Genomic DNA, 52,988 nt, shown 5'->3' with positions numbered 1-52,988 from the left:
GCGCCTACTGAAATCGGGAGACGCACATGAGCGATGTACAAAGCGCCCGTGACAACTACCAGGGTGTGTGGGGCCAGCGCATCGGCTTTGGCCGCAAGCCCGCGCTGCTGATGATCGACTTCATGCAGGGCTACACCACCCCCGGCGCACCGCTGTACGCCCCGGGCGTGGTCACGGCGGTGGAGCAGGCTGCCGGCCTGCTGGCGCTGGCCCGCGACTGCGGTACCTTGGTGGTGCACACCAATATCCGCTACCAGCCGCCGCACTTCGCCGATGGCGGTGTGTGGGTGCGCAAGGCGCCGGTGATGAAGGACATGGTCGAAGGCAACCCGCTGGCCGCGTTCTGCGAGGCCGTCGCGCCGCAGCCGGGGGAGGTGGTGCTGAGCAAGCAGTACGCCAGCGCCTTCTTCGCCACCAGCCTGGCCCCGCTGCTGCATGCCCAAGGCGTGGATACCGTGGTGCTGGCGGGCTGTTCCACCAGCGGTTGCATCCGCGCCAGTGCGGTGGATGCCATGCAGCATGGTTTTCGAACCATCGTGGTGCGCGAGTGCGTGGGTGACCGCCATAACGACCCGCACGAAGCCAACCTGTTCGACATCGACAGCAAGTACGGCGATGTCGTCACCCGGCAGGACGCCATGCAGCAACTCAGGCAGCTAGCCGGCTGACCCAATAACAATCAAGGAACGGTGCCGGAAGCCCGTCCATGACCGCCTGCTGTCCGGGTGGTCGCCCCGCAGGAGCACTCGGGGTCTTTCAGGCGTTGCCCAGGCACGCCGCGTATAGTGCGCGGGGTGCCCGGCGCGTCGAAAACTGCTGGCCTTAAAACAACCACAAAGTCGCCCGCCAGGAGACAGGAAATGCCAATTGCGAATGCAACCACGGTCCACAGCGACATCGACCATGGCACAAAAGCGCTGTACAGCAAGATCACCTGGAGGCTCATCCCCTTCCTGTGCTTCTGCTACCTCGCAGCTTATCTGGACCGCATCAACGTCGGCTTCGCCAAGCTGCAGATGCTCGAAGACCTGCAGTTCAGCACCGCCGCCTATGGCTTGGGTGCCGGGCTGTTCTTCGTCGGCTATATCATTTTCGAAGTGCCGAGCAACCTGATCCTGCAGCGCGTCGGCGCCAAGCTGTGGATCGCCCGCATCATGATCACCTGGGGCCTGCTGTCGGCCTGCACCATGTTCGTCAGCACCACCACGCAGTTCTACATCCTGCGCTTTCTGCTCGGCGCCGCCGAAGCGGGCTTCCTGCCGGGCGTGCTGTTCTACCTGACCATGTGGTACCCCACCTACCGGCGCGGGCGCATCATTGCCCTGTTCATGATCGGGCTGCCCTTGTCGAGCGTGATCGGCGGGCCGATCTCCGGCTGGATCATGGGGCATTTCGACCAGGTGCATGGCCTGCACGGCTGGCAGTGGCTGTTCCTGCTGGAGGCGATCCCCAGCGTGCTGCTCGGCATCCTGACCTTCTGGGCGTTGCCTAACCACTTCCAGCAGGCCAAGTGGCTGTCGGCCGAGGACAAGGCGCAACTGGCCGCTGACCTGGCCGCCGACGATGCCGAAGGCAAGGACAGCAAGCACAGCTTCCGCGACGGTTTCTTCAACCTGAAGGTGTGGATGCTCGGCGGCATCGACTTCTCGATCCTGCTCAGTGCCTATGCCATGGGCTTCTGGATGCCGACCTTCATCCGCGATGCGGGCGTCAGTGATACCTTCCACATCGGCCTGCTCACGGCCATCCCGAGCCTGGCCGCACTGGCCGGCATGCTGATGATCGGCGCCAGCTCCGACCGCCACCGCGAGCGCCGCTGGCACATCATCGTGCCGTTCATCATCGGTGCAATTGCCATGGCCAGCAGCACTTTGTTCAGCCAGAACCTGGTGATGACCGTGCTGCTGTTCGCCATCGCCTCGGCGGCGATCATCGGCGCGGTGCCGGTGTTCTTCAGCCTGCCGGCGACCTTCCTCAAAGGCACGGCGGCAGCCACCGGCTTTGCCCTGGCCTGTTCGGTGGCCAACATTGCCGGCCTGGTCAGCAACTCGCTGATGGGCCTGGTCACTGACCTGACAGGTACTTCCCACGCGGCGCTGTGGGTGTTTGCCGGCTGCCTGATCCTCAGCTGCTTCCTGGTCATCGCCCTGCCGGCGAAGCTGGTCAACCGCTAGCGGCCCAGCGCTTTACGCAACGGCAGGGCAGGCGGGCCAGGTGCCCGCCTGCCGACCCTTTCTCGACGCAACCCCGCACGTCGGTGGCCGCACATGGCCTCCGCGCCGGGTTGCTGTTGCCCGAAATCCAGGAGTAGCCCCATGCAAGGTTCCACTGCACCGCGTTTTTCTTCGTCTGCGCGCCTGGCCGGTGGTTGTATTGCCGCCGCGCTGTGTGCCGAGGCCCCGGCTGAAGAGGCCGGTTTTATCGAAGGTGCCCGCGCCACGCTGCAGGCGCGCAACTATTTTTTCAGCCGCGACTATGCCGATATCAAGGGCGCAAGCCCCCAGTCGCGTACCCAGGAATGGGCGCAGGGGTTCATCCTCAATGCCAGCTCGGGTTACACCCAGGGCACCGTGGGTGTTGGTGTCGATGTGACCGGCCTGCTGGGCTTAAAGCTCGACAGCAGCCCGGAGCATGCCAAGTCCGGCTTGCTGCCCAGCCTGGACAGCGGCAAGTCGGCGGACGAATACAGCCGCCTGGGGGCGGCGATCAAGTTCAAGGTGTCGCAGACCGAGTTGAAGGTGGGCGAGCTGATGCCCAACCTGCCTGTGCTGCTGTTCAGCGACCTGCGCCTGCTGCCCCCGACCTACCAGGGCGCGATGCTGGAGTCGCGCGAGTTTGCCGGGCTGACCCTGAATGCCGGCCAGTTCCGTTCCACCAGCCTGCGCGACTCGTCCAACAGCCAGAAGATGTACGCGCTGGTCAACGACCCGATCAACCCGGCGCGGCTGGCGCGCTTTACCAGTGACCGCTTCAACTACGTGGGCGCCGATTATGCCTTCAACGACAACCGCACCAGCGTCGGCGTATGGCAGGCGCAGCTGGAGGATATCTACCAGCAGCGTTTTTACAGCTTCAAGCATGCCGAGCCGCTGGGTGACTGGACGCTGGGGGTGAATGCCGGTTATTTCGATGCCCGCGAGGATGGGCGCAAGATTGCCGGTGACTACGACAACCATGCGCTGTTCAGCCTGTTCTCGGCCAAGACAGGTGGGCATACCTTTTACGTGGGCTATCAGCAGATTGGTGGTGAAGACGGTTTTATCCAGGTCGGGGCCAACACCAACCCGATGGGGAATACATTGCCGACGTATGAGTTCTCGGCGCCGGGTGAGCGTTCGTGGCAGGTGCGGCATGACTACAACTTTGTCGCACTGGGGATACCGGGCCTGACTTCGACGTTGCGATATGTGAAGGGGCGGGATGTGGACACCGGGCTGGGCTTTACTGGGCGTGACCGCGAGCGCGACCTGGACCTGGCCTATGTGGTGCAGAGCGGGCCACTGGCCGGGCTTGGGGTACGGGTGCGCAATGTGATGGCGCGCTCCAATTACCGGACCGATATCGACGAGAACCGGTTGATCCTGAGTTATACGGTCAAGTTGTTCTGATACCGCGCTGGATTCTTCGCGGCTAAAGCCGCTCCCACAGGTACTGCGCTGGCTTTGAGTTCGCGCTGTCCCTGTAGGAGCGGCTTTAGCCGCGAACACCGGCGCAGCCGGTGCCAACCACCGCGTCGCCTGCTTCGCGGGTAAACCCGCTCCTACAAGGGCCGTGCAGGCTTCGGGTTCACGCGGTCGCTGTGGGAGCGGCTTTAGCCGCGAACACCGGCGCAGCCGGTGCCATGCACCGCGGCGCCAGCTTCGCGGGTAAACCCGCTCCTACAAGGGCCGTGCAGGCTTCGGGTTCACGCGGTCGCAGTGGGAGCGGCTTTAGCCGCGAACACCGGCGCAGCCGGTGCCATGCACCGCGGCGCCAGCTTCGCGGGTAAACCCGCTCCTACAAGGACCGTGCAGGCTTCGGGTTCACGCGGTCGCTGTGGGAGCGGCCGTGGCCGCGAACACCGGCGCAGCCGGTGCCAACCACCGCCAATCCTCCCTTACTGCAAGGTTTGCGGCTGCATATCATCCGGCAACTTCCGCAACGCCGCCTCCAGCCTGGCAATCGGCCCCGCCAGCTGGTCCGCTTCCTTGTCCTTGCCCTCACTTCTCAGGCGATCACGCTCAACCCGCAGGTTAAGCAAGTTTTTCTGCAGCTTCAGGGCCGAGCTATTGAACGGGTCCATGCCTTTCTCACGCTGTGGGCCTCCGTGCCGTTGTAGGAAAAATCGACCGTAACAGCTCGAATATGCCGGAGAAACTGATGTTTCATACAGGTAAGTGCCACAGTCTCGACTTTTCCTACACTACTCGGTAAGGGATCCTACAGAGCGCGTTTCAAATCATGTCGTGCAACCTCTGCTCAACCCCGCGTGATCCCTGGCCACAATCGGTCTCGGCAAGGCAGGCCCTCAACTGGATTCAGTCCCGATCCCGCTGCGCTGTTCGAAACCTTATGTAGCAATTACCGCCCCGCGCACTACAGGTGATCCGCATCCACCACCGCCTGGGCAAACGCCTGCGGCGCTTCCTGCGGCAGGTTGTGGCCGATGCCACCGCTGATCAACCGGTACTCGTACTTGCCGGTAAAGCGCTGCGCATACGCTTCTGCCGGTGGGTGTGGTGCACCGTTGGCATCGCCCTCCAGCGTGATAGTGGGTACTGCAATGGCAGGGAACTTGGCCAGCTTCGCCTCCAGTGGGGCGTAGCGCGTTTCACCCTGGGCCAGGCCCAGTCGCCAGCGGTAGTTGTGCACAGTAATCGCCACCTGGTCCGGGTTGTCCAAGGCCTGGGCGCTGCGCTCGAAGGTTGCGTCGTCAAAGGCCCACTTGGGCGAGGCGGTTTGCCAAATCAGCTTGGCGAAGGCATGGCGGTTCTGCTCGTAGCCAGCCTGGCCGCGCGGTGTGGCGAAATAGTACTGGTACCACCATTGCAGCTCGGCGCTGGGTGGCAGTGGCGCCTTGGCCGCTTCCTGGCTACTGATCAGATAGCCGCTGACCGACACCAGCGCCTTGACCCGCTCAGGCCACAGTGCCGAGACGATATCGGCGGTACGTGCGCCCCAATCGAAGCCGGCCAGCACGGCGCGCTGGATATGCAACGCGTCCATGAAGGCAATGACATCGCTGGCCAGCGCCGTGGGTTGGGCATTGCGTGGCGTTTGCGCCAACAGGAAGCGGGTTTGCCCGTAGCCGCGCACGTAGGGCACCAACACCCGGTAACCTTTTGCCGCCAGGGCGGGTGCAACTTCTTCAAAGCTGTGAATGTCATAGGGCCAGCCATGCAGCAGGATGACCACCGGGCCGTCGGCCGGGCCTTGCTCCACATAAGCTACGTCGAGCACACCCGCGTTGATATGTTTCAACGGGCCGAAGTTGTCTGCCGCTGCTGCCATTTGCGGCTGTTGAGGGGCTGCGGTGGCGAAATTTGTAGCCATCAGGCCAAGCGGCAACAGGGCGCAGGCGAGCAGGGTACGGCTGAATCGAGTGGTCGAGTGGCGGGCAGGCATCGGGCATCTCCTTGGCAAAGCCAGCGGTGCGGTTTGGTGGATGCCAGTAAAGTCGAGGGATGTATCGCCGATATGTCTGGTTAGCCTGCAAGGCGCGTTCTTGTGTATCGGTGCTCACTTTGTACACATAACGATACAAGCACCGGGCAATGGCGGTTTTGCCGCCACTGCCAGGGTCGTAGGTTTACCGGCCAAGGAGAGGCCCATGCATTACGTTGTGATCGAACCCCACCGCAGTGAATACCCGCGGCCCATCCGCTTCGCCAAGGGCACTTTGCTGGATATCGGCCCGCGCTACGAAGGCGAGCCCGGCTGGCAAGACTGGTACCTGTGCAGTTGCACCGGCCAGGAGCCCGGCTGGGTGCCGGCGCAACTGATCGAGCGGCTGGGCGTGTGCCAGGGCAGGGCGCTGGACCATTACTGCGCGCACGAACTGGATGCCGACCCCGGGCAGCTGGTGCAGATGGTCCGCCCGCTCAATGGCTGGGTGTGGTGCCGGCGTCATGGCAATGGCGAACTGGGCTGGTTGCCGGCGGAAAAACTTCAGCAATTGGCTGACAGGTTCATGCCTTGAGATATTGGGTGCCTGTGAGATCGAGCGCCGCCCGCGCGGCGCTTCGCGGCACAAGGCCGCTCCCACAGTCTGTTTCGGGCCAATCATGCCTATGCCTTTGGCGCGCGCACCCTGGGTGCAATGGCTGGAAATTGATGACGAGCGCAGACGCAGCCGATATCGAATGGAACAAACAAGGCGGTCAGCGGTGAAATCACAGGAGTGATTGGCCCGAAACAGACTGTGGGAGCGGCCTTGTGCCGCGAAGCGCCGCGCGGGCGGCGCTCGGTCTCACAGGCGATGCTAAAGGTTCGGCGAACAAGGAACCGATGCGTGCGTTTCAATCTGATATGCTTTTTTTCCACCAACCTGAATCTGTAACCGTATCAGCTCAAGTCCGACAATATGCCCATTCCCGTATCACAACTGTAGAGGTTCCAATGGGCAAGCTGTCGCTGTTCCTGGGTGGTTTTCTGCTGCTGACGATTCTGATCGGTCTTCTTGGCACCATTCCGCCAAGCTGAGTTCAACTGCATTTTTCCCTCGCGGCCCGTCTACTTCAACGACGGGCCCAATTGCTTGGCAAATAGCCAGTTTTTCCCCGCCTTGCACCGCTGGACCATTGCTTGCTGCAAGTCATTCTCAAGTGCAAAAGCCTCGTGTAGTCTGCCGCCGCCGTTCGTTCGGGCCGGCCTTTCGAGTGGGGCAGGCTTGCCAATACGGCAGTCCTGCTTTTGCGATAAGTTGTTCTTTGCGCTGGGAATTCTGTCCACAAAAAACGTGGGTAGGTCTGTGGATAAAGTGCTGCAAGCCAAGCCTATAGCGGGCTCTGTTAAATTGAGCAGAAATTGAACAGCCGTTTCAAGGGTTGTTGCAATGGGCCATACCGGCGCGGCGCAGGGCTGCCAGCAAGTCACGTACCCGCGCCGGCAGTTCGCCTGCAGCGTACACGGCATGCATCTGCGGGTCCTGGCCGCTGCTGGAGGTCAGGCGGTATTGTGGGCATACCCGCACCAGGCGCCCGGCCTTGACCTGTGGGTCGCCGACCCAGGCTGCCAAGCGGGCGATACCGGCCCCGGCCAGGGTGCAGTGGTACACCGCAGCGCCCGAGCCCAGGCGCAGCCCGGGCCTGGGGCGCAGGCTGGTGATCTGCCCGTCGCGGCAGAAGTGCCAGGCTTTGAGGATGCGGGGCGCGGTGTGCAGGATCAGCGTGTGCCCTTCAAGGTCTTCCGGGTGCTGGGGTATGCCCGCCTGCGCCAGGTAGGCCGGGCTGGCATACAGGTAGCGCCGGTAGGGCCACAGCGGGTAGCCGATCAGCTCGCTTGATTGCGGGAAGGCGCCGCGCACCACGAAATCGAGTTTGCCTTGCAGCGGGTCCACGGCTTCGTCGCTGTACTGCACGTCTAGCGTCACTTGGGGGTGGCAACGGGAAAACGCCGTAAGCACTTGCGGCAGTACATGTTCAGCGAGCAGTTGTGGCACGGCAAAGCGAATCCAGCCTTGTGCGCTACCGCTGAGTGCGGCCAGTTCGTCGGCAGCATCGCGTTGCACATCCAGCAAGCGTTCGGCGTGGGGCAGCAAGCGTTCGCCCGCTTCGGTCAGGGTCACGGCGCTGGCGTTGCGGTTAAGCAGTTTGCTCCCTGTATTGTCCTCCAGCGTTTGTACCGCGCGGGTTACTGCGCTAGGCGAGCGCCCCAGCGCGCGGGCGGCGGCGACAAAGCTGCGCTTGTGCGCCACGCTGACGAACGCCTGTATTTCCCGCAGCATGTCCAATGCCATTGCCTGTTCCTCGTTGCAGTTTTTGCAATATGGCATTTCAACACAAGCGTGTCAGTTTGATTAGCCTTGCAGGCGTCTTCACTGCCTGGAACCGCGTCATGATGGATATTGCTGTACTTTCTGTGTTCGCCTTTGCCGCTGGCCTGATCGACGCCGCCGTTGGGGGAGGCGGCCTGATCCAGATCCCGGCGCTGTTCAACGTGCTGCCCACGGCGCAACCGGCGGCATTGCTTGGCAGCAACAAACTGGCGTCGGTGTGCGGCACGGCCTTTGCGGCGCGTTCGTTCATTCGCAAGGTGACCCTGGATTGGGGCTTGATCGTGCCGGCGGCGCTCAGCGCCTTTGTCATGTCATTTGCCGGCGCCGCCACGGTGTCGCTGGTGCCGCCCAGTGTGATGCGCCCGGCAGTGCTGGTGCTGATTGTGCTGATGGCTGTCTACACCTTCTGCAAGAAGGACTTCGGCACCTTGCACAAGCCTGCGCAGATCGGCCGCAAGGAGCAGTGCCTGGCAGTGCTGATCGGCGGCGCGATCGGCTTTTACGATGGCTTGTTCGGCCCGGGTACCGGCAGCTTCCTCATCTTCCTGTTCATCCGCTTCTTTGCCCTGGACTTCCTGCATGCTTCGGCTTCGGCCAAGGTGGTGAACATTGCCACCAACCTGGCGGCCTTGGTGTTCTTCGTGCCGACCGGCAACGTGCTGTACGCCATTGCCTTGCCCATGGCGGTGTGCAACATCCTCGGGGCACTGACTGGCACCTGGCTGGCGGTACGCAAGGGGGCCGGTTTCGTTCGCGGGCTGTTCCTGGTGCTGTTGTGCGTGCTGATCGCCAAGCTGTCGTGGGACTTGCTGGCCAGCTAGCTCATCGCCCGGCGTTGTGGCTCGGCCTGCTCGACGCGGTTGCGACCCTGGGCCTTGGCCCGGTACAGCGCCTGGTCGGCACTGGCCAGCAATACGTCCAGGCTGGGCACCGGCATGTCGGCGTCGCAGCCAGCCACGCCGATACTCACGGTAATCTGCAGGCGCTGGTCAGCCTGTACCACATGCAGGTCCTGCACGGCGCGGCGCAGGCGTTCGGCGGTGAACTTGGCCCGCTCCGGCGCCAGGCCCGCGAGGACTACAACGAACTCTTCGCCGCCCAGTCGTGCGAACAGTTCATTGTTGTGCAACTGGTCTTGCAGGGTGCTGGCGAACTGGCGCAACACCTGATCGCCGACCGCGTGGCCATGGGCATCGTTGATCAATTTGAAATGGTCGATGTCCAGCATCATCAAGGTCAGTGGCAGCGCCTGCGCGTGCTGCTGGCGGCTGTCCAGCAGTGCATTGGCGCGGCGGGTAAAGGCGCTGCGGGTGAGCGCGCCGGTGAGGTGGTCGATGGTGGCCTGGTGCGCCAGGCGGGCCATAAGGCTACGGTTGGCCTGGCTGACGCAGGCCACTACAAGCGGCCCTAGCACCAGCATGGCGATGCCCAGGCGGGCCGACATCAGTGTGGTCACCCCGGGTTCGCTTTGCGGCACGATAAAGTGCATAAGGTTTTGTGCCACGGCCACGATCAGGGTGCTGCCGGCGGTGAGTGTCAGCAGCGACACCATGAACGGTGAGTAGGTCCAGGCACACCAGAGCAAGGCGGCAATGGGGAAGGCAATCGCGCCGGGGCCACCGAATGCGATGCTGAGCGCCAGCGAGGCCAGCAGCACCAACAGTGGCGCCATGCGGATGGGCTGGGCCCCACCGCGTACCAGGGCCCGCACCGAGGGTGCTGTGAGCAGCACCGGCATTACCAGCACGCTGGTCGAAAACTGTTCGCTGAACCAGGCCAGCCAGGTAGCCCCCAGGGACTGTTCGAACCACGGCGCGGCCATGACCGACGCCATGCTGGCCGCAACCATGGCGCCGGCGGCACCGGCCGCGAACACGCTGAGCACGCCGTGTGGGGTGCGCATGCGGCGGTGAATCCGCGGCAAGCGTGACAGCAATTGCCAGAGGGTCACCACCACACCCAGGTTGCACAAGTTGAACCACAGTGCCGGTACCCAGGCGCTGCCGCATAGCAGGTCGGCACCGACCATGGCCAGCCATACCAGGCTGAAGCCGGCCAGCGTGGCCTGGCGAGGGTAGCGCAGCAAAATGCCCGCCAGTACCGCATTCACCGGCCAGAACAACGACAACGACTCGATCGGGCGTGCCAGGATGCCGCCCAGGGTGAGGCCGAAGGTCAGGCAAAGCAGCGCAACATAAGGCAACAAGCGCGATTGGGCTGGAAAAACCATGGGCTCGACCGGCAAGCGGAAACGAAATCCAGGACAACGCCTTGAAGCACCTGGGGCAATGGCAAACAGTGTGTTTCGTCAGGATAGTTGATGTCAATCTGCCGCGATCGGTCGAGATAATGCAAATATGCCTTTACTGATGGCGAAAGGCACTACAGGCCGAAGAACCATGGCACCATCAAAACTGTCACCAGCATCACCAGCAGCGTGAACGGCACACCCACCTTGACGAAGTCGGCGAAGCGGTATTGTCCCGGCCCCAGTACCAGCGTGTTGACGGGGGATGACACCGGCGTCATGAATGCTGCCGAAGCCGCCAGCGCCACGGTCATGGCGAACGGGTAGGGTGACATGCCCAGTTGCGTTGCTGTGCTGACCGCCACGGGCGCCATCAGCACGGCAGTCGCGGTGTTGGAGATGAACAAGCCGATCACTGCCGTTACGGCGAACAGGCAGGCAAGCATGGCAATGGGGCCGGCCCCCCCCAGCACACTGACCAGCCCACCCACTGCCAGGTCGATGCCGCCGGTTTTCTGCAGGGCCTGGGCAAATGGCAGCATGCCGACGATCAGCACCAGGCTTTGCCAGTGGATGGCCCGGTAGGCGCTGTTCATGTCGATGCAACGGCCTGCGCCCATCAGCAGGCAACCGATCAGTGCCGCGATGACATTGGGCACCACGCCGCTGACCATCAGCCCGACCATCACCGCCAGGCTGAGCAGTGCCTGCGGCGCGCGGGTACGGGCTGGGGCCACCTGGTCAATTTCTGCTGGCAGGCTCAGTACCAGAAAGTCCTTGGGTTTGCTTTGCAACAGGCGCACCGCCTTCCACGGGCCGACCACCAGCAGGGTGTCACCCAGGCGCAGTTTTTCTTCCACCAGCTGCTCTTCGATGGCCGCCTGCTCGCGGCGCAGGCCGACCACGTTGAGGTCGTAGCGGGTACGGAAAGCCAGTTCGAGGATGCTCTTGCCGATCAGCTGCGAGCCCGGTGGCAGAGACACCTCGGCCATGCCCAGCTCCTGGGACTGATCGATGAAATAGGCGGCCTTGAAGTGCAGCGGTTCCAGTTGCATGGTCTGGCACAGGTTGCGCAGGTCGTCGCGGTTGGCGAACAGGTCGAGCAGCAGCACATCGCCCTGATGCAGCACGGTGCTGGAGTCGGCCGTGATCACCCGGGTGGTGAACTTGTGCTGGCGCTCGATGCCGATCACGTTGGCGCCGTGACGGGTACGCAGCTCCAGCTCGCCAAGGGTGTGGCCGATCAGGGGGGATTGAGGGCGGATGCGCAGGCGCCGTTCGCGGCCATTGAGCTTGTAGTCGAGCACCAGGTCCAGCAGGGTGCGGCGGCTCTCCACGCGGCCGTCCTTGCGCACTTCGCCGTTGAGCCACTTGCGGGTCAGCAGCATGTAGCCGATGCCCAGTACCAGTACTACCAGGCCGAACGGGGTGAAACTGAAAAAGCTGAAGCCGGCGAGGCCATGGCGCACCAGCTCACTGTGCACCACCACGTTGGGCGGAGTGGCGACCAGGCTGAGCATGCCGCTGATCAGGCCGGCGAAGGCCAATGGCATCATCAGGCGGCTGGGGGACAGTTGCAGGCGCGCGGCGATGCTCAGTACCACCGGGATGAAAATGGCCACCACGCCGGTAGAGCTCATGATCGAACCCAGCCCGGCCACCGACACCATCAACAGCACCAGCAGGCGTGCCTCGCTGTTGCCGGCGCGCTCGCTCATCCATTCCCCGATGCGGTAGGCAATGCCGGTGCGCACCAGGCCCTCGCCGATCACGAACAGGGCGGCGATCAACACCACGTTAGGGTCGCTGAAACCGGCCATGGCCTGCTCCACGGTGAGGATGCCGAGTAGCGGCAGGGCAAGAATCACCAGCAGCGCGACCACGTCCATGCGTGGGCGGTTGATGACGAACAGCACGACGACAATGGCCAGCAGGCCGAGGACCCAGAGCAGCTCTTGGTTCATGGGGAGGGGGTGTTCCTTCACACAGGGGCACGATAGACAGTAGCAGCCAGTGTGCCAGCTTGTGGTGAAGGGGGTGTTGATGTGCTGCAACAAAAAGGGCCGCATAGCGGCCCTCAGGTCACCGAATCAGTGACGGTGACGGCGGTGCTTCTTGCTACCGCGGTTGTCGTCGCCCAGGTGGTTGCCCAAGGCACCACCGGCCGCGCCGCCCAGGCCGGCACCTACGGTCGAGCCGGTCTTGCCGCCTACTGCGCCGCCTAGCAGCGAGCCGCCGGCCGAGCCCAGGCCACCGCCGATGGCGGCCTCGGTACGGTTGCCCTTGCGTGCACCGACCGCACTGCCGGCCGCGCCGCCAACGCCAGCACCAATGGCTGCGCCGGTCTTGCCGCCGAGCTGTTGACCAACAACGTTACCCAGGACACCACCCAGGCCACCGCCAATGGCGGCAGTACCGTCACCGGCGAAAGCGCCCTGGCACAGCAGCAGGCCGAGGGCAAGGGAAGGCAGAGTCAGACGCATGATACGAACCTCAAAGAAATCATCGGGTTAAGGTGCCGCGCAACGGGCGGCGGGTCAGGCAGAAAAGACGCTTCAGCGGTAGTATCGGTCACCGCGGTATTGACGATCGTCATCATCGTCACGGTCGTGCCGATGGTGGTGGCGATGGTCACGGTCGCGGTTACGCCAGCCATCGTCGTCGTCATGGTAGCGATGGCTATGGCAACCTGCGGTCAGCAGGACAACAGCAACCAGCGTAAGGCTTGCAAGACGGGTCATCAAAAGGTAGGTCCTTGATCCGCATAGGTTTACGGCGCACTACCTGAGACTGGATTCGATCCATTTGGTTTCCTGGCGGGCAAAAAAAACCGCGCGTCTGGTCAGACGGCGCGGTGCCAGGGCTGCGCTAGACGAGTGCGCGCAGCCCGCGGATAAAGGCGGGGTGGTCAGTGCGCCGGCTGAATTGCCAGCACCACGCCATTGGTGACCTGCACCAACACGTAGTGATCACCCATGCGCACCCAGTGGCTTTCTTTCTCAGGCGCGGGCAGGCCTTTGGCTTGCCAGTCCTTGATCGCTTCGTCTTCTCGCTTGTACTGGTCCGGGGCCTTGTCGCCTTTCTTCAATTCACGGTTGTGGGTTTCCGGTGCGGTGACGCTTTCTTCAGCAGAAGGCGCTGCGGTCGCAGCCAGCGGTAGGCAGGGCAGGGCAGCGAAAAGCAGATAGTGCAGTTTCATGGCGGTCTCCTAGTGGCGTCATGCTTTAACTGCGACAGTGAAGGGTGCATGACAATTCACTCGCGATGCTCGCTAGTGCTAGAGTCGCCCTCTTTCAATACCCTGAGGATGGAACATGCGTGCGATTCTGCCGATGGCCGCGGCGCTGATGCTGGTCGGTTGTGCTTCTGCGACCATGGAAAATGCACGCGGTGGCAAGCCGACGGCGCAGCTCGACTCGCAGAAGGCACCCGAGCTGGTGGCCCAGTGCATCCAGTTCAGCTGGCAGGAAGAGAAGGTGTTTGGCGACGACGCCAGTGGGTATCTTGAGCCGCGCAAGCAGGGTGGGTTGACGGTGTATACCCGTGAGGCTGAGTCGTTTGTGGATGTGTATCCGCAGGCGGGCGGTACGCGGGTGGATTACTACGCGCAGAAGAACGATGGCGTGGCGCTGCAGCGCCGGGCGGCGGCCGCTACCTGCCTGTAACTGCCTTGTTGTTGTCAGTGCTGGCCTCATCGCCGGCAAGCCGGCTCCCACAGAGATCGCGTGAGCTTACAATTTTTAGCAAGGTAGTGCTGTCGTGAGGGGCGCGGCAAGGGCTAGCATCAGCCGCTTACCCTACAAGGACGACAGCATGGACCGCTCCCTGCAACTCAACCGTGCCAGCTGGGATGAACGCGCTCCGCTGCACGCTGCATCCAAGGACTACGAAGTCGAGCAACTGGTCCGCAACCGCGCTCACCTTTCCGAAACCGTGCGCTTCGACCTGCCATTGCTTGGCAGTATCGACGGGCTCAGCACCGTTCATTTGCAGTGCCACATCGGCACCGACACCCTCTCGCTTGCACGCCTCGGCGCCAAGGTCTGCGGGCTGGACTATTCCGCCGCTTCACTGGCCCAAGCGCGGGCGCTGGCCGAGCGTTGCGCTGCACCTATCGAGTATGTCGAGTCCGACGTCTACGCCGCTGACCAGGTGCTGCCGGCAGGCACTTTCGACCTGGTCTACACCGGCATTGGCGCACTCTGCTGGCTACCCCGTATCGAGCCTTGGGCGCGTACTGTCGCGGCCCTGCTGAAACCGGGCGGGCGGTTGTTCCTGCGCGACGGTCACCCGATGCTGATGGCCGTCAACGAGGACCATGAAGACCGCCTGCAGCTCGAGTACCCGTATTTCGAGCATGAACAGCCGACGGTATGGCACAACGACCAGACCTACGTCGAAACCGATCAGCGCCTGGCCCACACCGAAACCCATGAGTGGAACCACGGCCTGGGCGAGGTGATCAGTGCCTTGTTGGCCCACGGCCTGCAGCTGACCGCGCTGGTCGAACACCAGAGCATCCCCTGGGAGGCGCTGCCAGGGCAGATGGCCAAGGGCGACGACGGTGAGTATCGCCTGCGCGAACAGCCCGCGCGCCTGCCCCTGAGCTACACCCTGGTGGCGGTCAAGGCCTGATCAGGACAGGAAGCCGCCGTCGACATTGAGCGCGGTGCCGGTGGTGTAGCTGGAGGCATCGCTGGCCAGGTACAGCACCGCGCCGGCCATTTCCTTGGGGTCGGCCACGCGCTTGAGCGGAATCTGCTGCAGGGCGGCGTTGAGGATGGCGTCGTTCTTCACCAGTGCCGAGGCGAACTTCGTGTCGGTCAGGCCCGGCAACAGCGCGTTGCAGCGGATACCAAACTGGGCGCATTCCTTGGCGAACACTTTGGTCATGTTGATGACTGCGGCCTTGGTCACCGAATAGATGCCCTGGAACAGCCCGGGTGATACACCGTTGATCGACGCCACATTGATGATGCTGCCGCCACCATGCTCGCGCATCAGCTTGCCGGCTTCCACCGACATGAAGAAGTAACCCCGGATGTTTACGTCGACAGTCTTCTGGAAGGCCCCCGGGTCGGTGTCCAGCACGTTGCAGAACTGCGGGTTGGTGGCGGCATTGTTGACCAATACGTCCAGGCGCCCGAATTGTTCACGGATGCCGGCGAACACCTGCTGGATCTGCTCCAGCTCACCAATGTGGCAGGCCACCGCCGTGGCTTTGCCGCCGGCCGCGATGATGGCGTCTGCTACCTGCTGGCAACCGTCAAGCTTGCGGCTGGAAACGATCACATGGGCGCCTTGTTGCGCCAGCAAATGGGCGATGGCCTCGCCGATGCCACGGCTGGCGCCGGAAACGAAGGCGATCTTGCCGTCGAGGTCGAACAGGTGGGTCTTGGACATGCTGTTTTCCTTGTTATCCGTCGTCGTGGGCAATGCTCAGAGGCTGGACTTGGCAATGACCTGCAGGGTCATCTGCTCCAGCAAGCGGTTCATGTGGATGAACTGGGCGAAACGCTTGTCCTGAGTCTGGCCGTGGTAATAGCGGTAGTAGATTTGCTGGACGATGCCGGCCAAGCGGAACAGGCCATAGCAATAGTAGTAATCGAAGTTGTCCAGGCGAATGCCCGCGCGCTCGGCGTAGTAGTCGACGAACTGACGGCGGCTGAGCATACCCGGGGCATTGCTCGGCTGGCGGCGCATCAGTTGCACCGGCGCCGGGTCGTCGGCTTCGATCCAGTAGGCCAGGCTGTTGCCCAGGTCCATCAGCGGGTCACCCAAGGTGGCCATTTCCCAGTCCAGTACGCCGATGATGCGCATGGGGTTGTCGGCGTCGAGAATCACGTTGTCGAAGCGGTAGTCGTTGTGCACGATGCCGGGCTGCGGGTGGTCGGCGGGCATTTTCTCGTGCAGCCAGGCGGTTACCTTCTCCCAGCGCGGTGCGTCCGGGGTCAGGGCTTTTTCATAGCGGCTGGTCCAACCCGCGACCTGGCGCTGCACGTAGCCCTCCGGCTTGCCCAGGTCGACCAGGCCGCAGGCGTTGTAGTCCACCTGGTGCAGCTCGACCAGGCGATCGATGAAACTTTTGCACAGGGCTTGGGTACGTTCAGCGTCCAGGCTCAGTTCAGCCGGGATGTCCGAGCGCAGGATGATGCCCTTGACCCGCTCCATCACATAGAACTCGCCGCCGATCAGGCTGCTGTCGGTGCAGTGCGCGTAGGCTTTGGGGCAGTAGGGGAAGCCACTGTTCAACTGGTTGAGAATGCGAAACTCGCGGCCCATGTCGTGGGCCGACTTGGCCTTCTGGCCGAACGGCGGCCGGCGTAGCACGAAATCGCGGTCCGGGTAGCTGACCAGGTAGGTGAGGTTGGAAGCCCCGCCAGGGAACTGGCTGATGCTCGGCAAACCGTCCAGGCCGGGGATGGTGGCCTTGAGGTAGGGGTCGATGACGGCCGCGTCGAGTTCTTCGCCGGGGCGTACCTGGGTGGACTGATCGGTGAGCGTCATGCGTTTTCCTTATTCTCGATCGCAAGGACTATTGGCTAATCTAATGGCCTACCCAGGTTGGAACAAGCGTGCCTGGTACCTTATAGGTGAGGGTGTTGCTGCACGATCAACTGGCTTGATAGGGCATGCCAAACAGGCTGTTCGCATCTCGTTGTAGGAGCGGCCTTGTGTCGCGATAGGGCCGCAACGCGGCCCCGGCAATCTTGCATGATGCGCAATTTCTGGGGCCGCTTCGCACCCCGATCGCGACACAAGGCCGCTCCTACAGAGAGTCGGCGCAGGTCTGAAACAGGCAAAAAAAAACCGAAGCCGCTCAGGCTTCGGTTTTTCGAACATCCGGCTTTCCCAGCCCTCAGGACGGGAACAGCTCGCTGAGCTTCATCGACAGCATCATGTCGCCTTCAACGCGCAGCTTGCCGCCCATGAAGGCCTGCATGCCGTCGGTTTCGCCACTGACGATACCCTTCAGGGTTTCGCTGTCCAGCACCAGGGTGCAGTTGGCATCCGGGTTTTCACCTTCCTGGATGTCGCAGGTGCCATCTTTGACGATCAGCGCATATTGCTTGTCTTCGTCGGTGATGTTGAAGCCGAACACCAGGTCCAGACCTTCAGCAGCCGCTGGGTTGAATTTTGCTTTCATCGCTTCGACGGCTTTAGCTACATCGCTCATGGTGTTTTCCTTGTTAAGTGATATTCGCGTCCGCAGGGACACAACAGGCCGGGCTCAACGGTAGGTGATGAGCTCCGGCGCCCTCAACAGCTGCACATGGGCTTGGCTGTTGAAGGATGCCAGTGCCACGTCGCGGCCGCGGAACTTCAGCTGGCTGAACGACGTGTTGATGATCTGCCAGTTCAGCGCGAACGCCTGACCGGGGGTAATACGGGTAACCAGGTGGAGCAGGGCGGCAATAGTACCGCCCGAGGTGAAAATGGCGACATTGTCGCCGCTGCCGGCGGCATCCAGCACGCGCTGCAGGCCTCCGTACACGCGGGTAGTAAAGGCCTGCCAGGTTTCCAGGCCGTCATCGGCATGCTCGCCATCGTGCCAGCGCTGCACCATCAGCGCGAACAGGCGCTGGAACTCGCTGCGGTGCTGCGCGGGGTTGCGCAGTACCTGCAGCGCATCGGGTTCTTGCGGCAACAGGCCAGGCAACAGGGCACGGATCACGCCGTCGGCATCGAACTCATTGAACGCCGCATCGGTCTCAACAGCCGGCACTGCACTGCCATTGGCCTGCAGTGCCTGTAACGCCAGGCGCGCGGTATCCTGTTGGCGGCGCAAGTCGCCGGCCACGCAACGGTCCAGCCGGACACCGAGCTGAGCCAGGTGCTCACCCAGCGCCTGGCTCTGGCGCACACCCACGGGCGAGAGGACGTCGTAGTCATCGGCACCGAAGGAGGCTTGGCCATGTCGGATCAGGTAGAGGTTGCCCACGAAAGGTTCCGGCCTGTTGGAGGTTGCTGCGAGGTTAGGATGCGGCACACGGGCTGTCAACGGAAAAACATACAAGCGTTTGAAAAGGTTGTTTGAAAGATGTTGCCAGCGTTTGCACCGGCTGGCAGCACGCCAGACGCAACGGTATGCTTGCAACAGATACGCGCCGTAGTGGCGCAGGCATTTAAGGAGTCAACGTGGAGTTTCTTGCCGAATACGCAAGCTTTCTCGCCAAAACCGCCACCCTGGTTATCGCCATCCTGGTGGTGCTTTCGGCCATTGCCGGGCTGCGAGGCAAAGGGCGGCGCAAATCGGGTGGGCAATTGCAGGTCACCCGCCTGAACGAGTTCTACAAAGACCTGCGCGAGCGCCTGGAATCCGGCCTGCTCGACAAAGCCCAGCTCAAGGCCCTGCGCAAGCAGCAGGCCAAAACCGAAAAGCAGCAGAAGAAGGGCAAGGGCAAGGCTGAAGAGAAGGGGCGGGTGTTCGTGCTGGACTTCGATGGCGACATCAAGGCCTCGGCTACCGAAAGCCTGCGCAACGAAATCACCGCGCTGCTGACCCTCGCCACCCCCCGTGACGAAGTGGTACTGCGCCTGGAAAGCGGCGGTGGCCTGGTGCACAGCTACGGCCTGGCCGCCTCGCAGCTGGCGCGTATTCGCCAGGCGGGCATTCCGCTGACGGTGTGCATCGACAAGGTAGCGGCCAGCGGTGGTTACATGATGGCCTGTATCGGCGAGAAGATCGTCAGCGCGCCGTTCGCCGTGCTGGGCTCGATCGGCGTGGTGGCCCAGCTACCCAACGTCAACCGCTTGCTGAAGAAGCACGATATCGACTTTGAAGTGCTGACCGCCGGCGAATACAAGCGCACCTTGACCGTGTTTGGCGAAAATACCGAGAAGGGCCGGGAGAAGTTCCAGGAAGACCTGGACATCACTCACCAGCTGTTCAAGGACTTCGTCGCCCGCTATCGCCCACAGTTGCACATCGACGAAGTGGCTACCGGTGAAGTCTGGCTAGGTGTGGCGGCGCTCAACCGCAAGCTGGTCGACGAACTGCAGACCAGCGACGAGTACCTGAGCGAGCGTGCGCGCAATGCCAACCTGTTCCACCTGCACTATGCCGAGCGCAAGAGCCTGCAGGAGCGCATCGGCGTAGCCGCCAGTGGCGCGGTAGAGAACACGGTGGTGGGTTTGTGGAGTAAACTCGGTCGCCTGCGCTAACACGTTGAACCCGTTGGAATTTTTTTTCGTTCAGGGGGTTGCAAGGTTAAAAGAATGAAGACATAATGGCGCCCATCGAAACGCAGCAAACCTTGAAAAAGGTTCAGCGTTTCAAGGAGATAGCAAAGCGCAAGCAGCTAGATCCGAACTTTGAGGCCGAGTAGCAAAGTGGTTATGCTCCGGATTGCAAATCCGTCTACGCCGGTTCGATTCCGACCTCGGCCTCCACCATTCGAAAGCCCCGCAGATTAACGTCTGCGGGGTTTTTCTTTGCGCGCAGGAAAACCGGATTGTTTCCGCATCCTGAGGCATCGTTTCCGCATCAGCCTTTACTTGGTCGGGCTGACCACCTCGCCGACGCGGCGGTAAACGCGCTTGGTGATTTCCTCCTTGGAGTGCCCAAGCAGCCGGCTGGCGTGGCTGATGTCGTCAATTTCCGACGCCGCCTTCGGTCGGATATCGCGGAACTGGAACTGCCGAACTTTGATTGCCAGGTCTGTGTTGCCATCGGCAGTCAGCTTCCGCGCAGCCCTGTTACGCGCTTCGCTGAAGCGGTTCCTCAGCATTTCCCAGCTCATGCGCAAGCCTGAGTCGTTGGTGATGAGGCGTGAGTTACGCACACCCTGCAGCTTTCGCCGTTCCAGAAGCGCTTCGATGAACAGGCCAAGGCCAGTGAGTTCGCCGTTGACGTGCCGCCGGATGCGCAACTTCTTCTCGGTCTTGTTCTGGTCGACCCACAGGTAGTCTTCGTCCAGGTCGACGGTGCTGAATTTCAAGGTGTCCGCAGGGCGCTGTCCGGCCAGGTACGCCAGGTCCATGGCATCCTTGAGGCCCTGGTCGCCTTCGGCATACACCGCATCCCAGATCTCGTCGGCCGCGTAGAAGTCGCGTACCTTCTCTTTGTTGCGGCGAACTGCCAGGCATGGGTTTCGCTCGGCAAACCCCCATTCCATGGCCATGGTGAAAACGTGCGAGAGCAAGGCGATCTCCCGGTTTGCCCGAGTTTTGGCGCTGCGGGCGTCCCGGTACTGTCGGGTTAAAAGGACTTTCTTGATGTCTTCTGAAAAAAATTGGTTTGAGAGTAACCAGACTAAAAGTGTTTTAGTGTATACGCTGCTTGTTGCAGCTACAGCATGGGGCGTTTCGAGGTTTGTTCTTGACGAAAAAAGAATAAACCTATGTGAGGCTGAGACCAAAAGTGCCGTAACTATCGCAGAGACGCACAAGGCGAAGGTCTCTGCACTTGAGAGTGATGTTGCAAATTTGAAGGCTCAGAATGAGCGGTATTTGTCGTGGTTGACCAGTGCTCCCAAAGCTTTCCCTGCTTTAGAAGCTAGAATCCAGCAGCTCGAAAAGGAGCGGGACGAAGCACTTCTTCGGGCGAGAGAGGCTGGAGCCCAAGAAAACCCCCTCGATGAAACAACATACAGCTTCTCAAAAGGCTTTTCGAAAGGAGAGTCTTTTGAAGATCCTAAGACTGGTGCCGTAATTGGCATTTCAAATGTTGAATCTAATTACAAGGCAAATGGTGTCGTCAACTTGCCTGGTCGTCAGCAGATTAAAGTAGATGGTGTAGGTGCCGGCGAGAGTTGGGAGTTTGATGCGGATGGAAAAAGGTATAGGTTGAAGCTGGATTCAGTGAACTGGATCAACAACAGCATCAAGGCTTCTGTTAAGGAAATCCCCAAGTGATGTGGTTGATTACTGCTATTGCCTTCCAAACTCATCAGGGCGTTATCGTTTGAGAGGAGAAGGCGCTGGCTGATGGCACGGCGCCACGTTTTGCGGGAGGCGTTGATCTTTGATATAACGCCCGACCATTTCACAGGAAGGATCCTTATGAAACGCACCGTCATTGGCGCCATGCTCGTTGCCGTTACTGCGCTGTCGCTGAGCGGCTGCTTCGAATCCGAGGCCGAAAAGAAGGCGAAGGAGCAGCAAGAGGCCAGCGAAAAGCTCTGGGAAATAACGCCGCCAGACCGGAGCAAGGACCAAGGGTTCAAGCCCTGATCCACTGCAGTTCTTAACGCCGCCGACAAGGGCGGCGTTTTCATATGCCCGTTGGCGCTGGCGGGCAGCGCCGGAGGGTCACGGGCGATTGTCGTGATCGCAGTGGCGGCAGTCTTCGTAGGATGGCGAAGGCACAAATCGACCGCAGCCTCCACAGTTCTGGATGCTTGCCGGAGCCCTTCGCTTTACCTTGGCCAGCACAATGCCGGTGCCCGTCAGGGCCTCTTTGATATCTACGTCCCGCTTGTGCACCAGGCGCCGGGCCTTGGCCTCAAGGTAAGCCACTGGCCAGATCACTGCCTCCTCTGGCGTGTTGCCGATCGCTTCGGCAGCCTCAAGCGTGAGTTGGTGTGCTTTGTCGAACCGGAAGGTGTGGCCTATTGGCCATCTGGCCAGGGCAATGTCGTTCCCGTTCCAGTGACCTGGGATCTGCAGTACTACGGCGCATCCCGGGCTCAGCTGGTCGCGGGCTTCCTCCAGGCTGATGTACTGGTGGTCGACTCCGAGATGTGCGCGGGCATCGACGTAATCTTTTGGCCAGGGAATGTCTGTTTCCCGGTGGCCACTGGCCTGCTCTTGTGTGAAGAGCTCGGCCTTGTCGAGGTTGGTGGTGTAGCCGCCGCCCAGGGCCCAGAACATGAGGCCGTCACCCGTATTGCTGCGGCTGTCCTGTAAGTAAAATTGCTGGCTCATTCCGCGCTCCTTGCTCAAGCGGCTTTCCGCGCTCCTTGCTCAAGCGGCTTCCGCGCATTGAGCACACGGTGGCGGGCTGTTTCGTACTCGCTGCTTACGATCTCAACCAGGCCGTCGACATCGCCGTCAGCGGCCTTGCTGCCCAGGTTCAGGTACACGATATCGCCGTAGGTGAAGCACACCCCGCCGCTGAGCCAGATGCCGCCGCGTTCGACACCGATGGCCTCCCACATTTCGTCCCGGTCAATAGCGTCAGGGCAGTGTGCTTTCCAAAGGTCTTCCAGATGCTGGTGCTCAGCCTTCTCGGCCGCGCGCACTTCTTTGTCCGTGCCCTTGGAATGCTTGGGCGCCCGGCGCAGCGAGCGGTAGCCGTATTCGTCGGGCCGGCACCAATGCACATCCAGGTCGCGGCTGGCGCTGAGCTTGATGCCGCCGATGTAGTAGCGGGAGCCGTTGTACATCGTCGACGCGGCAGCGCCGAAGGCATGGCCCAGCTCCTCGCCCTGGGCATTCCAGGCCGCTTTCTTCTCGTCCCAGGCGCGCACGGCGGCCAGGACATTTGGGGATTCGGTCTTGTAGAAATAGCTCATGGCTTTCTCCGTGCATGCGCCGCCCTCCGTGGCCGGAGTTGGCGGTCTATTTTAAGAGCAACGCGTCAGGTAATGGCGCTTGGAGAGGAGGCAAAATTTCGATAGCCTACTGCCAGCAATGGCCGATGTTGGTTGGTGCCTCTATCAAGGATGTTCGGTGATGAGTAAGACCCAAAGTAAAGGCACCCTGATTGCAGTACTAGGAACGGCAGTTTTAGCCTTGGGTGGTGTAGGATTTGCCAGCTGGTTCCAGTCGAAACAGAAGTCTGAGGCGCTTGCCGAGTCTCGAAACAACTCCTGTTTCAACGAAGTAAAGAGGAATTTTCGTTATCCATCTAAAGCAGTATTGCTTGGCATGGTCGAAATATCACCTACCACATTGAGTGGAAGGGGAGAGTTTATGAATGGCTTCGGTGCCATGATTCCTTATAGATTCGAGTGCGAGTTTTACTCCGCGACATCAGACGCAGTGAAGGGCAAACCAAGGATCACCGAAGGCGGTTGAAGTCCCCTTGCTAAGGCACTTTTCCATGCATGCGCCGTCCTCCGTGGCCGGATGCGGCATGGTGGCAATTTGGTTTCGGCTGGGGTAGATATGTGAGATCAGAGCGAAAACGTGTAATAAGGATGGTTATGGACGGTGGGAGCGCAGGATCTAGAAAAAGTTACTTCAGGCATGATTTGATAAATGCGACTCCCTTAGTGTTGCTTTCATGTGCTGTCGCCGCAGTGTATTGCTATGTCGATGTTTTTGGATGGCAATTATCAAAAAATCAGAGCGATTGGTCTGCGTTTGGAAGTTATATAGGCGGGCTTTTTGGACCGTTGGTGTCGTTCATAACATTGTTGGCAGTGTTGAGGACAGTTTCCTTGCAGCGTGACCTGTTAGTAACGCAGCGCTCAGAATTTAAAACTGTGCAGGAATTGCAGCAGAAAGCCTTCGATGTTCAGCAGGCCCAGATTCACGAGGCGGCCATGGACTCTTATACGGATCGTATAGAGCGATATAGGGACTTTGGGCTGCAAATGATAGATAGGCATATTCTTCTTTTTGAAAATAAATTAGCTAGGGCGGAGGCCAATATCGGTAGATATAATGAGGTAGTGAATATCTCTCGGAGAGAACTTAAGCCAGGGCTAATGAAAGCGGCGCTGACTCAGAAAGAAACTAGTGCCTACGCAATAGACCGACTTGTGGCTTTATCTGTGGCGATGTCCCAGAATGATTTTTTGACAATCGAAAGCATAAAAAAATTCTATAGGGAGGGTATGTCGGAAGTTTTTTCTAATGAATTGGCTGAGTGTAGTTAGGGCGGCCGGCTGACATGCGGCATTTCGTATTGGATGGAATTGGTAAGAGCTTCCCTTCGAGACGGCTGCTCAAATAGTGGAAATTGGAGTCGTGATAGGGTATTACGGGTGACTGGCATGGGGCCGGCTCAAGGAGTGGAAATGGCAACAGATCGTGAAATTGCGCTTGAGTAAGCACTTGTGGCCGTGATCGGCGCAGTCAAACATGAGGGCTTCGATGAAAAGGCGATCATTGATAAAGCCACTGTCTTGCTGCTGGGCAACAACATCCTTCGGCGAGTTGAGCATCCTCATGTTGATAACGCCATTCGCGAAATCAGCAATGCTGACGCCGAGGTTCTGACTATTACCAGCCTCAGCAAGGGGTGATAACTTCGTCCCCGGGGTCCTGCTGAATCATCAGCATGCTCTTCCGGTCGAAGGCCAGAGCAAGGCGAGGCGAGATGCTGATCTCGTGCCGCGGCGGGGTGAGAAACTTCCCCGCGTGCAGGCTGCCCAGGGCGTGGATACCGTGGATCAGCGCCTCAATCATCTGGCTGTAGGTAGCGTCAGCCCAGCCGCAGATGGCGCGCAGGTGCTGGCCGTTTCGCTTTCCGGCCGACAGCCTCAGCGGCTCAGTCCGCGCCACATTCCGGTGAGCTTCGATTTCGTGGCGCGCAATCCTGAACAGCGCGTGATGCCCGAGCGCTTCGATGTGATGAATCATCAGCGTCAGCGCCTCACCCTGTTCCTCTATCCCGGCCCATTCCATCAGCTCCAGCAGGGCCTGCTTAGTCCCTGGTCGAACCTTCAAGCGCAGGTCTTCTTCCTGCAGGCGCTCGGCCTTGGCGCGGCGCTTCTCGTCGCGGGCCTGCTGAGACATCGCCACACGGCACCTCCTTCAATCCGCTGGGCGGTAGGTTGAACTGCTCACGCCGCCTTGTTCTTTGCAGAGCGCTTCGGATTTTCTGCTCAATCTCAAGGTCCATGTCGTTCCAGCCGGCTAAGAACTAGGCGCCGTGGAACGTGTGATAGGCGAATGTGTTGGCCATCTTGCCGCCACCGTTGCGGCGGCATTCCCGGCCAAGGTAGTAGACGCTGGGATGCTCGCCGCAATCGCTCATGGCTAACGACAGCTCATCAGCGTGCTGCTCCTGGGGCTGTTCGGCTTTAACTTTTCGAGAGGGTTTAACCTCAGAGCTGGAAGCCTGCTTTTGCTTCAAGCGGCGCCCGACTTCGGCAAGGACATCGGGGTCCTTCGCAAGCTTGGAGCCCGCTTGCGACGCGGTTTTTTCCGAATAGAGCCCGCGTTGCCTGGGTCCGGTGGAAGGATTCTGGTCAGGCTGCGAATCGTCATGTCTCTCTCCTGAAAGAAATCGCCATGTACATTCAAAGCCCTGCACACGAAAAGCGCGAGGCTTTTCTTTGAACCCCAAGTCCGGTGATTGGTCATCATCAGGTAGGAGGGCGTGGTTTTGTACCAGGGCATTTCCTCAAGCAGTTCTGAAACCTTTACCAGCTATCGTTAAACGTAAGTGAAACCCGCCAACGAAGGAGTCAGGGAATGGATTATTCCAGCATGGTTGAATCGTTGGACAAGATTCTTGCAAAGGCGGCTGCCGATCGCGTCCGCAATGCCGAGCAAACCTGCCAGTTGATGCCCGATGCGGGTGGTCACCGGTGCATATGCACCCATTCATCCGCAACGTCGCCCATGGTCGACGGCGTGCCGCTCTTGATCCATGCCATGAAGGCGCGGTCGAACTTGAATGCCGCTCCGCACTCGCTGAGCAGAAACTGACGAACCTTCTGGGTGTTGCGGTAGTGCTTGTCCAGCGGCGTAGCGCGGGTAATGGGGCCTGCGTGCCAGTCGACGTTCATGGTCTGTTCCTTGACGTTTGAGAAGGCAAAAAGCCCGCATCATCTGCGGGCTCTGGCGTTGTGCGAAATGATCTGCCTTCAGGCTATCAACCTTCGAACTGGATCACCATCCGCCCTTTGATCTTGCCCTCCAGCATCTCGTCGAAGATCTGGTTGATATCTTCGATCGGGCGCAGGGTAACTTTGGGCACCACCTTGCCTTCAGCGGCAAACTGGAAAGCCTCCTGCAGGTCTTGACGCGTGCCGACCAGCGAGCCGATCACTTCGATGCCGTCCAGCACCAGGCGCGGGATGTTCAGGTTCATCGCTTCCGATGGCAGGCCGACCGCAACCAGTCGGCCGCCCGCGCGCAGGGCATCTACGGCGGAGTTGAACGCTGCTTTGGCCACGGCAGTTACAACGGCCGCGTGCGCACCACCGGTTTTTTCCTGAATGACCTTTGCAGCGTCTTCAGTGCGCGAGTTGACGACCAGGTCGGCGCCCATCTCACTGGCGAAGCGCAGTTGCTCTTCGTTGACGTCAATGGCGATCACTTTGGCGTTGAACACGTTCTTGGCATATTGCAGGGCCAGGTTGCCCAGGCCGCCAAGGCCGTAGATGGCAATCCACTGGCCGGGACGAATGTTGGAGATTTTCACCGCCTTGTAGGTGGTGACACCGGCGCAGGTGACGCTGCTGGCCGCAGCGGAGTCGAGGCCGTCGGGTACCTTGACCGAATAGTCGGCCTTGACGATGCAGGCCTCGGCCATGCCGCCGTCGACGGTATAGCCGGAGTTTTTCACCTCGCGGCACAGGGTTTCGTTGCCGCTGGTGCAGTATTCGCAATGCCCGCAGCCCTGATAGAACCAGGCAACGCTGGCGCGGTCACCCGGTTTGAGCGAGGTGACGCCGGGGCCGATTTCCTGAACCACGCCGATGCCTTCGTGGCCCAGGACAACGCCGGTCTTGTCACCGAAGTCGCCATTTTTCACGTGCAGGTCGGTGTGGCATACGCCACAACATTGCATCTTCAGCAGCGCTTCGCCGTGTTCGAGGGGGCGCAGGGTTTTCTCTACAACGTCCACGCGACGGCCTGGTGCAACAACAGCAGCTTTCATAAGAGCCTCCGTGTCTATCCGAGTGAGCTTGGGTTATCGCAGGGTTAGCATAGACCTTGCCGGGGTGGGGGAAACTGCTTCAGGTCATGGGAGCTTGTGGTTGCTTTTTGCAGGGCTTTGTATGGGGAGCGCGGTGGATGGCACCGGCGTAGCCGGTGTTCGCGGCTGAAGCCGCTCCTACAAGGAGCGCGTCCACCGCGTGGGAGCGGGCTTGCCCGCGAAGCAGGCGACGCGGCTAAAGCACCTGACAGAAACCGGTGGCAAAAAGAAAAGCCCGCGGCAAGGATGCGGCGGGCTGCAAGAACGTACGGAGCAGGGTCAGTGTGCCCATAGGTATGTCGGCATTTCGTGAAGCTGAGGTCACCAGGTTGTCATGGGTGGCGCAAGTCCAGCCGCCTAATGATGCACAGTTGGGGGTGATGTGAGGCTTCGAGTGCATGTCTTGGGAATTAAGGTGGGTGTAGATCCAGCGCCGCGCGGGCGGCGCTCGATCTCACAGGCGATAAAAATGTTGCGACAAGCGCCCGGCATATAAAAAAGCAGGCAAAAAAAGCCCGCCAGGAAGGCGGGCAAACAACGTTTGAAGGGAGAGCCTGCAGACTGGACCCGACCCATTAACCCAGCATTAAGCGATAACGCATTGACCCGGCATCCTGATAAGCCTATACAGGCCTGCCATCACCCCCAGGAGCCAGCATGCGCGACGAAGACGACCTGCACGAACCCGAGCACGATCACCTGCTTGACCACGAATTTCTCTATGACGGCATGGAGCCCGAGGCGGATGCCCAAGGCGCCGAGGATGACGTGGAGGAGGACGAAGAAACGCTGGATGACCTCGACGAAGGGGAGCCTGATCACCCAGCCTGGTTCGATGACTGCGACGACTGACTCAGCGCCCGTCCACCGAGAAGCGCCCCGGGCCGCTCACTGCCAGGAGCAGCAAGCCGCCCATAATGGCCATGTTCTTCAGGAACTGGGTCATGTTGGCACTGCGCTCGGGGTCCACCATGTTCCAGAACGGGTGGCCGAGCAGCGCTGTGCCCAGTACGAACAGCGCGAACAGAAACGCCAGCGGCCGGGTGTAGAAACCAAGAATCAGCAGGATGCCGACGACGAACTCCATCAGCACGGCAATCGCTGCTGCCAGCATCGGGGCAGGGGCACCCAGCGACGCCATGTAGCCAACCGTGCCATCAAAGCCGGTCAGCTTGGCCCAGCCAGACAAGACGAACAGAATCATCAGCAGCACGCGAGCAAGCAGGATAATGATGTCGCGTTGACCATCGAACAGGGAGTAGCGCATGGCGGCGTTCCAGTGGACGGGTACACGCTCCACTTTAGCAGCTGCGCAAGACATTGCCGCAAGGCAGCAAAAAGGCGCCGCAAGGGCGCCTTTCAGAGAAGTTTGGTGCGAGTGGCGGGACTCGAACCCGCAAGGCTCACGCCGACAGATTTTAAGTCTGCTGTGTATACCAATTCCACCACACTCGCACGCTTGAAGGGGTCGCAACGACCAGCTCGCTTCTAAGCAGAAGGGCTTCGCAATCAAGCGGGCTTTATAACCCATTGTTATAGTTGAGTCAACTCCAGCACCTATGATCAACAGAATGAAGGGTCGATCAAGTGGGCAATTGACACCTTGCTGTCATTACGCCACTGTTGCCTGTTTGTTGGATCCAAGAGTGTTCAGCGATGACTCAGTCCCGAGCTAAGGAACGTGTCGTGCGCCCACGGTTATTCTGGCGGCTGCTGTTCCTGCAGGTGGTTGTGTTGGGGGCATTTCTCTACATTAGCCTCATCAGCCTGGGCGGTTACCTGCTGCTGCTGGGCTTTGATGCCGAGCACTCGCAGCAGCAGCGCCTTATGGCGCTAGCCGGCGGTGGCGTGATCATGCTGGTCGGCGTGTGGTTGCTGAAGGTGGCCGTGCCGCGGCGTATCAGCCCGGTGCTGGTCGAGCCGGAAAACTGACCGCTCGTTGTCGCACGCTTGCTCATGGATGGGTACGCTACGCTCATTTCGTCCCTCCTGCAGTAGCGGTGGAGTTTGCATGGTTTCAGCTGACTGTCTCGATCATCCCGTCATGCCCGCCCACCGCTATGAACAATTGGTTCAGTCGGTGGTGGACTACGCCATCTACATGCTTGACCCCACTGGCCATGTGGTGTCGTGGAACGCTGGCGCGCAACGGATCAAGGGTTACCGTGCCGATGAAGTGATCGGCCAGCATTTTTCACTGTTCTTCACCCCTCAGGACTGCGCTGACGGCCGCCCCGAGCGCCTGTTGCGCCAGGCGCTGGAGCAGGGTGTGGCGCAGGACGAAGGCTGGCGGGTGCGCAAGGATGGCACGCAGTTTTGGGCCTTGGCGGCGCTGGATGTGATCCGCGACGACCAGGGCCAGATCGTCGGCCTGGCCAAGGTGACCCGCGACATCACCGATCGCCGCGAATCGGCGCTGCAACTCGATGCCGTGCGCGCCCAGTTGTTCCAGGCGCAGAAGCTTGAGGCGCTCGGCCAGTTGACCGGTGGCCTGGCGCACGACTTCAACAATATGCTGACCATCATCATCAGCTCGGCGCGTCTGGCGCTGAGCACCCAGGACCCAGCGCGCGTCCAGCGCATGCTGCAGCACATCCTTGAAGCCGGGCAACGTGGCACCGAATTGACCCAGCAACTGCTCAGCTTCGCCCGCCACCGCAAGCTCGATGTAGGCAGCGTTGCCCCGGCCGACCTGGTTACCGCTACCCGCGGCCTGCTGGAGCATGCGCTGCCCAGTTCGGTCGTGCTGGAAGTCCAGCTGCAACCGGACCTGCCGCTGATCGAGGTGGATGCCGGACAGTTGCAGATGGTCTTGCTCAACCTATTGTTCAATGCCCGCGACGCCATCGCGGAGCATGGCCGGATCGGCCTGGTGGTCGATGTGGTCGAGCTGGACGGTGATATTGAAGGCTTGCAGGGCAGCTTTGTGCGTTTCAAGGTCGAAGATAACGGTGAAGGTATAGCCGCCGAAGTATTACCGCGTATCTTCGAGCCGTTTTTCACCACCAAGGCTTTCGGCAAGGGCACCGGCCTGGGCCTTAGCCAGGTGTACGGCTTTGCCAAGCAAAGCCGTGGCGCTATTTGTGTTGAAAGCGAAGCGGGTCGAGGAACTTGCATGCAGCTTTACTTGCCAATGTATCAGGACCAGGCGCACAGCCCACTCGACAGGTAAATATCATGGTACAAGCACTCAGGCGGCTGGTGACGGGGATTGATGGGCTCGACGCCTTGCTCAGGGGCGGCCTGGTGGCGGGTGCCTCCTACATCATTCAGGGCCCGCCGGGTGCCGGCAAGACCATCCTCGCCAACCAATTGGCCTGCGGCCATGTGCGTGCAGGCGGGCGAGTGCTGGTGGCGACCCTGCTGAGTGAGTCGCATGAGCGACTGTTCCAGTACCTGTCCACCCTGGAGTTCTTCGACCCGGCGCTGGTGGGTGATCAGATCCAGTTCGTCAGTGCATTCGACACCCTTGAGCAGGAGGGGCTGGATGCCGTGGTGCGGCTGCTGCGCCAGGAAATCGCCCGGCAGCAGGCCAGCCTGTTGATTGTCGACGGCGTGCTCAATGCCCGCGTGCGTGCGGAAACCACGCTGGATACCAAGAAATTCGTCTCCGAACTGCAAGGCCACGCGGCCTTCGCCGGCTGTACCGTGCTGCTGCTGACCAGTGCCCGGCTGGATGAAGGCAGCCCGGAGCACACCATGGTCGACGGCGTTATCGAGCTGGGCGAGCAACTGGTTGGCAGCCGCGCCGTCCGCCATATCCAGCTGCGCAAGACACGTGGCAGTGCGGCGTTGTCGGGACGCCACGAATGCCTCATCGACGCAGCCGGGATGCACGTCTACCCGCGTGTGGAATCGTTGTTCAGCCACCCCAGCCAGATGGGCAGCGGCAGCTTGGCGCGTATCAGCAGTGGTGTGCCAACGTTCGATGAAATGCTGAGTGGTGGCCTGGCTACAGGTTCGGTCAGCCTGTTGATTGGCCCTTCAGGGATTGGCAAGACATCCTTGGGCCTGGCGTTTCTGGGGGCCAGCACCCCGCAGGCGCCAGGCTTGCATTTCGGTTTTTACGAAACCCCGGAACGCCTGCGCAACAAGGCGGCTTCGCTGGGTTACGACTTTGCCGCGATGGAGCAGGCCGGTAGCCTGCAACTGTGCTGGCAGCCCACCACCGAGGGCTTGCTCGACCAGGTTGGCGCGCGGCTGCTCGAACGGGTCGCGGCACAAGGCAGCAAGCGCGTGCTGATCGACAGCCTTGGTGCGTTCAGCCGCCTGGCCATCGAGCCGACACGGTTGAATGCATTTTTCCGAGCGTTGGCGGGTGAGCTGCGCGCGCGCGATGTCAGCGTGATGCTGACCTGGGAAATGCGCGACATCTTTGGCGCGGAAATCAGCGCCCCGGCGCCGGACCTTTCGAGCATTGTCGACAACCTGATGCTGATGCGCTTTGTCGAACTGGACTCCCAACTGCGGCGCATGCTGTCAATCCTGAAGGTGCGTGATAGCCACCATGACCCGGCCTTGCATGAGCTGCTGATTGGGCCGCAGGGCATTACCCTGCGCAAGGCATTCGAAGGCGCCTGCGGCGTGCTCTCGGGGACGCCTGTGCAGCAGGGGAGCGATTGACGGGTGGGCCAATGAATACCATCCTGATCGTCGATGACGAGTACTTGATTGCCGACATCCTCGGGTTTGCCCTGGAGGATGAAGGCTACTTGGTAGAAAAGGCCAGCAACGGTAGCAAGGCACTGGAGGCACTGAAGGAAAAACGCGTGCAGCTGGTGATTACCGACTACATGATGCCGCTGCTCAATGGTGAAGAACTGGTGCGCGTCATGCGCGAAGACCCGGCACTCTGCGAGTTGCCGGTCATACTGATGAGCGGCGCACAGGCCAGCCAAGGATGCCCGGCGCTGTTCGCCGCCATTTTCGACAAGCCGTTCGACATGGACGAGATGATCGCCAAGGTGCGTCAGTTACTGAGCACCTGAGGCAGGCGGTCGAGCGCATCCATGCACCCTGGCAGAGGTGGGCTTAGTGCGAGTCGTCGTGCTTTTCCGGGGCCGGGTTGCCAGCCTGGATACGCTTGAAGATCTCTTCACGATGGACCTGTACATCTTTCGGTGCATCGATACCGATCCTCACCTGCATCCCTTTGACGCCCAGAATGGTGACTTTGATGTCATCGTTGATGACGATACTTTCGCCAACCTTACGGGTGAGTATCAGCATGTAGTTCTCCTTGGTGATGTAAAAGACCGCAGGGCTAGTTACCACAGCGGCGGGAGCGGGTCCCTCTTCCTTCTCATTAAAGACGCTTTCGGCGGATAGTAATTCCCCGACAGAAAAATTCTGTTGCGTACCTTCACTTGCAGGCGCCAAAGCAAACCGTCAGCGGTTTGTCGGCCAAGGTGCTCGATGGCAAGAATAGGGCGCTTGGCGCTCAATGGGAAATTTCTTCGCATGATGGGTTAAATAGACAGGGTTAATGGTCGTCCTGTTCCTCAAGTGCCTGAAGAAATAGCAGCAAGGCCACTTCTTCCGGGTCCAGGCCTTTGCGTACTCGGCTTTTCGGCAAGTCGGCCAGGCGGCCCAGTGCGTAGTGTTCCAGAACTGCCGGGTGGATGTAGCAGCGCCTGCAGACGGCAGGTGTATTGCCCAGGCGGGTGGCGACTTGGCGAACGATGGTGGCGACCTGGCGTTTGGCCTCGGTCTCTGGCTCCCAGGCCAACGGCCTGAGCAGGTGCAGTGCGAGGCTGCTGCCAGCCCAGGTGCGGTAGTCCTTGGCGGTGAAGTCGGCGCCGGTCAGCTGCTGCAGGAACTGGTTGACCTCGGCAGAGCCGACGCTGTGGCGCTGGCCGTCGTCATCCAGGTACTGGAACAGCGCCTGCCCGGGCAGCTCCATGCAGCGCTTGAGCAGGTTGGCCAGGCGCCTGTCGCTGAGGGTGACGTTGTGCTCGACGCCGCGCTTGCCGCGGAACTGGAAGCGAATGGTGCTGCCTTTGACCTGCACGTGGCGGTTGCGCAGGGTGGTCAGGCCATACGACTGGTTGTCGCGCAGGTAGCGTTGGTTGCCAATGCGGATCAGGGTGTGGTCCAGCAGGCTCACGACCAGCGCCATGACCTTTTCCCGGTCCAGCCCTGGCCGTGCCAGGTGGCTTTCCAGTTGCTTGCGCAGCTTTGGCAGGGCCTGGGCGAAGGCCAGCATGCGCCCGTACTTGTGCTGGTCGCGCAGTTCACGCCATTGCGTGTGGTAGCGGTACTGCTTGCGACCACGGGCGTCGCGGCCGGTGGCCTGCAAGTGGCCCTGCGGGTCGGCGCAGATCCACACATCGGTGTAGGCCGGGGGAATCACCAGCGCAGCGATGCGCGCAAGGGTGTCCTTGTCGCGAACCCGTTGGCCCTCGGCATCCAGGTAAATGAAGCGCTCGCGCCAGCGGTGCCGGGTCAGGCCCGGCTGGCTGTCGTCAACGTAGTGCAGGCTGCGTGGCAATGGGCAGTCGGACATGGGCGGCGGGCCTCGATCAAGTCATTGATCAATGGACAGCGCCCGCGCCCAGGATGCTCAGCCCAGCAGGGCCACCGACTTGATCTGGGCGAACAGCATCTGCCCCGGGTGCAGGCCGAGCTGGTCTGCGGAGAAGCGGGTGATACGGGCGAGCAGGGCGTTGCCGCTGGCATCCAGGCTGATCAGCACATGCGCCGGGTTGGCCGCCGGGCGGCTCTCGCGCACCTGTACCGGCAGGCGGTTGAGGATGCTCGAGGTGCTGTCCGCCGTCAGCGCCAGGCTGACGTCACGGGCCTGCACCTTGACGCGCAGGGTACTGCCCATCATATGCGCCGGGTGGGCGATGCGCAGCAGTGGCCCGCTGGCGCCGGGCAGGCGCAGGTCGAGCAGGTCGTAGTGCGGGTCGTGCCCGACCACCATGCCCTCGAACACCACGCCGGCATCTTCGCCCTCGGCCAGTGGCAGGTCGAGGCGCGCCAGGGTTTCGCCGATCGGGCCGCTGGCGACCGCCTGGCCTTGCTCAAGCAACACCAGGTGGTCGGCCAGCCGCGCCACTTCATCCTGGGCATGGCTGACATACACCAGCGGGATGTCCAGTTCGTCGTGCAGGCGTTCCAGGTAAGGCAGGATCTCGCGCTTGCGCGGCCCGTCCAGCGCCGCCAGCGGCTCGTCCATCAACAACAGCCGAGGGCTGCTGAGCAGGGCACGGGCAATGCCCACGCGCTGTGCTTCGCCACCCGACAAGGTCGCCGGGCGGCGCTCCAGCAAATGCCCGATGCCCAGCAGCTGGCTGGCCTGGTCGAGGCTGACCTTGCGCTCGGCGGCCGCCACCCGGCGCCAGCCGAACTCCAGATTGCCGCGCACCGACAGGTGTGCAAACAGGCTGGCCTCCTGGAACACGTAACCCACCGGGCGCAGGTGTGGTGCCTGGAAATAGCCACGGCTGCTGTCTTCCCAGACTTCGCCGTTGACCTCGATGTAGGCGCTGGCGGCCCGCTCCAGCCCGGCCAGGCAGCGCAGGCAACTGGTCTTGCCGGAACCGGAGTGGCCAAACAGTGCGCTGATACCGCGCCCGGGCAGTTGCAGGTCAACGTCCAAGGTGAAATCGTCGCGCGCCAGGTTCAGGCGCGCCACTATCGATGCAGTCATGTCAGCTCCAGCCAGCTTTGCCGCGGCGTCCGGCGTACAGCAGGAGCAGCACCAGGAAAGAGAACACTAGCATGGCACCGGCCAGCCAGTGCGCTTGCGCGTATTCCATGGCCTCGACGTGATCGAAGATCTGCACCGAAACCACGCGGGTCTTGTCGGGGATGTTGCCACCGATCATCAGGACCACACCGAATTCGCCTACGGTGTGGGCGAAGCCGAGGATGCTGGCAGTGATGAAGCCCGGGCGGGCCAACGGCAGCACTACATGGACGAAGGTGTCCCAGGGGCTGGCACGCAGCGTGGCCGCCACTTCCAGCGGGCGCTGGCCAATGGCCCCAAAGGCGTTCTGCAGCGGCTGGACCACGAACGGCATGGAATACACGGTCGAACCGATCACCAGGCCGGTGAAGCTGAATACCACGGTGCCCAAGCCCATGGCCTGGGTAACCTGGCCGAGCCAGCCGTGCGGGCCTAGGGCGATCAGCAGGTAGAAGCCGATCACCGTCGGTGGCAGCACCAGCGGCAGCGCCACCACCGCGCCCACCGGCCCGCGCAGCCAGGAGCGCGTGCGCGCCAGCCACCACGCGATGGGGGTACCGATGATCAGCAGGATCAGGGTGGTCAGGCTGGCCAGTTTGATGGTCAGCCAGATTGCACCCAGGTCACTGGCATCCAGTGGCATCAGATTTCATAGCCGTAGGACCTGATCACCGCGGCGGCTTTCGGGCCTTTGAGGTATTTGACCAACGCTTTGGCGGCCGCACTGTCCTTGCCTTTGTTGAGGATCACCGCGTCCTGGCGGATCGGGTCGTGCAGGTTGGACGGCACGATCCAGGCCGAGCCATTGGTCACCTTGCCGTCCTTGTAGATCTGCGACAGGGCGACAAAGCCCAGTTCGGCGTTGCCGGTGGAGACAAACTGGAAGGCCTGGGTGATGTTCTGGCCTTCGACGATCTTGCCTTTGGTGGCGTCGGTAAGCGTCAGTTTGTCCAGTACCTGGGTGGCGGCCAAGCCGTAAGGTGCCGCTTTCGGGTTGGCGATGGACAGGTGCTTGAATGCGTTCTGCTTCAGCACGTCACCCTTGGCATCGACATAGCCGTCTTTGGCCGACCACAGGGCCAGGGTGCCGATGGCGTAGGTAAAGCGCGAACCGGGGACGATTTCCTTTTCTTCTTCCAGCTTCTTCGGGGTGGTGTCATCGGCGGCGAGGAACACTTCGAACGGTGCGCCGTTCTTGATCTGTGCATAGAACTGCCCGGTGGCGCCATAGGCGGCGACCAGCTTGTGGCCGGTGTCCTTCTCGAAATCCTTGGCAATGGCCTGGATCGGTGCTGTAAAGTTCGCTGCGACCGCGACCTGAACCTCATCGGCCCAGGCAGTGTTGAAGGCAAACAGGCTGGCCAGGGCAGTGAAGACCAGGTGAGACGGGCGGATACGCATGAAACAGCTCCTTGCGGTTATCGTTATATCTTTAACTATATAGCGATAGGCCATTTGCCGGGAAGGGGCTGGTTGATGCATTTGCAGGCCCGGCCTATTCGCGGGTAAACCCGCTCCTACAAGTTCATCACCGTCCGTTGTAGGAGCGGGTTTACCCGCGAAGAGGCCAGGCCTGTGTATGAAGAGGTCTAACGGGCGACCACATCCAGCGCCTTCGCGGCAATCTCCCGGGTCAACGCCCCAGCCGGCATATGCCGCCCCAACCGCAACGCCTGCCCCGACCACAGGTTACTGAAGTCACTGTTCCCCTGCGCATCGGTGATCGCCCGCAATGGCATCAATGCCCCGCCCGCCAGCGGGAAGCGTGGCGCCAGCGTGCTCATTGGCCCCAGCTCGCGCATGATGCGGTTGTTGATGCCACGCGCCGGGCGGCCGGTAAACAGGTTGGTCAGCGCCGTGTCACTGGCCGGGGCGCTATCCAGCGCCTGGCGATGCGCCGGCGAAACCTTGGCCTCGGGGCAGAACAGGTAGGCGGTGCCGATCTGCACGGCAGATGCGCCCAGGGCAAGTGCCGCCACCAGGCCGCGGTGGTCACCGATGCCGCCGGCGGCAATCACCGGCACGCTGACCGCATCAGCCACCTGCGGCACCAGGGCGAAGGTGCCGACCTGGCTGGTGATGTCGTCGCTGAGGAACATGCCGCGATGGCCGCCGGCTTCATAACCCATGGCGATGATCGCGTCGCAGCCGTTGCGCTCCAGCCAGACGGCCTCTTCCACGGTGGTGGCGCTGGACAGCACCTTGGCACCACTGGCCTTGACCCGCTGCAACAGCTCGGCCTCGGGCAGGCCAAAGTGGAAGCTCACCACTTCCGGGCGCAATTCCTCGACCAGCTGGCAGCTTTGCTCGTCGAAAGGTGCGCGGTTGGAGACGGGTGTAGGCGCTGCAAAATCGGCACCCACTTCGCGGTAGTAAGGTTCCAGCGCCTGCTTCCAGCGGGCATCGCGCTCGGCATCGGGCGCTGGCGGCTGGTGGCAGAAGAAGTTCAGGTTCAGCGGGCGCCCGGGGCAGCCGGCGCGGAATGCGGCAATTTCGGCGCGCACCTGTTCGCCGCTGAGCATGGCGCAGGGCAGGGCGCCCAGCCCGCCGGCCAGGCCCACGGCAATGGCCATGGGCGAGCCGGTCGCCCCCGCCATGGGCGCCTGCAGAATGGGCAGCTCGATGCCCAGCAGGTCGAGGATACGGCGGTCGGGCCAGTGGCTCATTGCGTTTCTCCTTGCGCGGGGCGAACGGTACGGCGGGGCTTGCGGCGGCTGTTACAGGGCCTTGCTGACCTGGATGTCGCTGATCTTCTCGGCGTCTTCACCATGGATCTTGCGCAGGGCTTCCAGGGCTTGTTCCTGCGAGGCATCGGGCATGATCGCGAAATCCCAGCGGCGCTCGCCGTCGAGCTTGTATTTGATGACGTACTTGATGGTCTGGGTCATGGTGGCCTTATCTGAGCTTTGACGACGAACGACGGATGATCTTGATCTTGTGGCTCAAGGTTGGCTTGCGGGTAACCGAGATCGGCCGTGTGGTCACGGTGTCGATAGTGATATTCCAGAAGCCAGTGCTTGGCACGGTGATTTTCGCCGGAAACTGGTCGAAGGCGCCGCCGTGATAGGTGTGACGGCCGCCGTTCTTGAAGCTGCGGAAGTTGGCGTCGTTCATCAGGCGGATGTTGCAGCGCTGGGAGCACTCGATGACGACGATGTCGTCCTCGTTGAGGTGCTCGCGCTGGTGTACGAATTTCATGTGATGCTCCGCAAGGTTTGGTTCAGCAAAGGCAAACGATACCACGATGTGCCGTTACACTGCCGCGCTGTTCGCCAGGCGTAGATAAATCTGCCAAAGCAGGGAGCAAACGCGCCTGGCTGTGGTCCAAACGGGTTCGTAAAGGTTGAGGTGCGGAAGATGAAGTGGATGGTGGCCGCGTTGGCAGTCACGCTGGGGGGTTGTGTCAGTGTTTCCGAGCTGGAGCAATCGCATGCGACCCTGGATGTGATCTCGGGCAAGACCCCGCGTGAATATGCCGATTGCATCAAGGAGCAGCTTGCAGACAGTCGCGATCCGCTGGTGGAAGAAAAACGCGGCGATGGTTTGCGTCTGATCGTACCGCAGAAGCTGACGGCAGGCGCCGGCCCGGCTGCCCTGCTGGATATCGATGAACGCGGCGGTGGCAGCAGCATCAAGCTGTACGAGCGGCTGAACAACTTCCCGCTGCGCCTTGGCGATGTGCGGACGGCCGCCACCCAGTGCATCTCCGGGCATTGATCCAGGGCAACTGATTGCGCTCCATTTGCTTATATGTTTTAGGTCTAAACATATAACAATAGAAATGGAGATTCGTGATGACACCCTTGAGACGCGCGGTGATCGGCAGCTTGCTGATCCTGGCCTGGCCTGTGGCACATGCCGCCGAGGGCCAGAAAATCTTCACCCAGGGCGGGGCCAACCCCGCCGCCATGGCTTGCCTCGGTTGCCATGGCCCGGACGGCAAGGGCATTGCTGCTGCCGGCTTCCCCCGCCTGGCTGGGCTACCGGCGGGTTACCTTCGCAAGCAATTGCATGACTGGCGCAGTGGCAGCCGCAAGCAGGCGGTGATGGAACCGCTGGCCAAGGCCTTGAGCGAAGAAGAAATCGACGCCGTCAGCGCCTACCTCGCCAGCCTGCCGGCAGACCCGTCTGGCGACCTGCGCCGCCAGCAAATCGCCGCTGACCCCACCACTCGCATGGCCTTGTACGGTGACTGGAGCCGGCACATTCCAGGGTGTGTGCAATGCCACGGGCCGGGTGGCGGTGGGCTTGGCGAGCACTTCCCGCCGTTGGCCGGCCAGCCTGCCAGTTACCTGGTGGCGCAGCTCAATGCCTGGCGTGACGGCAGCCGCAGCAATGACCCCAACCAGCTGATGGTCGGCGTGGCCAAGGCCATGACCGATGACGAGATCAAGGCCGTTGCCGAGTTCTTCGCCCGCCCCGTCAGCCAGGAGGTCACGCCATGAAAGCCATGATTCCAGCCTTGTTGCTGCTGGCCATGGGCAGCGCCCAGGCCGCGCCGATCGCCATGGAGGACCAGTCGCAGCTGAAAGTCCCCGGCGTGCAGGCGCCGCCGCAGTTCATGCCGCCTGCTGAAAGCGAGTTGCCAGACAACGCCTTTGGCAAAATGGTGCGCGAAGGCCATGCCTTGTTCGTCGACACCCGTCGGTTGATGCCCGAGGCGGTGGGTAACGGCATGAATTGCAGCAACTGCCACCTCGACCAGGGGCGCATGGCACACTCCGCGCCGCTGTGGGGCGCTTACCCGATGTACCCGGCCTATCGCAAGAAAAACGACAAGGTCAATACCTTCGCCGAGCGTATCCAGGGCTGTTTCCAGTTCAGCATGAACGGCAAGCCACCGGCCGCTGACAGCCCGCAGATGACGGCGCTGGCGGTGTATTCGTACTGGCTGTCGACCAAGGCACCGACCGGTGTGGAGATTGCCGGGCGAGGTTACCCGGACGTGGCGCAGCCCAAAGGCGGTTATGACTTCAAGCGCGGGCAACAGGTTTACCGTGAGCAGTGCGCGATCTGTCACGGTGACAACGGCGAAGGCCAGAAAGTGGCGGGCGAGTACGTGATGCCGCCGCTGTGGGGCAAGGACGCCTACAACTGGGGCGCCGGCATGCACCGTATCAATACTGCGGCGTCGTTCATCAAGTACAACATGCCGCTGGGCAAGCCGGGCAGCCTCAGCGACCAGCAGGCCTGGGACGTGGCCGCGTGGATCAACCGCCATGAGCGGCCACAGGACCCGCGCTTGGTAGAGGGCTCTATCGAGAAGACGCGGGTGAAGTTTCATGCCAATGACGGGGTGAACCTGTATGGGCAGAAGGTCGAGGGGGTGCTGATCGGGCAGGGCACCGGTAGTTGAGGTGTTGGCTGTGCGGGCCCCTTCGCGGCTAAAGCCGCTCCTACAACGATCGGTGTAGGAGCGGGTTTACCCGCGAAGAGGCCCGCACAGGCAACCTCATTTCCCTGTCATCCAACGGTCATGTATGACAGCAATATTTACGATCCCCCGGAACTATCTACACTGGGTTATCTCTATCTTCCCATCGGTCGGCCAGGGGTGGGGCATTGTAAGGTGACTGCCGCCTGATTAGACTGCGCCGAATTCCATAGGCCTAGCCTTTTGTAAGGACGTATATGATCAAGAAATGCTTGTTCCCGGCAGCCGGCTACGGCACTCGCTTCCTGCCTGCTACCAAAGCCATGCCCAAGGAAATGCTGCCGGTGGTCAACAAGCCACTGATCCAGTATGGCGTTGAAGAAGCATTGGATGCCGGTCTGAGCGAGATCTCCATCGTTACCGGTCGCGGCAAGCGCGCGCTGGAAGACCACTTCGACATCAGCTACGAGCTGGAAAACCAGATCAAGGGCACCGACAAGGAAAAATACCTGGTCGGTATCCGTCGTCTGCTCGACGAGTGCTCGTTCTCCTACACCCGCCAGACCGAAATGAAAGGCCTGGGCCACGCCATCCTCACCGGCCGCCCGCTGATCGGCGACGAGCCGTTTGCCGTGGTGCTGGCGGACGACCTGTGCGTGAACCCGGAAGGTGATGGCGTACTGACCCAGATGGTCAAGCTGTACAACCAGTTCCGCTGCTCGATCATCGCCATCCAGGAAGTCGACCCGCAGGAAACCAACAAGTACGGCGTGATTGCCGGCGACATGATCCGTGATGATATTTTCCGGGTGACCAACATGGTCGAGAAGCCTGCGCCGGAAGATGCGCCGTCGAACCTGGCGATCATTGGCCGTTACATCCTGACGCCAGACATTTTCGACATTATCAAGAACACCCCGCCAGGCAAGGGCGGCGAGATCCAGATCACCGACGCGCTGATGCAGCAGGCGCAGAACGGCTGCGTGATTGCGTACAAGTTCAAGGGCCAGCGGTTCGACTGCGGTGGTGCCGAAGGCTATATCGACGCGACCAACTTCTGCTTCGAGAACTACTACAAGACTGGCAAGGCTTACTGATAAAGCCACTGCTTGTATCAAAGCTGATTAACTGGGGCTGCTTTGCAGCCCTTCGCGGGCAAGCCCGCTCCTACATGGAATTGCGTATGCCTCTGGGCTTGCGTCAAACCGGTGGGAGCGGGCAAGCCCGCGAAGGGCCGCAAAGCGGCCCCAGTGCGTTATGCTGGGCGCCTGCCTAGGAGAGTGAATACATGGCCTACGATTTTGATCTGTTCGTGATTGGTGCTGGGTCCGGCGGTGTGCGCGCCGCGCGTTTTGCCGCCGGTTTTGGCGCAAAAGTGGCAGTGGCTGAAAGCCGCTACCTGGGTGGTACCTGCGTCAACGTCGGCTGTGTGCCGAAAAAGCTGCTGGTATACGGTGCGCATGTTGCCGATGAACTGGAACAAGCCGCAGGCTTCGGCTGGACCCTGGAAGAAGGGCATTTCGACTGGGGCACCCTGATCGCCAACAAGAACCGGGAAATCGAACGCCTCAACGGCATCTACCGCAACCTGCTGGTCAACAGCGGGGTAACCCTGCTGCAGGGCCACGCGCGCATGACCGGTGCCAACGAAGTGGAAGTGGACGGCCAGCGTTACAGCGCCGAGCACATCCTGATCGCCACCGGTGGCTGGCCGCAGGTGCCGGACATTCCGGGCAAGGAACTGGCCATTACCTCCAACGAAGCCTTTTACCTCAAGGACTTGCCGCGTCGGGTACTGGTAGTGGGCGGTGGCTACATCGCAGTCGAGTTCGCCGGCATCTTCCAGGGCCTGGGGGCGTCTACCACGCTGCTGTACCGTGGCGACCTGTTCCTGCGCGGCTTCGATGGCTCGGTGCGTACCCACCTGAAGGAAGAGCTGGAAAAACGCGGCCTCGACCTGCAGTTCAATGCCGACATCCAGCGTATCGACAAGCTTGAAGATGGCAGCCTGAAGGCCACCCTCAAGGACGGCCGCGAGCTGGTCGCCGATTGCGTCTTCTATGCCACTGGCCGGCGCCCGATGCTGGACAACCTGGGCCTGGAAAATACGGGTGTCGAGCTGGATGCCCGCGGCTACATCCGCGTGGATGAGCAGTACCAGACCACCGCGCCGTCGATCCTGGCCATTGGCGATGTCATCGGCCGTGTGCAACTGACTCCGGTGGCCCTGGCCGAAGGCATGGCCGTGGCGCGGCGCCTGTTCAAGCCGGAGCAGTATCGCCCGGTGGACTACCAGAACATCCCGACCGCAGTGTTCAGCCAGCCTCCAATCGGCACCGTGGGCCTGACCGAAGAGCAGGCGCTGGGGGCCGGGCACAAGGTGCAGGTGTTCGAAAGCCGCTTCCGCGCGATGAAACTGACCTTGACCGACATTCAGGAAAAGACCCTGATGAAGCTGGTGGTCGATGCCGAGACCGACAAGGTGTTGGGTTGCCACATGGTCGGGCCTGATGCCGGCGAGATCATCCAGGGCCTGGGCATTGCCCTGAAAGCCGGTGCGACCAAGCAGCAGTTCGACGAAACCATCGGCGTGCACCCGACGGCGGCTGAAGAGTTTGTGACCATGCGTACCGTCACCCGCTGATTCCCTGCTTGAATACTTGCCAATGTAGGAGCGGCCTTGTGTCGCGATCGGGCCGCGCAGCGGCCCCTCGATTTAAGCCATGATGCACAAATTGCTGGGGCCGCTGCGCGGCCCGATCGCGACACAAGGCCGCTCCTACAGGTGATCGCGGCAGCCAGCACCCGCGCAATCCTTTGCTCAGCCCATTTCCTTCTATTAATAAACCCCGGTTATAGCCAAAACCAATCGCAAGCATGAGCTTTGCCAATGAGCCTTCAGCGGGATGATTAGTTAGGATTCTATCCATCAACTGATTCCAACCCCATGAAGGAGCGTCTCTCATGCCAATCATCAACAGCCAGGTCAAACCGTTCAACGCCACCGCCTACCACAAAGGCGAGTTCGTTCAGGTCAGCGAAGCCGACCTGAAAGGCAAGTGGTCTGTCGTGTTCTTCTACCCGGCCGACTTCACCTTCGTTTGCCCGACCGAACTGGGTGACCTTGCCGACAACTACGCCGAGTTCCAGAAGCTGGGCGTGGAAATCTACGGCGTGTCCACCGACACCCACTTCACCCACAAAGCCTGGCACGACACCTCGGACACCATCGGCAAGATCGAATACCCGCTGATCGGTGACCCGACCCACGTCATCTCGCGCAACTTCGACGTGCTGATCGAAGAAGCCGGCCTGGCCGATCGCGGTACCTTCGTGATCAACCCGGAAGGCCAGATCAAGATCGTCGAACTGAACGACGGTGGTGTAGGCCGCGATGCTGCCGAGCTGCTGCGTAAAGTGAAGGCTGCCCAGTACGTTGCCGCTCACCCAGGCGAAGTTTGCCCGGCCAAGTGGAAAGAAGGCGAAGCCACTCTGGCTCCATCGCTGGACCTCGTCGGCAAGATCTAAGGCTGTGAACCAGTCGCGGGCGGTAAGCAGCCGCCAAAGCTGAAGTACTTACCGCCCCGTAAAAGCGCCCGGGCGACCTCGCCTGGGCGTTTTTGTATCCGAGTTTTGAAAAAGGAATCGCCCGTATGTTGGACGCCACGCTTAAATCGCAACTGAAAACCTACCTGGAGCGGGTCACCCAGCCGATCGAGATCGTTGCCTCCCTCGACGACGGCGCGAAGTCCCGCGAATTGCACGACCTGCTGGTGGAAATTGCCGGCCTGTCGAACCTTATTACCTTCAGCGCGGACGGCACCGATGCCCGTCGCCCGTCGTTCTCGCTGAACCGCCCGGGGGGCGACATCAGCCTGCGCTTTGCCGGCATCCCCATGGGCCACGAATTCACCTCGCTGGTGCTGGCGCTGCTGCAAGTCGGCGGTCACCCGTCCAAGGCCAGTGCCGAAGTGATCGAACAGATCCAGGCGCTGGAAGGCGAGTTCACTTTCGAAACCTACTTCTCGCTGTCGTGCCAGAACTGCCCGGACGTGGTCCAGGCGCTAAACCTGATGGCGGTGCTCAACCCTAACGTGCGCCATGTGGCCATCGACGGTGCGTTGTTCCAGGCTGAAGTGGAAGCGCGCAAGATCATGGCGGTGCCAAGCGTTTACCTGAATGGTGAAGTATTTGGCCAGGGCCGCATGGGCCTGGAAGAAATCCTCGGCAAGATCGACACCAGCGCCGGCGCTCGCCAGGCGGAAAAGATCAACGCCAAGGACGCTTTCGATGTGCTGGTGGTCGGCGGTGGCCCGGCTGGCGCGGCAGCGGCCATTTACGCAGCGCGTAAAGGTATCCGCACCGGTGTGGCCGCCGAGCGCTTCGGCGGCCAGGTGCTGGACACCCTGGCCATCGAGAACTTTATCTCGGTGCAGGAAACCGAAGGGCCTAAGCTGGCCACGGCATTGGAAGAACACGTCAAGCAGTACGACGTCGACATCATGAACCTGCAACGCGGCGAAGCGCTGATCCCGGCCACCGATGGCGGCCTGCATGAAGTCCGCCTGGCGGGTGGCGCCTCGCTCAAGGCCAAGACCGTGATCCTGGCCACCGGTGCCCGCTGGCGCGAAATGAACGTGCCGGGTGAGCAGGAGTACCGCGGCCGTGGCGTGGCCTACTGCCCGCACTGTGATGGCCCGCTGTTCAAGGGCAAGCGCGTGGCGGTGATCGGCGGCGGCAACTCCGGCGTGGAAGCGGCCATCGACCTGGCCGGTATTGTTGCCCAGGTGACGCTGATCGAGTTCGACAGCCAGCTGCGTGCCGATGCGGTACTGCAACGCAAGCTGCACAGCCTGCCGAACGTGAAGGTGATCACCAGTGCGCTGACCACCGAAGTGCTGGGCAATGGCGAGAAAGTGACCGGCCTGCGTTACAAGGACCGCACTACCGACGAGCAGCACGACGTGGCGCTGGAAGGTATCTTTGTGCAGATCGGCCTGCTGCCGAACACCGACTGGCTGAAGGGCACTGTCGAGCTGTCGCCGCGTGGCGAGATCATCGTCGACGCCAAGGGCCAGACCAGTATCCCGGGCGTGTTTGCGGCGGGTGACGTGACCACTGTGCCGTACAAGCAGATCGTGATTGCGGTGGGTGAGGGGGCGAAGGCATCGCTGGCTGCCTTTGATCACCTGATTCGTACTTCGGCGCCGGCGTAAGCCTGTACTGGCCTCTTCGCGGCTAAAGCCGCTCCTACAACGACCAGCACCGCTTTCGAAGACGGTGCAAGTCGTTGTAGGAGCGGCTTTAGCCGCGAAAGGGCCGGCACAAGCAAAGCATCAACCTCAGGGTGTCTATGCTTACTGCAGACCCCCTCAGGAATCCCTCGCATGACCCTGATCAGCCGCGAACCCTGGTGGCTAGTCCCGCCAAAGCCCGGGCAGGCAGAGCAAGACCTGCACTGGGGCTACCTGGAAATCTACGCCGACGGCCGCGCCGTGTTCGTCGACCAGCGCCCCAGTGACCGGGAGCTGGCCGAGCGCAAAAGCTGCCGCAACTTCTCCGACCCCGAGCCGTAATGGCTCAGCCTTCCAGTTCGGCCAGGCGTGCTTCCAGCGCCGCGATGCGGGCCTCGAGGGCCTCGATACGTTCTTCCGACACATTGCCGCCACTGCTGCGCGCGCCCCCTTCGTGCTGGCGAGCAGCAAGGATCGCCTCGATCTCTGCCGGGTCACCCAGCGCATGGGTGTAGCGGTCTTCGCGCTGGCCGGCCTGGCGTGGCAGGTGCAAAGCCAGGTCACGCGAGATCAGGCGCTCCAGCTGGTGCTGGATCTGCTCGGTATCATCGAAGTCGTGCAGGCGGTTGCTGCGGGTCAGCAGCTCGTTGAGGGTTTGCGGGCCGCGCAGGAACAGCAGGCCCATCAGGATCAGTTGCGCGGGGACCAGTTCCAGTGCCTTGTCGACCCGTTGTTCCCAGCGATCGGCGCGGCTGCCCATCTGCAGGCGGGTCATGTCTTGCCCTTCAAGGGCGCGCAGGGCCTGGCCAACCTGGCCCTGGGTAAGGTTCATCACCGGCTCGCGGCTAGTCTTCTGGTTGCAGGCCAGAACCAGGGCGTTGAGGGTCAGCGGGTAGCTTTCCGGGCTGGTGGCCTGCTTTTCGATCAACGCGCCGAGTACACGGATCTCGACGCTGTTGAAGCGGCCTTCACCTGCGGTTTCGTGTTCTGACATGGCCCTGTCTCATTGCTTGGGAAAGGCCACTAGGGTAGGTAAAGCCACCGTGTAAGGCAATTGGGACCTTGTAGGAGCGGGTTCATCGAGGCGTCGAACCGCCACGAACACCGGCGAAGCCGGTGCCATCTATCGCGTTGCCTGCTTCGCGGGTGAACCCGCTCCCACAGGCGGCCCCAACAATCTCAAACGTTACGCCGCTCTTCCGCTAAGCACGCCGCCGCCGTGAACAGCACATCGGTCGAAGAATTCAGCGCCGTCTCGGCCGAATCCTGCAGCACGCCAATGATGAAGCCCACCGCCACCACCTGCATGGCAATCTCGCTGGGGATGCCAAACAGGCTGCACGCCAGCGGGATCAGCAGCAGCGAACCCCCTGCCACACCCGAAGCGCCGCAGGCGCACACCGCCGCCACCACGCTGAGCAGCACGGCCGTTGGCAGGTCCACCGGAATACCCAGGGTATGCACGGCAGCCAGGGTCAGCACGGTAATGGTGATTGCGGCACCGGCCATGTTGATGGTCGCACCCAGCGGGATCGATACCGAATAGGTGTCCTCATGCAGGCCAAGGCGTTCCGACAACGCCAGGTTGACCGGGATGTTGGCAGCCGAGCTGCGGGTGAAGAACGCGGTAATGCCGCTTTCGCGCAGGCACAGCAGGGTCAGCGGGTAGGGGTTGCGGCGAATTTTCCAGAACACGATCAGCGGGTTCATCACCAGCGCCACGAACAGCATGCAGCCGATCAGCACAGCCAGCAGGTGCAGGTAGCCAAGCAGTGCGTTCAGGCCGGACTGGGCCAGGGTCGAGCTGACCAGGCCAAAAATGCCCAATGGGGCGAAGCGGATGACCACGCGCACGATCAGGGTGACGCCGTTGGACAGGTCGTCGACCACGGTGCGAGTGGTTTCGCCCGCGTGGCGCAGGGCCACGCCCAGGCCGATGGCCCAGGTCAGCACGCCGATGAAATTGGCATTGAGCAAGGCGTTGACCGGGTTGTCGACTGCGCTCAGCAGCAGGTTCTGCATCACCTCGGTGATGCCACCCGGTGCGCTGAGCGTGGCCTCGCCGGTGCTGAGCACCAGCTGTGACGGAAACAGCATGCTGGCGACCACGGCCACCACTGCTGCGGAAAAGGTGCCCAGCAAGTACAGCCAGAGGATCGGACGAATGTGGGTTTCCTGGCCGTGACGGTGGTTGGCGATCGAGGCCATGACCAGGATGAACACCAGCACGGGCGCCACCGCCTTGAGGGCGCTGACGAACACCTTGCCGAGGAAGGCCAGGTCGCGGGCCACGCTAGGTGCCAGCAGGGCCAGGGCGATGCCGGCGAGCAGGCCGACGACGATTTGCGTCACCAGGCTGGTGCGGTTGAGGAGGCGGAAGACAGGGGTCATGTGTAGCGGTATCTCGGCATCTGGAAAGGGCGGGACTTTACCATAGAGCCTTGTAGGGCTGTTCTGGCCTCTTCGCGGGTAAACCCGCTCCTACAAGCAAGTGCACAGGCCTTGAAATGTGCGCTGTACCTGTGGGAGCGGGTTCATCGAGGCGTCGAACCGCCGCGAAAAGGCCCCCTCGGTCACCAATGAAACAACTCCCGCCGCGCCCCCTCGGTAATCGCCACGATCCCCGGGTGCTTGACCTTGCGCTCCACCGAAATGGCGTAGAACGACTCATGCACCGCCTCGGTCTGCCCGATCAGCTGCACGCCATACTGGCGGCACACTTCTTCGGCAATCACACTGGGCGCGACGAAAATGCCGCTGCCCGACTGCCCAAACGCCTGCATCAAGGCGCTGTCGTCGAACTCACCGACAATACGCGGCTGCACCTGCTGCTCGCCCAGCCAGCGCAACAAGCGGCTGCGCACCACGGTTTCCTGGCCGGGAATCAACAGGGGGGCATCCTGCAAGCAGGCCGGGAAGGGGCCTTGGTGACGCTGTGCCAGCGCCGGGGTGGCAAAAAAGCTCAGCCCGCACTCGCCAAGCTTCTGGCTGTAGCCCTTGATGTCCAGGTTGTTGGGCATGGGGCTGTCAGAAATCACCAAGTCCAGGCGCTGGATCGCCAGGTCGCCGAGCAGCCGTTCGAGCTTGTCCTCGCGGCAGTTGATGCGCAGCACGTCTTCCAGTTCCATGGTCGGTGCCAGCAGGCGGTAGACGATGGACTTGGGCACCACGTCGGCCACCCCGACGCGGAACAGGATCTGCTCTTGCGGGCCGGCACGCAGCATGGCCTCCAGTTCGCCGCCCAGCTGGAACATCTGCTCGGCATAGATCAGCGTCTGCCGGCCGGTTTCGGTCAGCTCCAGCTGCCGGCCCACGCGCTGGAACAGTTCCAGGCCGTAGGTCTGTTCGAACAGGGTGATCTGCCCGCTGATGGTTTGCGGGGTCAGGTTCAGTTGTTCGCTGGCGCGGGCGATGCTGCCGGTTTTGGCCACCGCCCAGAAGTAGTGCAACTGCCGATAGTTGAGCATCGGTGCTTTCCGGATTCGTAAAAACCGAAGTATAACCGCTGAAAATACGAATTTTCCTGATGTATTGCCTTGTCTAGAATTCCACTCCATCAGGCGCCCAGTGCGCCACCGGGATATCGACAAGCGAGGAACCCATGCTGTACTTCAAATCCATCGGCACGCCGCTGGTGCTAGCCTTGGCCCTGTTCACCCTGTCCGGTTGCGACCAGGCCGAGAAATCCGCCCAGCAGATGCTCGACCAGGCTGCGCAGTCGGCCAAGCAGGCCATCGATGACACCAACAAGGCGGCCCAGCAGGCGCTGAGCGATGCCATTGGCAGCGAAGGGCAGAAGCCCGAAGACGCCGACAAGAAAGAAAAAAGCCAGGAAATCTGACCCCAACCGCGCTGCAGGATCTGAACAATGGAATATTTGCTGGAACTCGCCGCTAGCCCTACCGCCTGGGTCGCCCTGGCTACGCTGGTGGCCATGGAAGTTGTACTGGGCATCGACAACCTGATCTTCATCTCGATCCTGACCAACAAGCTGCCGGTTGAATACCGCTCCAAGGCGCGACGTATCGGCATCAGCATGGCCCTGGTCATGCGCCTGGCCTTGCTCAGCACCGTGGCCTGGATCGTCCAGTTGACCGACCCGGTGTTCGAAGTGTTTGGCAATGCCTTCTCGTGGAAGGATGTGATCCTGATTGCCGGTGGCCTGTTCCTGTTGTGGAAGGCGACCAAGGAAATTCACGAAAACGTCGACCCGCATGGCGCCAAGGAAGAATCCAAAGTCGGTTCGACGGTTACCTTGGGCTTTGCTGCGGCGATCTTCCAGATCCTGCTGCTGGACATCGTCTTCTCGGTTGACAGCATCATTACCGCCGTGGGCATGACCGAGCACTTGCCGATCATGATCATTGCCGTGATCACCGCCGTGATCGTGATGATGGTGGCCGCCGACCCGCTGGCCAACTTCATCAACGACAACCCGACCGTGGTGATGCTGGCCCTGGGCTTCCTGATCATGATCGGCATGACGCTGATCGCCGAAGGCTTTGGCGCCCATGTACCGAAAGGTTATGTGTATGCGGCGATGGCGTTCTCGACAGTGATCGAAATGCTCAATATCTTTGCTCGCCGGGCGCGACTGAAGCGTGAGGCGGCTGAGGGTTGATGTAGAAGAGTGGGGCGCTTTGCGCCCCATTCGCGGGTGAACCCGCTCCTACAACGACCGCGTAAGCCAGATAGCTACGCGGTCGTTGTAGGAGCGGGTTCACCCGCGAATGGGCCCAAGCAGAATCTGAACGTTCAATGCACCCCGGCATGCCGCCGCGCCCGCCGAACAGGCTGTGGCTTGGCCGGGGCCTGCGGTGGCAGGTGGTGATGTTGTGCATGACGCCGCACGATACGCAGTACACCCCATAACATGGCGGCTGCGACGCTCAGCCACATGCCTACCAACATGAGGATTGCCAGGGTCAGGCTCATCTGTGCCTCCATCTCTACTGCAAGCGCCCAACGGGTTAGCGCTTGCCTTCCAGACACTGCTTTAGTCTAGCCCTTCGCCTGTGACGTTCCATCGAACAAAGGTCTATCTCTAGGTCCGATTCGCTCCTAGCCGTTGTCGGACTATACCCGCGCCGCTGTGGGACCTATGATCGGTGGCCAGAGCCGGGCGCTGCCTGCCTGGCGTTGGAGCAAGCGAGTGTCCATGCAGCAACCTTCCTTCAAGCACCTTCCTCGTCGGCTGCTCGCCGCCTTAATCGTGGCAGCCAGCCTGGCCGGCTGTGCCAGCGCACCGCCTGCCAATCTCAAAGGCTTGCCGCAACGGGTGGAGATCAGCAGCGTGCCGTTCTACCGTGGCAACGCCAACCACAGCGGGGCCATGGCCCTGGCGGCGATGTTGTCGCAACAGGGGGCACCGATCACCCCTGGGCTGCTGGACAAACCCCTGAACCTGCCGCAGGGCGCCGAGGCGCTGGATACGGGTATTGCGCGCGTGGCGCGGGACTACGGCATGGTGGTGTACCCGCTGGACAAACAACTGGATGCGCTGTTGGCCCAGGTGGCCGCGGGCAACCCGGTGTTGTTGCGTTACGAGGAGGGTTCGGCCTGGTGGGGCGAGCCACGTTATGCCGTGCTGATCGGGTATGACCGTTACAAGCAGCGGGTTTTGTTGCGCTCGGGCATGCACCGGCGACAGGTGATGGCATTCGACGATTTTACTTCGGCGTGGGCGAAGCAGGGGAGTTGGGCTGTGCTGGTGCAACCACCGCGACAATTGCCGGCTCAGGTGGATCGCCAGCGCTGGTTGCAGGCGGCGGATGAGCTGTCGCGGGCGGGGCAGGAGATGGCGGCGAAGCAGGCTGTAAATAGCCTGAACAAATGATTTTGCCTGTGCTGGCCCCTTCGCGGGTGAACCCGCTCCTACACAGGTCTGCGCAGTTGCCGCGATCTGTGTAGGAGCGGGTTCACCCGCGAAGAGGCCGAGCCTGCTTACATCAGAAGCCCAGGCGATCGCGCAGGCTGTAATACCAGGCACCCAGGGCGCTGAACGGTACGCGCAGCATCTGCCCACCCGGGAACGGGTAGTGCGGCAGGCCGGCGAAGGCGTCGAAACGCTCGGCCTGGCCACGCAGGGCTTCGGCCAGGACCTTGCCCGCCAGGTGGGTGTAGGTCACGCCATGGCCCGAGCAACCCTGCGAGTAGTAGATGTTGTCGCCAATGCGGCCAACCTGCGGCAGGCGCGACAAGGTCAGCAGGAAGTTGCCGGTCCAGGCGTAGTCGATCTTCACGTTCTTCAGCTGCGGGAAGGCCTTGAGCATCTTCGGTCGGATGATCGCCTCGATGTTGGCCGGATCGCGCGCGCCATACACCACGCCACCGCCGAAAATCAGGCGCTTGTCGCTGGTCAGGCGGTAGTAGTCGAGCAGGTAGTTGCAATCCTCTACGCAGTAGTCCTGCGGCAGCAGGGTGCGCGCCAGTTCCTCGCCCAGCGGTTCGGTGGTGATCACCTGGGTGCCGCATGGCATGGACTTGGCGGCCAGCTCCGGCACCAGGTTGCCCAGGTAGGCGTTGCCGGCGACGATGATGAACTTGGCGCGAATCTTACCCTGCGGGGTGTGCACCACCGGGTTGGCGCCACGCTCGATGCGGATGGCCGGGGTTTGCTCATAAATGATGCCGCCCAGCGACTCGACCGCGGCAGCTTCGCCCAAGGCCAGGTTCAACGGGTGGATGTGGCCGCCGCTCATGTCGAGCATGCCGCCGATGTAGCTGTCGCAGGCAACCACTTCGCGGATGCGCTTCTGGTCCATCAGCTCCAGCTGGTTGTGGCCAAAGCGTTCCCACAGGCGCTTTTGCGACTCCAGGTGGCCCATCTGCTTGCTGGTCAGGGCGGCGAACACGCCACCGTCTTTCAGGTCGCACTGAATGTTGTACTTGGCCACGCGCTCACGAATGATGCGCCCGCCTTCGAAGGCCATGTGGCCCAACAGTTGAGCTTCTTTAGGGCCAACGGTGCGTTCGATGACGTCGATGTCGCGGCTATAGCTGTTGACGATCTGGCCACCGTTGCGGCCCGACGCGCCAAAGCCGACCTTGGCCGCTTCGACGATGCTGACCTTGAAGCCGTTCTCCAGCAGGAACAGGGCGCTGGACAGGCCGGTGTAGCCGGCACCGATGATGCACACATCGGTTTCCACCTCACCCTGCAGCGCCGGACGTGGCGGCACCGGGTTAGCCGAGGCGGCGTAGTAGGACTGGGGGTAGGGGGTGTTAGCCATGCTGCAGGAACCTCGTGTTTTATATTTTTAACGAATGTAGCGATGCTATCAATAATAATAAACACCCGCTAGTCGTCTGGTGAAAATCCTTTACCTGGCCCTGGTCAGTGCTTCTCTATAAAGAGGTTAAGATTCAGTAGGTTAGCGCGAAAAAAACTGTTGACAGGGTTTTTGGAATGCGTAGAATGCGCACCACACGACAGGCACATAGCTCAGTTGGTTAGAGCACCACCTTGACATGGTGGGGGTCGTTGGTTCGAGTCCAATTGTGCCTACCAAATCGAAGAAGGGGTGATCCGCAAGGGTCACCCCTTTTTTCATTGGCGCTTTGTATGGCCTTCAGGGCTGCTTTGCAGCCCATCGCGACGCAAGGCCGCTTGTATGGTGATACTTGAAGGGGTGGTGGGACGAAAAAGCCGATTCTGACTGTTCACAGCAGTACAGACCGTGGGAGATATCGCCCCACC

The 52,988-nt window shown here is 61.4% G+C and carries 63 protein-coding genes, 3 tRNA genes and 1 pseudogene (1 of these 67 running past the window's edge); 33 read left to right on the top strand and 34 right to left on the bottom strand.

What is annotated here, in order from left to right; genetic code table 11:
• The 4 genes from ACIP02_RS26560 to ACIP02_RS26545 form a co-directional block, all read left to right on the top strand.
• Positions 1-11 carry the 3' end of an Asp/Glu racemase gene (locus ACIP02_RS26560; protein WP_400622685.1) on the top strand. The gene continues 742 nt to the left of window position 1, outside the view, so the window shows 11 of its 753 coding nt (coding positions 743-753); its start codon lies beyond the left edge, outside the window; the stop codon is at positions 9-11.
• Between the two features lie 15 nt (positions 12-26).
• Positions 27-668 carry an N-carbamoylsarcosine amidohydrolase gene (locus ACIP02_RS26555; protein WP_201206611.1) on the top strand — a complete coding sequence of 214 codons (642 nt, stop codon included), beginning with the start codon at positions 27-29 and terminating at the stop codon, positions 666-668.
• 192 nt (positions 669-860) lie between these two features.
• Positions 861-2,174 carry an MFS transporter gene (locus ACIP02_RS26550; RefSeq protein WP_400622682.1) on the top strand — a complete coding sequence of 438 codons (1,314 nt, stop codon included), beginning with the start codon at positions 861-863 and terminating at the stop codon, positions 2,172-2,174.
• 141 nt (positions 2,175-2,315) lie between these two features.
• Positions 2,316-3,608 carry an OprD family porin gene (locus ACIP02_RS26545; protein WP_400622680.1) on the top strand — a complete coding sequence of 431 codons (1,293 nt, stop codon included), beginning with the start codon at positions 2,316-2,318 and terminating at the stop codon, positions 3,606-3,608.
• Positions 3,609-4,096: 488 nt separating this feature from the next.
• Here the strand turns inward: ACIP02_RS26545 and ACIP02_RS26540 are convergent, their stop codons facing one another.
• The gene (locus ACIP02_RS26540; protein ID WP_400622678.1) at positions 4,097-4,282 is read right to left on the bottom strand and encodes a hypothetical protein; all 186 of its coding nucleotides are present in this window, start codon (positions 4,280-4,282) and stop codon (positions 4,097-4,099) included.
• Between the two features lie 293 nt (positions 4,283-4,575).
• A complete protein-coding gene (locus ACIP02_RS26535) occupies positions 4,576-5,604 on the bottom strand; it encodes an alpha/beta fold hydrolase (protein WP_400622676.1) in 1,029 nt (342 codons plus the stop codon).
• A gap of 205 nt (positions 5,605-5,809) precedes the next feature.
• Here ACIP02_RS26535 and ACIP02_RS26530 point away from each other — a divergent pair, with 205 nt between their 5' ends.
• Complete coding sequence (locus tag ACIP02_RS26530; RefSeq protein WP_400622674.1) at positions 5,810-6,178, top strand: SH3 domain-containing protein; 369 nt, start codon at positions 5,810-5,812, stop codon at positions 6,176-6,178.
• Between the two features lie 236 nt (positions 6,179-6,414).
• On the top strand, positions 6,415-6,681 hold the full coding sequence (locus tag ACIP02_RS26525; RefSeq protein ID WP_400622673.1) for a hypothetical protein: 267 nt from the start codon (positions 6,415-6,417) through the stop codon (positions 6,679-6,681).
• 337 nt (positions 6,682-7,018) lie between these two features.
• Here the strand turns inward: ACIP02_RS26525 and ACIP02_RS26520 are convergent, their stop codons facing one another.
• Entirely contained in the window at positions 7,019-7,936 is a 918-nt protein-coding gene (locus ACIP02_RS26520; RefSeq protein WP_400622671.1) for a LysR substrate-binding domain-containing protein, read from the bottom strand.
• Positions 7,937-8,034: 98 nt separating this feature from the next.
• Between ACIP02_RS26520 and ACIP02_RS26515 the strand changes: the two genes are divergently transcribed.
• On the top strand, positions 8,035-8,796 hold the full coding sequence (locus ACIP02_RS26515) for a sulfite exporter TauE/SafE family protein (protein WP_400622669.1): 762 nt from the start codon (positions 8,035-8,037) through the stop codon (positions 8,794-8,796).
• Here the strand turns inward: ACIP02_RS26515 and ACIP02_RS26510 are convergent.
• The 5 genes from ACIP02_RS26510 to ACIP02_RS26490 form a co-directional block, all read right to left on the bottom strand.
• Positions 8,793-10,220 (bottom strand): diguanylate cyclase, encoded by a 1,428-nt coding sequence (locus ACIP02_RS26510; RefSeq protein WP_400622667.1) that lies wholly within the window; start codon positions 10,218-10,220, stop codon positions 8,793-8,795. The genes ACIP02_RS26515 and ACIP02_RS26510 overlap by 4 nt on opposite strands.
• Positions 10,221-10,357: 137 nt before the next feature.
• Complete coding sequence (locus tag ACIP02_RS26505; RefSeq protein WP_400622665.1) at positions 10,358-12,187, bottom strand: SLC13 family permease; 1,830 nt, start codon at positions 12,185-12,187, stop codon at positions 10,358-10,360.
• Between the two features lie 126 nt (positions 12,188-12,313).
• Positions 12,314-12,706: a glycine zipper domain-containing protein gene (locus ACIP02_RS26500; RefSeq protein WP_016498896.1), complete on the bottom strand. Its 393-nt coding sequence runs from the start codon at positions 12,704-12,706 to the stop codon at positions 12,314-12,316.
• 72 nt (positions 12,707-12,778) lie between these two features.
• On the bottom strand, positions 12,779-12,964 hold the full coding sequence (locus tag ACIP02_RS26495; RefSeq protein ID WP_400622663.1) for a hypothetical protein: 186 nt from the start codon (positions 12,962-12,964) through the stop codon (positions 12,779-12,781).
• A gap of 167 nt (positions 12,965-13,131) precedes the next feature.
• The gene (locus ACIP02_RS26490) at positions 13,132-13,422 is read right to left on the bottom strand and encodes an RcnB family protein (RefSeq protein WP_400622661.1); all 291 of its coding nucleotides are present in this window, start codon (positions 13,420-13,422) and stop codon (positions 13,132-13,134) included.
• A 115-nt stretch (positions 13,423-13,537) separates the two neighbouring features.
• Here ACIP02_RS26490 and ACIP02_RS26485 point away from each other — a divergent pair, with 115 nt between their 5' ends.
• Entirely contained in the window at positions 13,538-13,888 is a 351-nt protein-coding gene (locus ACIP02_RS26485; protein ID WP_400622659.1) for a hypothetical protein, read from the top strand.
• Between the two features lie 148 nt (positions 13,889-14,036).
• On the top strand, positions 14,037-14,858 hold the full coding sequence (locus tag ACIP02_RS26480; RefSeq protein WP_400622657.1) for a class I SAM-dependent methyltransferase: 822 nt from the start codon (positions 14,037-14,039) through the stop codon (positions 14,856-14,858).
• On the opposite strand, the gene ACIP02_RS26475 is transcribed toward ACIP02_RS26480, so the two are convergent.
• From ACIP02_RS26475 to ACIP02_RS26460, 4 genes are all read right to left on the bottom strand, one after another.
• Positions 14,859-15,626 (bottom strand): SDR family oxidoreductase, encoded by a 768-nt coding sequence (locus ACIP02_RS26475; RefSeq protein WP_400622655.1) that lies wholly within the window; start codon positions 15,624-15,626, stop codon positions 14,859-14,861. It abuts the gene before it with no gap.
• Positions 15,627-15,662: 36 nt separating this feature from the next.
• Positions 15,663-16,730 (bottom strand): phosphotransferase family protein, encoded by a 1,068-nt coding sequence (locus ACIP02_RS26470; protein ID WP_400622653.1) that lies wholly within the window; start codon positions 16,728-16,730, stop codon positions 15,663-15,665.
• Between the two features lie 352 nt (positions 16,731-17,082).
• The gene (locus tag ACIP02_RS26465) at positions 17,083-17,400 is read right to left on the bottom strand and encodes an SCP2 sterol-binding domain-containing protein (protein ID WP_254484906.1); all 318 of its coding nucleotides are present in this window, start codon (positions 17,398-17,400) and stop codon (positions 17,083-17,085) included.
• A 54-nt stretch (positions 17,401-17,454) separates the two neighbouring features.
• Positions 17,455-18,165, bottom strand: coding sequence for a histidine phosphatase family protein (locus tag ACIP02_RS26460; RefSeq protein ID WP_400622651.1), 711 nt, complete (start codon positions 18,163-18,165; stop codon positions 17,455-17,457).
• 197 nt (positions 18,166-18,362) lie between these two features.
• Between ACIP02_RS26460 and sohB the strand changes: the two genes are divergently transcribed.
• Both sohB and ACIP02_RS26450 read left to right on the top strand, forming a co-directional pair.
• Positions 18,363-19,388 carry a protease SohB gene (sohB, locus tag ACIP02_RS26455; protein WP_400622649.1) on the top strand — a complete coding sequence of 342 codons (1,026 nt, stop codon included), beginning with the start codon at positions 18,363-18,365 and terminating at the stop codon, positions 19,386-19,388.
• Positions 19,389-19,542: 154 nt separating this feature from the next.
• A tRNA-Cys gene (locus ACIP02_RS26450) sits at positions 19,543-19,616 on the top strand.
• Between the two features lie 101 nt (positions 19,617-19,717).
• On the opposite strand, the pseudogene ACIP02_RS26445 reads toward ACIP02_RS26450, so the two are convergent.
• Positions 19,718-20,419: pseudogene (locus ACIP02_RS26445) on the bottom strand (tyrosine-type recombinase/integrase); the annotation flags it as partial.
• A gap of 22 nt (positions 20,420-20,441) precedes the next feature.
• Between ACIP02_RS26445 and ACIP02_RS26440 the strand changes: the two are divergent.
• Both ACIP02_RS26440 and ACIP02_RS26435 read left to right on the top strand, forming a co-directional pair.
• On the top strand, positions 20,442-21,080 hold the full coding sequence (locus ACIP02_RS26440; RefSeq protein WP_400622693.1) for a hypothetical protein: 639 nt from the start codon (positions 20,442-20,444) through the stop codon (positions 21,078-21,080).
• 147 nt (positions 21,081-21,227) lie between these two features.
• Positions 21,228-21,398 (top strand): hypothetical protein, encoded by a 171-nt coding sequence (locus ACIP02_RS26435; protein WP_400622647.1) that lies wholly within the window; start codon positions 21,228-21,230, stop codon positions 21,396-21,398.
• A 78-nt stretch (positions 21,399-21,476) separates the two neighbouring features.
• Here the strand turns inward: ACIP02_RS26435 and ACIP02_RS26430 are convergent, their stop codons facing one another.
• Together ACIP02_RS26430 and ACIP02_RS26425 are read right to left on the bottom strand one after the other, a co-directional pair.
• Positions 21,477-22,091, bottom strand: coding sequence for a hypothetical protein (locus tag ACIP02_RS26430; protein ID WP_400622645.1), 615 nt, complete (start codon positions 22,089-22,091; stop codon positions 21,477-21,479).
• 14 nt (positions 22,092-22,105) lie between these two features.
• Entirely contained in the window at positions 22,106-22,681 is a 576-nt protein-coding gene (locus ACIP02_RS26425) for a hypothetical protein (protein ID WP_400622643.1), read from the bottom strand.
• Between the two features lie 160 nt (positions 22,682-22,841).
• Between ACIP02_RS26425 and ACIP02_RS26420 the strand changes: the two genes are divergently transcribed.
• The 3 genes from ACIP02_RS26420 (at position 22,842) to ACIP02_RS26410 (ending at position 24,361) form a co-directional block, all read left to right on the top strand.
• A complete protein-coding gene (locus ACIP02_RS26420) occupies positions 22,842-23,186 on the top strand; it encodes a hypothetical protein (protein ID WP_230065043.1) in 345 nt (114 codons plus the stop codon).
• A gap of 29 nt (positions 23,187-23,215) precedes the next feature.
• Complete coding sequence (locus ACIP02_RS26415) at positions 23,216-23,992, top strand: hypothetical protein (protein WP_400622641.1); 777 nt, start codon at positions 23,216-23,218, stop codon at positions 23,990-23,992.
• Between the two features lie 180 nt (positions 23,993-24,172).
• The gene (locus ACIP02_RS26410) at positions 24,173-24,361 is read left to right on the top strand and encodes a hypothetical protein (RefSeq protein ID WP_400622639.1); all 189 of its coding nucleotides are present in this window, start codon (positions 24,173-24,175) and stop codon (positions 24,359-24,361) included.
• Here ACIP02_RS26410 and ACIP02_RS26405 read toward each other — a convergent pair.
• The 4 genes from ACIP02_RS26405 to adhP form a co-directional block, all read right to left on the bottom strand.
• Positions 24,348-24,860, bottom strand: a complete 513-nt coding sequence (locus ACIP02_RS26405; RefSeq protein WP_400622637.1) for a hypothetical protein — start codon at positions 24,858-24,860, stop codon at positions 24,348-24,350. The genes ACIP02_RS26410 and ACIP02_RS26405 overlap by 14 nt on opposite strands.
• Before the next feature lie 121 nt (positions 24,861-24,981).
• Positions 24,982-25,407: a hypothetical protein gene (locus ACIP02_RS26400; protein ID WP_400622635.1), complete on the bottom strand. Its 426-nt coding sequence runs from the start codon at positions 25,405-25,407 to the stop codon at positions 24,982-24,984.
• Between the two features lie 238 nt (positions 25,408-25,645).
• Complete coding sequence (locus ACIP02_RS26395; protein WP_400622633.1) at positions 25,646-25,852, bottom strand: DUF6434 domain-containing protein; 207 nt, start codon at positions 25,850-25,852, stop codon at positions 25,646-25,648.
• An 86-nt stretch (positions 25,853-25,938) separates the two neighbouring features.
• Positions 25,939-26,949 carry an alcohol dehydrogenase AdhP gene (gene adhP, locus ACIP02_RS26390; protein WP_400622632.1) on the bottom strand — a complete coding sequence of 337 codons (1,011 nt, stop codon included), beginning with the start codon at positions 26,947-26,949 and terminating at the stop codon, positions 25,939-25,941.
• 696 nt (positions 26,950-27,645) lie between these two features.
• Here adhP and ACIP02_RS26385 point away from each other — a divergent pair.
• Positions 27,646-27,840, top strand: coding sequence for a hypothetical protein (locus tag ACIP02_RS26385; RefSeq protein ID WP_400622630.1), 195 nt, complete (start codon positions 27,646-27,648; stop codon positions 27,838-27,840).
• A gap of 1 nt (position 27,841) precedes the next feature.
• On the opposite strand, the gene ACIP02_RS26380 is transcribed toward ACIP02_RS26385, so the two are convergent.
• Together ACIP02_RS26380 and ACIP02_RS26375 are read right to left on the bottom strand one after the other, a co-directional pair.
• On the bottom strand, positions 27,842-28,255 hold the full coding sequence (locus tag ACIP02_RS26380) for a DoxX family protein (RefSeq protein ID WP_201207336.1): 414 nt from the start codon (positions 28,253-28,255) through the stop codon (positions 27,842-27,844).
• A gap of 103 nt (positions 28,256-28,358) precedes the next feature.
• Positions 28,359-28,443 (bottom strand) — tRNA-Leu (locus ACIP02_RS26375).
• 201 nt (positions 28,444-28,644) lie between these two features.
• Between ACIP02_RS26375 and ACIP02_RS26370 the strand changes: the two genes are divergently transcribed.
• The 4 genes from ACIP02_RS26370 to ACIP02_RS26355 all read left to right on the top strand — a co-directional run bounded on the left by ACIP02_RS26370 (position 28,645) and on the right by ACIP02_RS26355 (position 31,976).
• On the top strand, positions 28,645-28,920 hold the full coding sequence (locus ACIP02_RS26370) for a hypothetical protein (protein ID WP_400622628.1): 276 nt from the start codon (positions 28,645-28,647) through the stop codon (positions 28,918-28,920).
• A gap of 79 nt (positions 28,921-28,999) precedes the next feature.
• Positions 29,000-30,160, top strand: a complete 1,161-nt coding sequence (locus ACIP02_RS26365; protein WP_400622626.1) for a nitrogen regulation protein NR(II) — start codon at positions 29,000-29,002, stop codon at positions 30,158-30,160.
• Between the two features lie 5 nt (positions 30,161-30,165).
• Positions 30,166-31,611: an ATPase domain-containing protein gene (locus ACIP02_RS26360; RefSeq protein ID WP_400622624.1), complete on the top strand. Its 1,446-nt coding sequence runs from the start codon at positions 30,166-30,168 to the stop codon at positions 31,609-31,611.
• 11 nt (positions 31,612-31,622) lie between these two features.
• The gene (locus ACIP02_RS26355) at positions 31,623-31,976 is read left to right on the top strand and encodes a response regulator (RefSeq protein WP_400622622.1); all 354 of its coding nucleotides are present in this window, start codon (positions 31,623-31,625) and stop codon (positions 31,974-31,976) included.
• 43 nt (positions 31,977-32,019) lie between these two features.
• Here ACIP02_RS26355 and csrA read toward each other — a convergent pair whose 3' ends face one another.
• From csrA to ACIP02_RS26315, 8 genes are all read right to left on the bottom strand, one after another.
• Positions 32,020-32,217, bottom strand: a complete 198-nt coding sequence (gene csrA, locus ACIP02_RS26350; protein WP_023381281.1) for a carbon storage regulator CsrA — start codon at positions 32,215-32,217, stop codon at positions 32,020-32,022.
• A gap of 253 nt (positions 32,218-32,470) precedes the next feature.
• Positions 32,471-33,493, bottom strand: a complete 1,023-nt coding sequence (locus ACIP02_RS26345; protein ID WP_400622620.1) for a DNA topoisomerase IB — start codon at positions 33,491-33,493, stop codon at positions 32,471-32,473.
• A gap of 57 nt (positions 33,494-33,550) precedes the next feature.
• A complete protein-coding gene (gene modC / locus ACIP02_RS26340) occupies positions 33,551-34,642 on the bottom strand; it encodes a molybdenum ABC transporter ATP-binding protein (RefSeq protein WP_400622618.1) in 1,092 nt (363 codons plus the stop codon).
• Position 34,643: 1 nt separating this feature from the next.
• Positions 34,644-35,324 carry a molybdate ABC transporter permease subunit gene (modB, locus tag ACIP02_RS26335; RefSeq protein WP_400622616.1) on the bottom strand — a complete coding sequence of 227 codons (681 nt, stop codon included), beginning with the start codon at positions 35,322-35,324 and terminating at the stop codon, positions 34,644-34,646.
• Positions 35,324-36,082: a molybdate ABC transporter substrate-binding protein gene (gene modA / locus ACIP02_RS26330; protein ID WP_400622614.1), complete on the bottom strand. Its 759-nt coding sequence runs from the start codon at positions 36,080-36,082 to the stop codon at positions 35,324-35,326. Before modA ends, modB begins: the two co-directional genes overlap by 1 nt.
• Positions 36,083-36,270: 188 nt before the next feature.
• On the bottom strand, positions 36,271-37,347 hold the full coding sequence (locus ACIP02_RS26325; RefSeq protein ID WP_400622612.1) for an NAD(P)H-dependent flavin oxidoreductase: 1,077 nt from the start codon (positions 37,345-37,347) through the stop codon (positions 36,271-36,273).
• 51 nt (positions 37,348-37,398) lie between these two features.
• Positions 37,399-37,569, bottom strand: coding sequence for a hypothetical protein (locus tag ACIP02_RS26320; RefSeq protein WP_400622610.1), 171 nt, complete (start codon positions 37,567-37,569; stop codon positions 37,399-37,401).
• A gap of 7 nt (positions 37,570-37,576) precedes the next feature.
• Positions 37,577-37,879, bottom strand: a complete 303-nt coding sequence (locus ACIP02_RS26315) for a DUF1883 domain-containing protein (RefSeq protein WP_400622608.1) — start codon at positions 37,877-37,879, stop codon at positions 37,577-37,579.
• Positions 37,880-38,038: 159 nt separating this feature from the next.
• Here ACIP02_RS26315 and ACIP02_RS26310 point away from each other — a divergent pair, with 159 nt between their 5' ends.
• From ACIP02_RS26310 to ACIP02_RS26275, 8 genes are all read left to right on the top strand, one after another.
• Positions 38,039-38,398, top strand: coding sequence for a hypothetical protein (locus ACIP02_RS26310; RefSeq protein ID WP_400622606.1), 360 nt, complete (start codon positions 38,039-38,041; stop codon positions 38,396-38,398).
• Between the two features lie 77 nt (positions 38,399-38,475).
• Entirely contained in the window at positions 38,476-39,126 is a 651-nt protein-coding gene (locus tag ACIP02_RS26305; protein ID WP_400622604.1) for a c-type cytochrome, read from the top strand.
• On the top strand, positions 39,123-40,037 hold the full coding sequence (locus tag ACIP02_RS26300) for a c-type cytochrome (protein WP_400622602.1): 915 nt from the start codon (positions 39,123-39,125) through the stop codon (positions 40,035-40,037). Before ACIP02_RS26305 ends, ACIP02_RS26300 begins: the two co-directional genes overlap by 4 nt.
• A 275-nt stretch (positions 40,038-40,312) precedes the next feature.
• Positions 40,313-41,152, top strand: a complete 840-nt coding sequence (galU, locus tag ACIP02_RS26295) for a UTP--glucose-1-phosphate uridylyltransferase GalU (RefSeq protein WP_400622600.1) — start codon at positions 40,313-40,315, stop codon at positions 41,150-41,152.
• Between the two features lie 191 nt (positions 41,153-41,343).
• A complete protein-coding gene (gorA, locus tag ACIP02_RS26290; protein WP_400622598.1) occupies positions 41,344-42,699 on the top strand; it encodes a glutathione-disulfide reductase in 1,356 nt (451 codons plus the stop codon).
• 320 nt (positions 42,700-43,019) lie between these two features.
• Positions 43,020-43,583 (top strand): alkyl hydroperoxide reductase subunit C, encoded by a 564-nt coding sequence (ahpC, locus tag ACIP02_RS26285; protein ID WP_003250537.1) that lies wholly within the window; start codon positions 43,020-43,022, stop codon positions 43,581-43,583.
• A gap of 125 nt (positions 43,584-43,708) precedes the next feature.
• Positions 43,709-45,271 (top strand): alkyl hydroperoxide reductase subunit F, encoded by a 1,563-nt coding sequence (gene ahpF, locus ACIP02_RS26280; RefSeq protein ID WP_400622596.1) that lies wholly within the window; start codon positions 43,709-43,711, stop codon positions 45,269-45,271.
• Positions 45,272-45,442: 171 nt separating this feature from the next.
• On the top strand, positions 45,443-45,631 hold the full coding sequence (locus ACIP02_RS26275; protein WP_400622594.1) for a hypothetical protein: 189 nt from the start codon (positions 45,443-45,445) through the stop codon (positions 45,629-45,631).
• Positions 45,632-45,635: 4 nt separating this feature from the next.
• Here the strand turns inward: ACIP02_RS26275 and ACIP02_RS26270 are convergent, their stop codons facing one another.
• The 3 genes from ACIP02_RS26270 to nhaR form a co-directional block, all read right to left on the bottom strand.
• Positions 45,636-46,283: a YceH family protein gene (locus ACIP02_RS26270; RefSeq protein WP_400622592.1), complete on the bottom strand. Its 648-nt coding sequence runs from the start codon at positions 46,281-46,283 to the stop codon at positions 45,636-45,638.
• A 185-nt stretch (positions 46,284-46,468) separates the two neighbouring features.
• Positions 46,469-47,680, bottom strand: coding sequence for a serine/threonine transporter SstT (sstT, locus tag ACIP02_RS26265; RefSeq protein ID WP_400622590.1), 1,212 nt, complete (start codon positions 47,678-47,680; stop codon positions 46,469-46,471).
• A 182-nt stretch (positions 47,681-47,862) separates the two neighbouring features.
• The gene (gene nhaR, locus ACIP02_RS26260) at positions 47,863-48,756 is read right to left on the bottom strand and encodes a transcriptional activator NhaR (RefSeq protein ID WP_400622588.1); all 894 of its coding nucleotides are present in this window, start codon (positions 48,754-48,756) and stop codon (positions 47,863-47,865) included.
• Positions 48,757-48,890: 134 nt separating this feature from the next.
• Between nhaR and ACIP02_RS26255 the strand changes: the two genes are divergently transcribed.
• Positions 48,891-49,130, top strand: a complete 240-nt coding sequence (locus ACIP02_RS26255; protein WP_400622586.1) for a hypothetical protein — start codon at positions 48,891-48,893, stop codon at positions 49,128-49,130.
• 27 nt (positions 49,131-49,157) lie between these two features.
• On the top strand, positions 49,158-49,910 hold the full coding sequence (locus tag ACIP02_RS26250; RefSeq protein ID WP_400622584.1) for a TerC family protein: 753 nt from the start codon (positions 49,158-49,160) through the stop codon (positions 49,908-49,910).
• A gap of 134 nt (positions 49,911-50,044) precedes the next feature.
• On the opposite strand, the gene ACIP02_RS26245 is transcribed toward ACIP02_RS26250, so the two are convergent.
• On the bottom strand, positions 50,045-50,224 hold the full coding sequence (locus ACIP02_RS26245) for a hypothetical protein (RefSeq protein ID WP_400622582.1): 180 nt from the start codon (positions 50,222-50,224) through the stop codon (positions 50,045-50,047).
• 166 nt (positions 50,225-50,390) lie between these two features.
• Between ACIP02_RS26245 and ACIP02_RS26240 the strand changes: the two genes are divergently transcribed.
• Complete coding sequence (locus tag ACIP02_RS26240) at positions 50,391-51,125, top strand: peptidase C39 family protein (protein WP_400622580.1); 735 nt, start codon at positions 50,391-50,393, stop codon at positions 51,123-51,125.
• A gap of 112 nt (positions 51,126-51,237) precedes the next feature.
• On the opposite strand, the gene ACIP02_RS26235 is transcribed toward ACIP02_RS26240, so the two are convergent.
• Positions 51,238-52,521, bottom strand: coding sequence for an NAD(P)/FAD-dependent oxidoreductase (locus ACIP02_RS26235; RefSeq protein WP_400622578.1), 1,284 nt, complete (start codon positions 52,519-52,521; stop codon positions 51,238-51,240).
• 201 nt (positions 52,522-52,722) lie between these two features.
• Between ACIP02_RS26235 and ACIP02_RS26230 the strand changes: the two genes are divergently transcribed.
• Positions 52,723-52,799 (top strand) — tRNA-Val (locus ACIP02_RS26230).
• Positions 52,800-52,988: the final 189 nt, after the last annotated feature.

The organism is Pseudomonas sp. NPDC089408 (genome assembly GCF_044749445.1).
In the GTDB taxonomy this organism is placed as follows: Bacteria; Pseudomonadota; Gammaproteobacteria; order Pseudomonadales; family Pseudomonadaceae; genus Aquipseudomonas.
The sequence above is the reverse complement of the archived record's forward strand: the minus strand, read 5'-3'. Positions and strand labels throughout refer to the sequence as shown.

Bases quoted from the DNA above. Each gene is read 5' to 3' on its own strand.
- ACIP02_RS26555 (WP_201206611.1), top strand. From the start codon at position 27: ATGAGCGATGTACAAAGCGCCCGTGACAACTACCAGGGTGTGTGGGGC.
- ACIP02_RS26550 (WP_400622682.1), top strand. From the start codon at position 861: ATGCCAATTGCGAATGCAACCACGGTCCACAGCGACATCGACCATGGC.
- ACIP02_RS26545 (WP_400622680.1), top strand. From the start codon at position 2,316: ATGCAAGGTTCCACTGCACCGCGTTTTTCTTCGTCTGCGCGCCTGGCC.
- ACIP02_RS26540 (WP_400622678.1), bottom strand. From the start codon at position 4,282: ATGGACCCGTTCAATAGCTCGGCCCTGAAGCTGCAGAAAAACTTGCTT.
- ACIP02_RS26535 (WP_400622676.1), bottom strand. From the start codon at position 5,604: ATGCCTGCCCGCCACTCGACCACTCGATTCAGCCGTACCCTGCTCGCC.
- ACIP02_RS26530 (WP_400622674.1), top strand. From the start codon at position 5,810: ATGCATTACGTTGTGATCGAACCCCACCGCAGTGAATACCCGCGGCCC.
- ACIP02_RS26520 (WP_400622671.1), bottom strand. From the start codon at position 7,936: ATGGCATTGGACATGCTGCGGGAAATACAGGCGTTCGTCAGCGTGGCG.
- ACIP02_RS26515 (WP_400622669.1), top strand. From the start codon at position 8,035: ATGATGGATATTGCTGTACTTTCTGTGTTCGCCTTTGCCGCTGGCCTG.
- ACIP02_RS26505 (WP_400622665.1), bottom strand. From the start codon at position 12,187: ATGAACCAAGAGCTGCTCTGGGTCCTCGGCCTGCTGGCCATTGTCGTC.
- ACIP02_RS26500 (WP_016498896.1), bottom strand. From the start codon at position 12,706: ATGCGTCTGACTCTGCCTTCCCTTGCCCTCGGCCTGCTGCTGTGCCAG.
- ACIP02_RS26495 (WP_400622663.1), bottom strand. From the start codon at position 12,964: ATGACCCGTCTTGCAAGCCTTACGCTGGTTGCTGTTGTCCTGCTGACC.
- ACIP02_RS26490 (WP_400622661.1), bottom strand. From the start codon at position 13,422: ATGAAACTGCACTATCTGCTTTTCGCTGCCCTGCCCTGCCTACCGCTG.
- ACIP02_RS26485 (WP_400622659.1), top strand. From the start codon at position 13,538: ATGCGTGCGATTCTGCCGATGGCCGCGGCGCTGATGCTGGTCGGTTGT.
- ACIP02_RS26480 (WP_400622657.1), top strand. From the start codon at position 14,037: ATGGACCGCTCCCTGCAACTCAACCGTGCCAGCTGGGATGAACGCGCT.
- ACIP02_RS26475 (WP_400622655.1), bottom strand. From the start codon at position 15,626: ATGTCCAAGACCCACCTGTTCGACCTCGACGGCAAGATCGCCTTCGTT.
- ACIP02_RS26470 (WP_400622653.1), bottom strand. From the start codon at position 16,730: ATGACGCTCACCGATCAGTCCACCCAGGTACGCCCCGGCGAAGAACTC.
- ACIP02_RS26465 (WP_254484906.1), bottom strand. From the start codon at position 17,400: ATGAGCGATGTAGCTAAAGCCGTCGAAGCGATGAAAGCAAAATTCAAC.
- ACIP02_RS26440 (WP_400622693.1), top strand. From the start codon at position 20,442: ATGTCTTCTGAAAAAAATTGGTTTGAGAGTAACCAGACTAAAAGTGTT.
- ACIP02_RS26435 (WP_400622647.1), top strand. From the start codon at position 21,228: ATGAAACGCACCGTCATTGGCGCCATGCTCGTTGCCGTTACTGCGCTG.
- ACIP02_RS26430 (WP_400622645.1), bottom strand. From the start codon at position 22,091: ATGAGCCAGCAATTTTACTTACAGGACAGCCGCAGCAATACGGGTGAC.
- ACIP02_RS26425 (WP_400622643.1), bottom strand. From the start codon at position 22,681: ATGAGCTATTTCTACAAGACCGAATCCCCAAATGTCCTGGCCGCCGTG.
- ACIP02_RS26420 (WP_230065043.1), top strand. From the start codon at position 22,842: ATGAGTAAGACCCAAAGTAAAGGCACCCTGATTGCAGTACTAGGAACG.
- ACIP02_RS26415 (WP_400622641.1), top strand. From the start codon at position 23,216: ATGCGCCGTCCTCCGTGGCCGGATGCGGCATGGTGGCAATTTGGTTTC.
- ACIP02_RS26395 (WP_400622633.1), bottom strand. From the start codon at position 25,852: ATGAACGTCGACTGGCACGCAGGCCCCATTACCCGCGCTACGCCGCTG.
- adhP (WP_400622632.1), bottom strand. From the start codon at position 26,949: ATGAAAGCTGCTGTTGTTGCACCAGGCCGTCGCGTGGACGTTGTAGAG.
- ACIP02_RS26385 (WP_400622630.1), top strand. From the start codon at position 27,646: ATGCGCGACGAAGACGACCTGCACGAACCCGAGCACGATCACCTGCTT.
- ACIP02_RS26380 (WP_201207336.1), bottom strand. From the start codon at position 28,255: ATGCGCTACTCCCTGTTCGATGGTCAACGCGACATCATTATCCTGCTT.
- ACIP02_RS26370 (WP_400622628.1), top strand. From the start codon at position 28,645: ATGACTCAGTCCCGAGCTAAGGAACGTGTCGTGCGCCCACGGTTATTC.
- ACIP02_RS26365 (WP_400622626.1), top strand. From the start codon at position 29,000: ATGGTTTCAGCTGACTGTCTCGATCATCCCGTCATGCCCGCCCACCGC.
- ACIP02_RS26360 (WP_400622624.1), top strand. From the start codon at position 30,166: ATGGTACAAGCACTCAGGCGGCTGGTGACGGGGATTGATGGGCTCGAC.
- ACIP02_RS26355 (WP_400622622.1), top strand. From the start codon at position 31,623: ATGAATACCATCCTGATCGTCGATGACGAGTACTTGATTGCCGACATC.
- csrA (WP_023381281.1), bottom strand. From the start codon at position 32,217: ATGCTGATACTCACCCGTAAGGTTGGCGAAAGTATCGTCATCAACGAT.
- ACIP02_RS26345 (WP_400622620.1), bottom strand. From the start codon at position 33,493: ATGTCCGACTGCCCATTGCCACGCAGCCTGCACTACGTTGACGACAGC.
- modC (WP_400622618.1), bottom strand. From the start codon at position 34,642: ATGACTGCATCGATAGTGGCGCGCCTGAACCTGGCGCGCGACGATTTC.
- modB (WP_400622616.1), bottom strand. From the start codon at position 35,324: ATGCCACTGGATGCCAGTGACCTGGGTGCAATCTGGCTGACCATCAAA.
- modA (WP_400622614.1), bottom strand. From the start codon at position 36,082: ATGCGTATCCGCCCGTCTCACCTGGTCTTCACTGCCCTGGCCAGCCTG.
- ACIP02_RS26325 (WP_400622612.1), bottom strand. From the start codon at position 37,347: ATGAGCCACTGGCCCGACCGCCGTATCCTCGACCTGCTGGGCATCGAG.
- ACIP02_RS26320 (WP_400622610.1), bottom strand. From the start codon at position 37,569: ATGACCCAGACCATCAAGTACGTCATCAAATACAAGCTCGACGGCGAG.
- ACIP02_RS26315 (WP_400622608.1), bottom strand. From the start codon at position 37,879: ATGAAATTCGTACACCAGCGCGAGCACCTCAACGAGGACGACATCGTC.
- ACIP02_RS26310 (WP_400622606.1), top strand. From the start codon at position 38,039: ATGAAGTGGATGGTGGCCGCGTTGGCAGTCACGCTGGGGGGTTGTGTC.
- ACIP02_RS26305 (WP_400622604.1), top strand. From the start codon at position 38,476: ATGACACCCTTGAGACGCGCGGTGATCGGCAGCTTGCTGATCCTGGCC.
- ACIP02_RS26300 (WP_400622602.1), top strand. From the start codon at position 39,123: ATGAAAGCCATGATTCCAGCCTTGTTGCTGCTGGCCATGGGCAGCGCC.
- galU (WP_400622600.1), top strand. From the start codon at position 40,313: ATGATCAAGAAATGCTTGTTCCCGGCAGCCGGCTACGGCACTCGCTTC.
- gorA (WP_400622598.1), top strand. From the start codon at position 41,344: ATGGCCTACGATTTTGATCTGTTCGTGATTGGTGCTGGGTCCGGCGGT.
- ahpC (WP_003250537.1), top strand. From the start codon at position 43,020: ATGCCAATCATCAACAGCCAGGTCAAACCGTTCAACGCCACCGCCTAC.
- ahpF (WP_400622596.1), top strand. From the start codon at position 43,709: ATGTTGGACGCCACGCTTAAATCGCAACTGAAAACCTACCTGGAGCGG.
- ACIP02_RS26275 (WP_400622594.1), top strand. From the start codon at position 45,443: ATGACCCTGATCAGCCGCGAACCCTGGTGGCTAGTCCCGCCAAAGCCC.
- ACIP02_RS26270 (WP_400622592.1), bottom strand. From the start codon at position 46,283: ATGTCAGAACACGAAACCGCAGGTGAAGGCCGCTTCAACAGCGTCGAG.
- sstT (WP_400622590.1), bottom strand. From the start codon at position 47,680: ATGACCCCTGTCTTCCGCCTCCTCAACCGCACCAGCCTGGTGACGCAA.
- nhaR (WP_400622588.1), bottom strand. From the start codon at position 48,756: ATGCTCAACTATCGGCAGTTGCACTACTTCTGGGCGGTGGCCAAAACC.
- ACIP02_RS26255 (WP_400622586.1), top strand. From the start codon at position 48,891: ATGCTGTACTTCAAATCCATCGGCACGCCGCTGGTGCTAGCCTTGGCC.
- ACIP02_RS26250 (WP_400622584.1), top strand. From the start codon at position 49,158: ATGGAATATTTGCTGGAACTCGCCGCTAGCCCTACCGCCTGGGTCGCC.
- ACIP02_RS26245 (WP_400622582.1), bottom strand. From the start codon at position 50,224: ATGAGCCTGACCCTGGCAATCCTCATGTTGGTAGGCATGTGGCTGAGC.
- ACIP02_RS26240 (WP_400622580.1), top strand. From the start codon at position 50,391: ATGATCGGTGGCCAGAGCCGGGCGCTGCCTGCCTGGCGTTGGAGCAAG.
- ACIP02_RS26235 (WP_400622578.1), bottom strand. From the start codon at position 52,521: ATGGCTAACACCCCCTACCCCCAGTCCTACTACGCCGCCTCGGCTAAC.